This window comes from Bradyrhizobium iriomotense, from assembly GCF_018129405.1.
GTDB lineage: Bacteria > Pseudomonadota > Alphaproteobacteria > Rhizobiales > Xanthobacteraceae > Bradyrhizobium > Bradyrhizobium iriomotense_B.
The window spans coordinates 336,025-392,091 of the sequence record NZ_JAFCLP010000004.1; the positions used below are offsets into that span (position 1 = coordinate 336,025).

Sequence of the window (56,067 nt, forward strand, 5' to 3'; positions counted from 1 at the left end):
GTCCTGCCCATGACCATTGCCCGTTCCTCTCCCTTGATGCACGACCGGCTCGTGCGAGCGCATGATCCTACGCCCGTTGCGATCGCTCAAGTCCCGACAGGTACAATCAATCCAGGCAAGGCCCTTGACACCGGCGCCTTACGCCCCCTCCGCCCCCAGCAGAAAATCCACCATGATGCTCTGATGCTGCTGGTACATGTCCGTACCGGTCCCGGTCACGCAACCGATCCTGCGGGCGGCTGCAATGAACGGCGACACTTCAGGCTTGGTGATGACGCAGCCGCAATAGGTCGACAGTGCAAGCCGCGCGACGTCGACCGGTAGCGGGTCGCCATCCTTCATTCCGGCGGGCGTGGCATTGGCGACGAAGTCGAAGCCGGCCGGATCCCCGGAGCCGATCCGCACCGATGCCTTGCCAACTCTGTTGAGCTGGCCGACCAGTGCGTCGCGCCGCTCGGTGGTGCTGTCGTGGATCGCAAGCTCGCGGACGCCGGCCTCGACCAACTCAAGGGCGATCGCCGATCCGGCACCGCCCGCTCCGACAAGCAGCGCCCGCATTCCCGCAGGGTTGATCCCCCTCGCCCGCGCCGCGCCGACGAAGCCGAGGCCGTCCACCATGTCGCCATGCCATGCGCCGTCGGGACGCCGGCGCATGAGGTTGACGGTGCGCAGGAAATGCGCGCGCTCCGTCGCGCTCGCACAAGCCTGGTAGCAGGCGAATTTGTGCGGGATGGTCACGACGATGCCGTCGAGGTTCTTCAGCCGCGTCGCCACCGAGAGGAAATCGGCCAAATCCCCTGGCGCCACTTGAACAGGCACGAGAATGCCGTCGTGCCCGCGCGCGGCAAAGGCGGCGCTCACGCCGGCTGGCGAGCGCACCTGCGCGATGGGCTCGCCGACGATGACGTAGAGCCGCGTGGCGCCTGTCGGCGCCGGGATCATGTCGCTCAAGCCCGGGCCTCCGCGGCGGTCCCGTAAGTCAATTCCAATCCGTCCAAATTGCCCTCCTTGCGCCAGCTGTCGAGCATCCGCAGGAACGCCACCGGCCCGCGCCAGTACTGGCTGTTTCTGGCCGCAATGGGATCGAACACGCCTTCATTGTTGTAATAGCCGGGCGTGCATTCGGCGAGATAGGTCTGGCGCCCGATCGCGGCCTTGACCACCTCCTCGACCCAGGCGTTCTCGGCGGCGAGCGTCGGCTCCAGCGTCCTCGCGCCGCGCTTGCGCGCCTGATCGACGACATAGGCGATGTGCTGCGACTGCTCGTCGATGATGTGGGGGAAGTTCGCGCTCTGGCCCGCCTGCACCGTGACGATCAGGAAGCTGTTCGGAAAGCCGCGGCTGTAGAAGCCGTGCATCGTCTTGACGCCGTCGCGCCAACGCTCGGACAGGCTGATGCCGTCGCGCCCATAGACCTCAAAGCCCATGCGGCGGGCGTAATCGGTGCCGACCTCGAAACCGCTGGCGTAGATCAGGCAGTCGAGCTCGTAGGCCCTGCCGTCGACGACGACGGCGTTCTCCGTGATGCGCTCGACGCCCTGCCCTTTGGTGTCGACGAGATGCACGTTGGATTGATTAAAAGTGTCGAGATATTCGTCGTGGAAGCACGGGCGCTTGCAGAATGCCTTGTACCAGGGTTTTAGCGCCGCCGCGGCCGCCTCGTCCTTTACGACAGCGTCCACGCGGGCACGGATCTCCTCCATCTTGCGATAGTCGGCCTGCTCGATGACCTTCAGCGCCTCCTCCATCGAGGACACCGGCTGCGGTTGCCGGCGCGGCGCCAGCAGGATCTCGCCGAGCAGGCCAGTCCAGCCGTCTTGAACCAGGTCCCGCTCGAACGGCTCACCCGAGATCACGGCGGTGAAATTGTCCATGCGCTCGCGCTGCCAGCCGGGCTTGAGGCCCTGCACCCAGGCCTGATCCGTCGGCCGGTCGTCGCGCACGCCGATCGCCGATGGCGTGCGCTGGAAGACATAGAGCTCCTTCGCGGAGCGGCCGAGATGCGGCACGCATTGCACGGCGGTAGCGCCGGTGCCGATGATGCCGACGCGCTTGTCGGCAAGTCCGGTGAGGCCGCCCTCGGCCGTGCCGCCGGTGTAGGCATAGTCCCACCGGCTGGTGTGGAAGCTGTGGCCCTTAAAGCTCTCAATGCCGGGAATGCCCGGCAGCTTCGGGCGGCTCAGCGGACCGCCAGCCAAGATGACGAAGCGCGCGCGGATGCGGTCGCCGCGATCGGTCTCGACCAGCCAGCGCGCCTCCTGCTCCTGCCATTCCATGCGCGAGATGACGGTCTGAAACAGCGCGCGCTCATAGAGCGAGAAGTGACGGCCGATGCGGCGCGAGTGCTCGTAGATCTCCGGCGCCCGCGCATACTTTCGCACCGGCATGTAGCCGGTCTCTTCCAGCAGCGGCAGATAGATATAGCTCTCGGTATCGCAGGCAGCTCCAGGATAGCGATTCCAGTACCAGGTACCGCCGAAATCGGCGGCCTTTTCCACGATACGAAAATCCTCGATGCCCGCTTCGCGCAGGCGCGCACCACAGAGCAGGCCGCCAAAGCCGCCGCCCACGATCATCACCTCGGTCTGTTCGCTGACAGCCTGGCGCGCAAAGCCGGGATCGGCCCAGGGATCGTCGAGATAGCGGCCGAATTCGCCGGCGACCTCGACATACTGCGCCTTGCCCTCGGCGCGCAGACGGCGGTCGCGCTCGTCACGATAGCGCGCACGCAGGGCGGAAACATCGACCGTAGCTGCGCCGGCTGTGCCGGTCTTGTGTCTTTCCGCTGACATTCATTTCCTCCACGGCGGACGCTGCTTCGCCGGCGGCTCACCGCACGTTAGCCCCGAAAAAGTGACGCATGCAATCACGTCCGCTGTTTTTTGCGTGAACGCCGCGTGACGTTCCGCTACCCTCCGCGCAAATCACAAGCCTACGCCATGCAACGACGTGGCAATCCGGAGGAGACCATGCAGGGATTGATGATGGACATGCCGCTGCTGATCAGCGGCCTGATCCAGTATGCCGCCGACTATCACGGCGAAGCGGAAATCGTCGCGCGCGAGATCGAGGGCGACATCCATCGTTACACCTATGCGGATGCCCATCCGCGTATCAAGCGCATGGCGCTGGCCTTGAAGCGGCTCGGCATGAAGCAAGGCGACCGCGTCGGCACGCTGGCCTGGAATACGCACCGGCATTTCGAGATGTTCTATGCGGCGCCCGGCATGGGCTACGTGCTGCACACCGTCAATCCCAGGCTGTTTCCCGAGCAGCTCGTCTACATCATCAACCACGCCGAAGACCGCCTGCTGTTCGTCGACCGCGCCACGCTGCCGATCGTGGAAGCAATCGCGCCGCAGCTGAAGACGGTCGAAGCCTATGTCGTGATGTCATCGCGCGAGCGGATGCCGGAGACGATTCTTGCCAATGTGCATTGCTACGAGGAATTACTGGGACAGGAGAACGACGCCGGCTTTGCCTGGCCGGAGTTCGACGAAAAATCCGCCTCCACCATCTGCTACACCTCGGGCACGACGGGCAATCCCAAGGGCGTGATCTATTCGCACCGCGCCGCGATCCTGCAGACCATGACCTGCTGCAATTTCGACTTCCTGCCGGGCCATGTCGAAGGCGTGCGCGAGGTGATGATGCCGATGGCGCCGCTGTTCCACGGCAATGGCTGGAACATGCCGTTCACGGCGCCCTACACCGGCTCGAAGCTGGTGCTGCCCGGCCGCAACTACGAGCCCGACAAGCTGTACGAGTTGCTCGAAGGCGAGAAGGTGACGCTGTCGGCGGGCGTGCCGAGCTTCTGGCTGATCCTGCTCGACTGGCTCGGGCGGACCGGCAACAAGTTCTCCACGCTACGCGCGACCTTGTCGTCGGGCTCGGCCCCGCCGCGCGCCATGGTCGAAAAGCTCAAGCGCGAATACGATGTCGACTACATCCAGGCCTGGGGCATGACCGAAGCGCTGGGCTGCTCGATGCCGGGCCTGCGGCCGGGCTCGGAGCATCTCAGCGACAAGGAGAAGTTCGATCGGCGTCAGGTCTCCGGCCGCGCCTGTTTCGGCACGCATTTGCGCATTGTCGACGATGCCGGCGTTGAGCTGCCGCGCGACGGCAAGACCGTCGGCCATTTACGTGCGCGCGGGCCCTGGGTCGCCTCCGGCTACATGAAGTTGGAGGAAGGCCTCGACCGCGACGGCTGGCTGATCACCGGCGACATGGCCGTGATCGACCCACAGGGCCACGTCACCCTCACCGACCGCTCCAAGGACGTGATCAAGTCCGGCGGCGAATGGATCTCCTCGATCCAGCTCGAGGATATCGCCTTGTCGCATCCCGACGTGCTGCAAGCTGCCGTCGTCGCCATCGCGCATGAGAAATGGCAGGAGCGCCCCCTGCTCCTCGTCGTCCGCAAGAAGGGCGCGACCGTCGACGGCAAGACGCTGCTCGAGCACATGCGGCCCAAGATCGCGAGCTGGTGGCTGCCGGACGCCGTCGAATTCCTCGACGAATTCCCGATGACCGGCACCGGCAAGGTGCTCAAGTCGGCGCTGCGCGAGAAATTTAGGGAGTATCGCGTCGCGTGACGCCTCTCGACCGCGTGCGGACAAATTCCGTGCGCGGTCTTCATGTTTTGGTCAGTTCGGGAGCGATATATCGAGGCCTCGCTCACCTTGGATCGAGGACATCATGACGTTTTCCGGATTGGGCATGCATCTCGGCAATCTGTCGCGTCTGTCGAATGCGCTGACGCGCTCGATCAGCCCGGAGAACTTCACCGGCGAGAAGGGCAAGGGCGGCATGTCCATCGACGGCCCCGCGGCGCGTCAGGCCCGCGATCTCGGCCAGGGCTGGAAGGTCTCGCCTTACGTCGTGATCGAGCCCGGCGCGACCTTCACGCTCGCCGACATCGAGGGCCAGGGCGCGATCCAGCAGATCTGGATGACGCTGGCGCGCGGACGGCTGCGCCATTCGATCCTGCGCGTTTACTGGGACGACCAGACGCTGCCGAGCGTGGAATGCCCGGCCGGCGATTTCTTCGCCTGCGGCTGGGAGGAGTTCGCGCAGGTCTCCTCGCTTGCGGTCTGCGTCAATCCCGGCCGGGCCTTCAACTGCTACTGGGAAATGCCCTTCCGCAAGCGCGCGCACTTCACGCTGGAGAACCGCAGCGAGGAGCAGATCACGATCTACTACCAGATCAACTATACCCTGACCGAGGTGCCTGAGGACTGCGCCTATTTCCATGCGCAGTTCCGCCGCACCAACCCGCTGCCGTACAAGGAGGTCTACACCATCCTCGATGGCGTCGAGGGCGCGGGCCACTATGTCGGCACCTACATGGCCTGGGGCGTTCACAACAACGGCTGGTGGGGCGAAGGCGAGATCAAATTCTTCATCGACGGCGACGGCGCGTTCCCGACCATCTGCGGCACCGGCACCGAGGATTATTTCTGCGGCGCCTACAATTTCGATCCCCATGTCGCCCATGCCGGCCAGGCCCCCTTCCAGCAATCGCGCTACCAGGAATTCACCACGCCCTATGCCGGCCTGCCGCAAGTGATCCGCCCCGATGGCGTCTACCAATCCCAGCAACGCTTTGGCCTCTATCGCTGGCACATCCCCGATCCCGTGCGCTTCCGGAGCGATCTGCGCGTGACCATCCAAGCGCTGGGCTGGCTGCCCGGCGCCAAAGACGGAAAATATCTTCCATTGCAGGACGACATTGCCTCGGTTGCGTTCTGGTACCAGACGCTGCCGACGGCGCCCTTCCCGACACTGCCCGGGCCGGACTACCTCGAAATCGCCTAGGCGCGGCTGCTGATCGATCAAGGAGACCAGAGATGCTCTATCCGATGTCGCCCAAAGTCGTCGAGCTCAAGCGCAAGCTCGAAAGTTTCATGGACCGGCACATCTATCCGAACGAGGAACGCTTCTATCGCGAGGCGGAGGAGTTCGGACCGTGGAAGGTCTATCCCGTCGTCGAGGAGCTGAAGCCGCTGGCGCGCGCGGAAGGTCTCTGGAATCTGTTCCTGCCGGAATCCAGCCACGGCGCCGGGCTCACCAATCTCGAATATGCCCCGCTTTGCGAGGTGATGGGCCGCTCGCATCTTGCGCCCGAAGTCTTCAACTGCTCGGCGCCCGACACCGGCAATATGGAGGTGCTCGAGCGCTACGGTTCGGAGAAGGACAAGGAGCGCTGGCTCAAGCCGCTGCTCGCGGGCGAAATCCGCTCCTGTTTCGCCATGACCGAGCCTGCGGTCGCATCATCCGATGCGACCAATATCGAGAGCTCGATCGTGCGCGACGGCGATCATTACGTCATCAACGGCCGCAAATGGTACACGACCAATGCGACCGATCCGCGCTGCAAGATCTGCATCTTCATGGGCAAGACCGATCCCGACAATCCCGACCGCCACAAGCAGCAATCCATGATCCTGGTGCCAATGGACACGCCGGGCATCGAAGTGAAGCGACCACTGCCCGTGTTCGGCTTCTACGGCGTGCCTGATCGGGCCTCGGAAGTCGTCTTCACCAATGTGCGTGTGCCCAAGGAAAACGTGCTGCTCGGCGAAGGCCGCGGCTTCGAGATCGCGCAGGGGCGCCTCGGACCCGGCCGCATCCACCACTGCATGCGCCTGATCGGCCTTGCCGAACGCACGCTGGAAAAAATGTGCCGCCGCGTCCGCAGCCGCATCGCCTTCGGCAAGCCGGTCTCGGAGCAGACGGTGACGCAGGAGCGCATCGCGGAAGCCCGCATCATGATCGAGCAGGCCCGGCTGCTGACGCTCAACGCCGCCTATGCCATGGACACGGTCGGCAACAAGGTGGCGAAAGCCGAGATCGCGATGATCAAGGTCGCCGTCCCCAACATGGCCTGCCAGATCATCGACTGGGCGATCCAGGCGCACGGTGGCGGCGGCACGTCGAACGATTTCGGCTTGACGCAGGCTTATGCGACGGCGCGGCTGTTGCGCCTTGCGGATGGGCCGGATGAGGTGCACCGGAACCAGATCGCGCGGTTCGAGCTGAAGAAATATTCGAATGTCTAAGCCGACGCCGGCGCGTCAGTACTAGAGACTGCGCTGGGGGATCGGCGTCTAGTCGAAGCTTGGCGGCTCCTCGATGGGCGCAGATACATTCTGATTCGAAATCGCTTCGAGCATCGCTCCGAAAATGATGAACGGCAGATAGAACGCAAGCATGATCGTATTCCTCCTGATGTGACAACCTTGGCTCGCAGGGCCAGGTTCCTCAAATTGACGTTCGCCCGCCTCGGAACATTTTCGGCGCTTACCGAACTACCGACGAAACCGAGTCACAGGCCGTATCAAGAACGCATCGCGTCAACCGCATGGGCGATCAGAACGACTGCGCTTGCGGCAATGAGAAACACTAACAACCAGCTCACGTCCGCCTCCGATCCCGGAAGTGAACGCGTTCATCCATGCACAGTCAAAAACCATCGGTCCGGAACCGCTATTCCGCGGCTCGCTGATGCTTCGCGGCAACAATTGCATCTGCTATCGGCGCTATCGGCAGAACGCCAAAAGGAGCAACGCGCCGACGACGCATGCTGCCAGGACTAACAACCAAACGCCCATACAGTCCCCCGACTCAACACAGGCGAGTCAGGATTAGCCTTACGATTTGGCATTGAAACGTCTGTCGCCGGCTTTCCCCAGGCCAAGCGCAATCATCTGCTTGCTGCGTTAGTCCAATACCTCCACCGTCGCGGAGCGGCCGGCGACCAGCGGCACGTTACCCGGAACATTATCCAGCGCGATGCGCACCGGCACGCGTTGCGCGAGCCGCACCCAGCTGAAGGTCGGGTTGACGTTGGCGAGCATGCTGGCGCCTTCCGCGCGATCGCGATCCTCGATGCCGGCGGCGATGCTTTCGACATGACCCGTGAGCGTGGTCTTTTCGCCCATCAGGCGGACCTGCACCCTGTCGCCGATGCGGATACGCGCGAGCTTAGTCTCCTCGAAATAGCCTTCCACGTGCAGCGTGTCGGTGTCGACCAGCGCCATCACGCCCTTCCCGGCCGTGACATAGGCGCCGGGGCGCAGATCCATGTTGGTGATCACGCCGTTCACGGAGGCTCGGACCTCGCTGCGGTCGAGGTTGAGCTGGGCCACGGCGCGGTCGGCGACGGCCGCATCGAAGGCCGCCTTGGCCTGCAGCTGGGTGGCCAGCACCTGCTCCTGCTTCTGCTGCGACACCGCATCGGTCGTGAGCGTGCTGTAGCGCTTCAGATCGGCATTGGCCTGGTCGAGCGTCGCCTGATGACCGGCAACCGACGCATCGGCCTGACGCAGCGCCAGCGCGAAGCGCTCGCGGTCGATCCGGAACAGAACATCGCCGCGACGGACCTTCTGGTTGTCCCTAACCAGCACCTCCGTGACGAAGCCGGAGACATCGGGCGCGACCTGGACCACGTCGGCGCGCACGCGGCCGTCTCGGGTCCAGGGCGATTCCATGTAGTAGACCCAGAGCTCGCGGCCAACGACGAGCGCGGCGACGACGGCAAGGACGGTCAGCGCGATGCGGCCGAGCCAGGCAAGATTGCCCTTCATGTGAGGTACTCCGAGAGATAGACGACGCCGCCGAGAAGGCAGACGAAAATCGCGAAATCGAACAGCGCGCGGTGCCAGACCAGCCGGTAGAGGTCGAAGCGTTGCATCAGCCGGCGCAGCAGCGCGCTGAGGACGTAGGCGATGATGATCCACAGCAGCAGCGCCGGCACCAGCACGCCGTAGATGTCGATCACATATCTCATGCCGCAACGCTCTCTGTGCGCGGCCGATAGGCCGGCGCGTCCGGGAACAGGCCGCGGCGGATGCCGACGAGGCCGATCAGCGCGTCTTCGCGCGCACTGTCATTGGGATCCTTCACCGCCTGGGCCAGCGCCCGGTCGACGTTCGTCAGCAGCTCGCTCGGCATTCCATTCCCCGCATAGCTGCGGCAGGCCATCGCGAGCTGATCGAGCATGTCGTCGATGACGGCAATGGTGGATGCTGCAAGCCCGTAGCGGGCGCGGCGCAGGTCGATGATGTTGATGCCGATGCGGAGCTGGGCCAGACTGTCGGCGTCGCGGCGGTCGCTCTCCGAGAGAAACGCGATACGCTGCACCAGGAGCCCGAGCCGGTGGAGCATGAGGCCGGCGAACTCCGCGCGGTCGCGCTTGCCGCGGCGTTCGGCGGCGACCGCGAGCGCCTTCCAGTTCGACAGCACCAGGCGGTTGGCGATCCATTCGGCACCCACCCCGCGCGCGATCCGCGTCACCAGCTCGGCGATGACGACGCCGATGAAGAAGGCGACGGCGGAGTTGGCAAAGGCCGCAAAATCCGCGCTGTAGGTCGATTGCAGCGCCAGCAGCGTCGCGGTGTTCGCCGCGAGCGCCATGCCGGTGCCCGCCGTCGCCGGCCGGCTGATCAGGAAGCCATAGAGCAGGAAGGTCGGCGCCAGCGCGACGATCAGGACCTCGATATGGGAGATCGCGGGCACCAGCGCGAACAAATAGACAGCAACGACGACGATCGCGACCAGCGACCACAGGCCGAAGCTGCGGATGAAGCGCGCCGGCTCGTCCTGTGCGGCAAAGAATGAACACGCGACCGCGGCCATCATCGGCGCCGATGCACCGTCCGGCCAACCGGTGCCGATCCAGAACGCGCAGCTGATCAGGATGGCCGTGGCGGCGCCGGCCGCCGACCACAGCGCAAGGCCGCGATCCCTGTGGCGCGCAGGCGCGGCGCCGGCCTCGGAATGGAATGCAAGATCGAGAGCCGAGACGTTGCGGTTCTCGGCGATCGCCTCGGTCAGCTCACGGCAGTCGCGCGAGAGGTCGACGAGCTCGCGCAGCCGCGACAGCAGGCTGGTGATGATGATCCGCTCCCAGTCGGCTCTGTCGTCGAGCATCGCCTGCTGCGTCGCGATCGCGGCACGGATCCGGTTGGCCGGCTGCCGTGCGCTGACGTCGCTCACGATCCATTGCGCAAGATCATCGAGCAGCTGTCTCAGCTCGGGCTGCCGTCTCAAGGCTTCCTCGCCCAGTGCGGCCAGTCGATCCTCGATCGAAGCGATCACCGGCAGCAGCGTCAACATCCGAAGCCGGATTTCGCCAAGGCCCGTCACCGCGTTGCGGTCGGTCAGCCGGTCATAGGCAAGATGGGTGGAGAGCGTGTCGATCTCGACGATATCGGTCGCGAGCTTGAGGCGCTTGCCGCGGCGGGTCTCCTTGGTGCCCTCGCGCAGCAGCACGACCTGGCTGAGACGGCGCGCGTCCGATAGCCAGGTGTCGACGCGGTGGGCGACCGCAGGCGCGACGCTGCGAGGAAAGACGATCGTCGAGACCAGGCTGGCACAGATGATGCCGAGCGAGATCTCCTCGAGCCTCGCCACCGCGGTATCGAAGATGGCGCCGGGTTCGGAGACCGCCGGGAAACCGATCAGCGCCACCGTGTATCCGGCCAGCATGAACACATAGCTGCGCGGCGTGCCGTCGAGCAACGACAGATAGAGACAAAGCCCGACCCAGAGCGCAATGGCGAGGCAGAGCAGCTCCGGCGCGTCGATCAGGTTCGGCACCAGCGCCACCGTCATGACGGCACCGACCAGCGTGCCCATCACGCGGAAGAACGCTTTCGAGCTGGTTGCCCCCGCCAGCGGCTGCGAGGTGATATAGACGGTCGCCATCGCCCAATAGGGCCGCGGCAGGTCCATCGCGAGCGCGATGACGAGCGCCAGCATCGACGCGGCGAACGTCTTCAAAGCAAAGATGAGGTCCGCGTGGCGGACCAGGAACGGCTCATCTGCGCGCATGGCTATTTCGCCTCGAGACCAATCTTGGCGTCTTGCAGGCGACCGGCCCGCTGTTCGATGCGCTGAAGAGTGTCGAATGTTATCGCAAGTTCCTCGGGCCCGATATCCTTCAGCAGGCTGGCCCGCACCCGGCGCAGCACCCGGTTGGTCTCTTCGACCTTGGCCGCGCCTGCTCTCGTCAGATGTAACGTTCTGGCACGACGATCGGTGGGATCTTCCCGGCGTTCGACCAGACCCTCGGCCTGAAGCAGATCGATCAGGCGCACCAGCGACGGCCCCTCGATGCCGAGTTCATCCGCGAGCACGCCTTGCCGGACATTCTCGCCCTGGCGCGACAGCACCAGAAGCGGAATCGCGGTCGCATAGGACAGGCCGTGCTCGGACAGCGCAGAATCCGACTCGCGCCGCCACATCCGGCCCAGGCGCGCGATGAGCCGGCCGATTTCGGCGTGGATATGAGCCTGCGACGGAGCCATCCAAATTAGATAGGAGACTATCTAATAGTTCGCAATCATAAGCCGATCACGAAGTGGCGACCGGGTCTCGGCGGCTTCTGGTGGAGTTCCCGAACGCCGGCGTGCCGCCGGAGCGACACGCCGCGCGCGAGCGCCCTCGCCTCAGTTCACCACGTAGATATCAGGATCGGCGCTCGAGCTCGGCTTCTTGAAAGCGTTGCGCAAGGCAGGCGACATCGGGACGTTGTAGTTGAGACCGTTCGGCGGAGTCGGCGATTCCAGCCACTTCCGGTAGAGCACCTCGATCTCCGGACTCGCATAGAGCTCTGCGGTAGCGCGATCGGCGAGCGCCTTGAACGGCGCGTCCTCCCTCCGCAGCATGATGCCGTAGGGCTCGGGCTTGGAGAACGTCTCCTCGCTGATCATGAACGCTTGCGGCTCCTTCGAGCGCGCGATCGCGACGGCGAGCTGGACGTCGTCGAGCGCGTAGGCTTGGGCCCGGTCGGTCTCCAGCAACAGGAAGGCCTCGGCCTGGTCCTTGGCCGGCATGATGTTGATGCCGAGATTGCGCTCGGTGTTGACCTTGGCGAGCTGCGTCAGGTTGACCGAGCCGGCCACCGCCGTGACCGCCTTGCCCTTGAGATCGTCGATGGTTTTGATGTTCGCGGCCTTCCTGGCCGCGAACCGCGTCGCGCTGAGGAAATGCGTGTTGGTGAAGGCGACCTGCTTCTGGCGGTCGGCGTTGTTGGTGGTCGCCGAGCAATGCAGGTCGAGCGTGCCGTTCACCATCAGCGGGATGCGGTTCGACGACGTCACCGCGAGAGTCTCGACGGAAATGTCGGGCATGTTGAGCTGCCTCTTCACGGCATCGACGATCCTGAGGCAGATGTCCATGGCGAAGCCGACCGGCTTCTGGTTGCCGTCGAGATAGCTGAACGGGACCGAGGCTTCCTGATAGCCCAGCGTGATCTTCCTGGTCTCCTTCACCTTCTGAAGCGTGCCGGTGAGGTCTTCGGCTGAAGCTGCGCCGGCAAGACATGTCACGGCCAAAAGAATGGTGGGAAGACGCATCGGAGGGCTCCTCAAGGGGGTCATCGACTGGTGTCGAGACGCAATCGCGGAGCTGATAGCGCATAGATGCAACGGGCGCCAGACGAGGCAGGGTTTACCAGCTATCGCCTTTTTATATACATCCGGTCGAGGACCGGCGCCTCATTGACAGGTCAGCTGCTGCTCGAACCAGCCGCTTAGCCGATCCGACAGGGGCCGCCACATAAGCTGGAAGCTTTCGAGCTTGCCGACATTGGCGCGGTACATGTCCCGCAACTCCCGCTCGATGGCCGGCAGGTCGATGCCCACGCAGACCCCGTCCCGCGCGACCGTCTTGCCGGCGACGACGACCTCCTTCACCAGGGACGCGTTTCCGCGCGCAAACAGCAGCGCCATGGGATCGACCGGCATGATCTTGTCGCGGTCGAGTCGGTCGAGATCAATCACGACGTAGTCGGCCGGGTTGCCGGCAGCGAGCTCGCCGTTGCCGGGCGCGCCGGTGGCGCGGCGTCCGTTGCAGATGGCGAGCGAAAACATTTCGGCCGGCGTCCATGTCGCCTTGAAGCCGAGACCGCCATGGGCCAACTGCACCAGCCGCATCTCGCGCAAAATGTCGTCGTCCTCGTCAAGCGCCAGCCCGTCGACGCCGACGGCGATGGCGCAGCCGCATTTGTGCGCGGCGGCGATCGGCGCGAGCCCGGAGCGCAGATGCATGTTCGAGCTGAAATTGGTGACGATGCGCGCGCCGGAGGCCGCGATCATCTCGAGCTCGTCGGGACGGGCGTGGATGCAATGCGCCAGCGTCAGCCGTTCCGAGAGGAAGCCCACATCGCGCAGCCAGCGCACCATGTCCGGAAAATTCTGATCGGCCCAGGCGCGCTGGTACACGGTTTCCAGGAGATGCATGTGGATGCGGCGGCCGGTCCGCGCGGAGTTCTCCGCCACGGCCTCGAGCAGCGGCTTCGAGCACCATTGCACGCCGGCAGGCCCGAGCTGCACGTCGACCATCGGTCCGGCGATGGCCGCGGCAATGGCATCGGTCAGCTCGATATACGCTTTGGGCGGCATCGGCGCGCGGACGAAGAGATCTTCGATGGTCTTGCGGTCGTCGCCCGATAGTCCCGAGAGCACCGGCTCGGCATCGCCGTAGACGACCGGATTCTGGTCGCGCACCGCAAGCGCAAAGGCAATCCGGATACCGACGTCGGACGCAGCCTTCGCGATGGCGTTGGCCTCGTCGACCAGCGGCATCGTCCCGCTCGGGCGCGTGTAGTGCACCATCATGGCCGCGCAGCCGGCCCTGGCCGAACGGGCCAAGGCAGAGGCCGCAGCGAGGTAGGGATCGACGGGCGTGCCGAGCGCGGTGCGCAGGATCCAGCTTTCCAGGGGCATGCCGACCGCACCGAAGGACGAGGCTGTGGCGCGGGCGTGGTCGTGGGCGTTGACGAACGCCGGAATGACGAAAGAGCGAGGCCCCGGCCCCGCTCCTTCCGAGATATCGGTGATGACGCCGCCATCGTGCCGCAGCACGACATTGTCGCTGACGGCGCGGTCGGGGCCACGGAACAGGCTGGTTGCCGAAATCTCCGTGGCCATGACCGTTTCTCCAAATTTAGTTGGCAGTATACACCAGCTCCCGCTCCGCGCGCGGCGGCAAGAATTCGCGCGAGAACACCTCTGCCGGCGTCGGGGCGCGGGCAAGCTGATAGCCCTCGACCACGATGCCGATGGCGCGGGTCATGCGCTCGTCCTTGATGTCACCGATGCCGATCTCCTTCATCTCCGGCGAGACGATCAGCTTCTCGAAGGAATATTGCAGCCGACGCTTCTCGACATCGGCATTGATCAGGTTGTCGTAGTTCAGCGCCGCCTTCATGCCGGCATTCTGGTCCTTGGCGACCGCGATTGCGCCCTTGTTGATGGCACGCACCAGGCCCGCGACGGCCTTCGGGTTTGACGCCATAAGCTTGCGGGAGACCATCACGCCGTTGGAATAGAGATCGAGGCCGTACTCACCGAACGAGAACCATTTGAAATCCTTGTCCGGGTCCTGGCGGTTCAGCACCAGGTTGAAATAGCTGGTGATGTTGAAGACGAGGGCTGCATCGATGTCGCCCTTGATCAGCATCGGCTCCTGGAGGTTCGGCGCCATGTTGGAGATCTTGATCTTCTCGCCGTCGAGCCCGTTCTTGCGTGTGAATACCGGCAGAAGGCGCGTCGTCGGCGTACCCTGCGCACCGCCAAGGGTATGACCTTCGAAATCCTTGATGGTGTTGATGCCGCTGGTCTTCTTGGCGACGATCGCGAACGGCGGCTGGTTCCACATCATGTAGACCATGACGGGCGCCTCCTGCGGCTTGGTGGAAGCGTTCTGGATGATGGCGTTGACGTCGCCGAAACCGGCATCATAGGCGCCGGACATGACACGCGTGACGGTGGCGCCGGAGCCCTCGCCCTGGTCGATGACGACGTTGAGGCCTTCTTCTTTGAAAAACCCGTTGTCCTTGGCGTAGAAGAACGCGGCGTCGCTGCCTTGAGTCTTCCAGCCCAGCGTGAACTTGATCGTGGTTTCCTCGGCGATGGCGGCGCCCGCGGACAGCGCCAATCCCAGCAGCGCGGCAGTTACTTTTCTCAACATCGAGACCTCCTCAGCTTCGTTGCGTGACGGTTTGGAAAATCAGGTGGCGATCACGTCGTTCTTGCGCGTGGCCCAGCCGGTGACCTGCCCTTCGATCAGCGAGAACACGACGTAGAGCGCGACGCCGAGCCCGGCGAGCACGAACAGGCCGGCGAACACCAGCGGCACGTTGAAATTGGAGGATGCGGTCATCATGACGTTGCCGATGCCGCGGTTGGAGGCGACGGTCTCCGACAGCACCGCGCCGACGAAGGCGTAGGAGATCGCGACCTTCAGCGACGCGAAGAAGAACGGCATGGTCCTGGGCAGGCCGACATTCCAGAGGATGTCGAGCTTGCTGGCGCCGAGCGCCTTCAAGACGTCCTCGAGCTCGGGCTCGGTGGTAGCTAAGCCCGTCGCGATGTTGACGACGATCGGGAAGAAGCAGATCGACAGCGCGGTCAGCACCGCCGGCACGGTGCCGGAGCCGAACCACAGCACGAAGATCGGCACCACCGCGACCTTGGGGATCGAGGAGAAGCCGATCAGCAGCGGATAGCAGGTGTCATAAGCCGTCTTCGAGACACCGATGATCGCGCCGAGGGCGACGCCGAGCGCAACGCCGAGTACGAAGCCGAACATGGTGGTGGCGAGCGTCTGCACGATATGCGGCCACAGCACCGGGAAGCGCTGAAACAAGGTCACAAAAACCTGCGAGGGCCGCGGCAGCACCAGGTCGGACATGCCCGTCATCAGACAGAACAATTCCCAGGCGACGAAGAACAGCACGATCAGCCCCGCCGACCACGCCTTCTGCCTGATATCGATCCCGAACATCAGCCTGCCCCCTGCTCAGCCGCGCTGCGCGCATCCTCGATGAAAGCGCGCAGCTTCTGGTTCAGCGCGACGAAATCCGGCTCGAAGGTCATCGCAACCGTGCGCGGCCGTGCGAACTCGACGCGGCTGTCGTCGAGGATGCGGCCGGGACGCGCGCTCATCACGCAGATGCGGCTGGCAAGGAAGCCGGCCTCGCGCAGATCGTGGGTGACCAGCAGCACGGTCGGCTTGTGCGTCATCCAGAGGTTCTGGAGGATCGCCCACAGTTCCTCGCGGGTGAACTGGTCGAGCGCGCCGAAGGGCTCGTCCAGCAGCAGCATGCGCGGCTCGTGGATCAGCGCGCGGCAGAGATTGGCGCGCTGAAGCATGCCGCCGGAGAGCTGCCAGGGATAACGGCTGCCAAATCCCTTGAGGCCGACCTGCTCCAGCAGCGCGTTGGCCTTGTCGCGGAATTCGGTCTTGCGCAGCCTGCGGAAGTTCGAGCGGAACGGCTCGACGATCTTCAGCGGCAGCATGATGTTCCGCTCGATCGTCATCCACGGCAGCATGGTCGGGTTCTGGAACGCCATGCCGACCCGCATCGCCCGCGCCGCGACCTCGCGGCCGCCGACGATGACGACGCCGCTGGTCGGCTGCACCAGGCCGCTGACGAGACGCAGAATGGTCGATTTGCCGCATCCGGACGGGCCGACCAGTGCGACAAACTCGCCGTCGGCGATCCTCAAGCTGGTCTTCGACAGTGCGGGCACGGCGCGGTCGTCGCGTCCGAAGGTCACGGAGGCCTCGGACAGCTCGATGGCGGTCGCGGCAGCGCCTTCCGGAACGGGCTGGCCGTCAAACTGGGCGTTGGGTTGCATGCGCATCACAGCAAAAGTGCATGCAAGCTGGATGCCAGCCCTCACCGCCCGTAAAATCAACGGCCTGGCGAAATCCCGCGCCCAATGGCCGGATTCGATTTAGGCAGTCCGGACCCCAAACTGCATGCAATTGGAGCGCGGAATTGGCGCGAGCCTGTGCTAAGGAGTGGTGTCACCTCCTATGGGATTCGCCGATGGCGGCGCGCGCGAGCAGCAAGACTTCTGAATCGTCGGACAAGGTCAGCGTGATCTGCCGCGCGCTCCGGCGTGCCATCATCGAGCAGGCGCTCGAGCCCGGCGCCAAGCTGCCGGAGGATGCGCTCGGCGAACGCTTCGGCGTCAGCCGCACCATTGCCCGCCACGCGCTGGGGCAGCTCGCCGCGGAGGGCCTCGTCGAGCTCCGCCGCAACCGGATCGCGGTGGTGGCAACGCCGAGCTGGCAGGAGGCGCGCGATGCCTTTGACATCCGCATCGAACTCGAACGCCTCGTCGTGCGCCAGCTCGCGGGCAAGCTGACCAAGGCGCAGATCGCCGAGCTGAATGCCCATGTCGACGCCGAGGATCGCGCCCGCGGCGGCACGGATGCGGTCTCGATCCGGCTAGCGACCGAATTCCACATCCTGCTCGCGCACATGACGAACAGCCCGATCCTGGTGCGCTATGTCAGCGAGGTGGCCTATCGCTGCTGCCTGACGCTGTCGCTCTACAGCCGGCCGCATTCCACCGAATGCGCCATCAACGAGCACCGCGCCATCATTTCAGCGCTCGCCAAGGGCGACGAGGCCAAGGTGATGGACTTGATGCATCATCACCTGGATTCCGTGGCCAATCGCGCGCTGGTGGCCCCCACACCGCAGCGCGGCCGCGATCTCCTCGATATCCTCGCGCCCTATGCCGACGAGGTGACGAGCAATCGCGTGGTCAAGCTGCCGAAGGTCGCGAGGCGCGGTTAAGCTACAATTCCGCGCTGAACGAGGATGCGCTCGGCGCTGTCGTTCCAGACGTCCATCTTCACGATCTGCCCGCCCTTGACGACGAAGCGATCGACGTAACGATTGCCCTCGAACGGCGTGCCGTCCATCCATTCGCCATAGAGCGTGCCGACGCTGTAGACGACGGTCTCGTCCGCGCCCGGACAGACGTCGAACCGGTCCATCTTCTTCTTGACCCAGCGATAGCGCCTGGCGTTGAAGCCGGTCGGGCCGCGCGGATGATCGAACTCGCGCCCGCCGGTGAACGTGATCACCGTGCCTGGCTTCATGTAGGCCGCCGCGGCGTCGGGATCGGGTATCATCGAGGCCGTCAGGTAAGCCTCCACAATCTCGGCGTCGGTCATCGGGTGTTCGGCTTTGGCGGGAGCGGACATCGCGGGGTTCTCCGGAGTGCGGGCATTCTACAATTCAGGCCTCAAAGTGCATGCACATTTTTTGAACAATCCAGTGACTCGATTGCACACAATCTGGAGCTGCCCGCTCCCTCGGCTTCCGCTAGGCTGCCACACCTGAATCCGACGCCATGACCACCCAAGCCGCCTTCGACCTGATCTTCCGCAACGTGCTGTTGCGCTCATCCGCCGCAGCCGTCGATATCGGCGTGAAGGGCGGCCGCATCGCCGTGATCGCGCCAAAGCTCGCCTGCGAGGCCGCCGAGGTCGATGTCGGTGGCCACCTCGCCCTGCCCGGCTTCGTCGACACCCACATCCATCTCGACAAGGCCTGCCTGCTCGGCCGCTGCGGGCACGATCACGGCAGCGTCTCGGAGGCCATCCGTGCCGTTGCCGGGATGAAGAAGGATTTCACGGTCGAGGACGTCTACGCACGCGGCGCAAAGGTGCTCGAACGCGCCATCGTGCACGGCACGACGCGGATGCGCACGCATGTCGAGATCGATCCGCGCATCGGCTTGCGCGGCTTCGAAGCGGTCAAGTCGCTGAAGCGCGACCATGCGTGGGCGATCGATCTGGAACTCTGCGTCTTCCCGCAGGAAGGCCTGACCAATGATCCCGGAGCCGAAGAACTGCTGATCCAGGCGCTGCGCGACGGCGGCGAGGTCATCGGCGGCTGTCCCTACATGGACACCGACCCGAACGCCCATCTGGCCCGCATCTTCGACCTTGCTGAGGAATTCGACGTCGACGTCGACCTCCATCTCGATTTCGATCTCGATCCCTCCTGGTGGCATCTCGACGAGGTCTGCCGCCAGACCGAGCGGCGCAATTACGGGGGACGCGTGGCGATCGGCCATGCCACCAAGCTCTCGGCATTGCCACCGGACCGGATGAAAGCCGCCACCGCGCAACTGGCAAAGGCCGGCGTTGCCGTCACCGTTCTGCCCGCGACCGATCTCTACCTGATGGGGCGCGAGGCCACCCACAATGCGCCGCGCGGGTTGACGCTCGCCCACAAGCTTGCGGCCGACGGCGTGCTGTGCTCGGTCGCGACCAACAACGTGCTCAATCCCTTCACGCCGTTCGGCGATGCCTCGCTGCTGCGGATGGCCAACTTCTACGCCAATGTCGCGCACGCCTCGGTCAGCGACTTCGACACCTGCCTCGATCTCGTGACCGAACTGCCGGCGCGGCTGATGAACCTCGGTGACTACGGCATCAAAATCGGCAATCCCGCCGATCTCATCGTGCTCGATACCAGGGACAGCCGATTCGCCATCGCCGAGCTGCCTGACGTGATGATGGGCTTTAAAGGTGGCCGCCAAACCTTTGCGCGGCAGCGGGCCACGCTGTTCCGCCCCGGTCCGTGAACGGCCGCCAACGCATATCTGCATTGCAGCGCGCCGGATTACCGTCCGATGTTACCGCTCACGGTTCCAAAATTCCGAATCCGGTACTCTCCCGGATAGTAGATTCGCTCCGATTCCCCGATAGGTGCGCGCATTGCAAGTCCCGCGGTGCCGGTCATGGCAAGACCGCACTGATTCTGTATTCAACGGGGAAGCATGGACGTGTTCAGCGCATTCAGCAGCATCGACTCTCATTCCATTCGGGCCGGGACGCCCGCCGAGACCGCCATCAAGCGGCTGAACGGCATCGGCGAAGTCCTGTCGGGCCTCGACATCTCGGCGATCCGCACCGAGGACGAGATGGCCCGCATGCTGTGGACGCTAGAGACCGCCGACAAGTGCATGCGCATGATCCTCGCCGAGTTCCGGACCGAGCGCGGCAAGGACCAGGTCGTCCGCGAAACCAGGAGCCTGATCGATCTGATCGAGCGCGTCCGCGACGAGCTCACGGGCTGTTGCGCAGCGAAATCCTGAACCGGCGCCGCCCTATTTCGCGCGGTTGATCTTCGCCAGGATCCGGTCCGCTTCGGTGCGCCAGTCCGCGCTGCGGGCAAACTCCTTGGTCCCCTTCGGTCCGAACAGCCCCTCATCGGCGAGATCAGCGACCCAGGCCTGCCGTTCCGCCGTGCCTTGCGCCGACCACGGCGTCAGTCCCGCCTCGCGCACGGTCTCGGCGACCTCGCGTACCTCTTCGGCACGGCGGCGTCCGTGCTCGATCACGCGCTGGAAGAAATAGGCGCCCTGCTTTTCCCAGTCGATGGCGGGGAATGTCTCGGTGAGTGACGCCAGCACCGCATCTTCGACGCCATAGGCGCGCGCGGTCGTAAAACTCTCGATGACCATGGCCTCGAGTCCCTTGATCATGATGCTGCGGCACATCTTCACCGCGGAGGAGACACCGAGCTTGTCGCTGGCAACCTTCGCCGCAAAGCCGATCGCGTTCAGCAGCGGCTCAAGCTCCCTCGCGCCGGGCCCGCCGAGCAGCAGCGGCACCTTGATGCGATACGGCGGCACCGATGTCATCACCGCGCCCTCGACATAGCGGCCATCAGCGCCCTCGATCAGTGCCGCGGCGCGCTGCTTGGCGCCGGGCGAGGCCGAGTTGAAATCGAGGAACCAGGTGCCCTGGTTGATCGCGGCCGCGCAGGCCTTTGCGACCGGCACGGCCTGGCTCGCCGTGACGGCAGAAATGATGAAATCGGATTTCGCGGTCAGCTCGGCATGAGAGGCAGCGAGCGTCACGCCGAACTTCGCCGCGTGCTCGTGCAGCGGTGCGCCCTGCTCGCCGCCGAGCTTGATGTCATAGGCTGAGACCTTGATGTCCTGCTGACGCAAATCCTCGGCCAGGATACGGCCGACCTCACCATAACCGACCAGCCCGACCTGCCAGCGCCTGGGATCACCCGCCATCAGTTCAATCCTCGCGTCGTCGCGTCGAACAATTCTTCGACCGCATAGCGGCGCGGGATCAGCGCCTGCTGGAATGCGTAGTCGATGATCAGCTCCAACGGCTTCCTGTTGGCCTCGATCCCGAACGGAACGAGGTCGGGCGACGCCGCAGGCCCCGCCTGCGCCTTGTTCCGCTTGAGCAGATCATAGACGCCCGTGACTACGTCGGGGCGCGATTTCGCGAGTTGCTCGGTCACGACCACGAGATGGTTGACCGGCACGACACCGCGCCGCGCGTACCACTTCGCCGCCTCCGCGGCCGGATCGGGGAACAGCGGTTTCAGTTTCGGATCGTCCGAGGTCTCGCCAAGGACGGCATCGAGTTCGCCGTCGAGCAGCATCTGGAGAATCTTCTTGTCCTTCGGCGCGCGCTCGGTGGTGTCGACATATTCGGCGACGTGCGGATCCTCGAACGTGACCCAGCGGATCTTGTCGAGATTGACGCCGTAGTCGTTGGCGAGGATGCCCCTGATCCAGGCGCCCGTCGTGGTCGTGAAGGAGCGGATGCCGACGCGCTTGCCTTGGAGATCGGACGGGCCGAGCGCACCCTGGGCGGGATTGTACAGCGCATAGGCATGCTGGAAGCGGCCCATCATGGTCGCCGGCAGCAGCACCAACGGCTTGCCGTGCGCCTTCGCCATCAGGTAGGTGACGATCGCCATCTCGCAGACGTCGAACGCCTGCTCGCGCACCATCGGCTTGAACGCGGTGTTGGTCGGCGTGTACTCGATGAAGTCGAGGTCGAAAAGGTCAGAGCGGAGCGCGCCGCTCTTCACCGCCTGGACGTGAGGGTGGCTGCCGAGCACGGCCTTCAGCTTGAGACGATCCATCCGCCCGCTCCGCTTGTGTTCGCTTCAGACGTCCTCGGGATTGTCGACATAGACGAGGCCGGCCTTCGCCAAGGCCTCGCGCATGCTATACATGTCGAGGCCGAGCTCGCCCGAGGCCAACCGCTTGCGCTTGCCGCCTTCATCCGCGTTGCGCTTCTTCGCCTTCTCGGCGACCTCGGCCGCATAGCGTTTCGGCACCACGACGACGCCATCGTCATCGGCGACGACGATGTCGCCGGGATCGACATTCACGCCGGCGCAGACCACGGGAACGTTGACCGAGCCGAGCGTAGCCTTGACCGTGCCCTTGGCCGAGACCGCGCGGGACCACACCGGAAAGTTCATCTCGTGCAGCGCTTTGACGTCGCGGCAGCCGGCATCGATGATCAGCCCCTGCACGCCGCGCGCCTGGAGCGAGGTGGCGAGCAGCTCGCCGAACATGCCGTCTGTATTGTCCGTGGTGCAACCGACGACGAGGATGTCGCCCTTCCTGCATTGCTCGACGGCGACATGGATCATCCAGTTGTCGCCGGGCTGCGCCAGCACGGTGACGGCGGGGCCGGCAATCGACGCGCCCGCCCAGACCGGACGCAGATAAGGCTTCATCAGGCCGATGCGGCCATAAGCCTCGTGCACCGTGGAGACGCCGTACTCCGCCATGCCGGCGGGATCGGCGCGCTTGATGTTGCGAACGACGACGGGCTTCATGCCAGTTCCTCCGCAACCGTCGGGAACAGGCGCTGATAGGCCTCGCCATAGGTCATGGGCACGCCGGTGTTGCGGCTGCCCTGGATGCCGCGGTTGAGCGCGACGCGCTCGTAATAACCCCAGAGGTGCTTCTGTGCGGCAAGGATCTGGAACGCCTCGTACTTCTCCTTCCAGACCTCGTCGATCTTGAGGATCGTGTCCGGCTTGTAATTGCACTGCTCGGGCTGGTGCGGCTCGAACAGGAACACCGGCGGGGCCGAATATTTGTACTGCGCGCCGGGCTTGTGGCCCATGGCCTGCGCGACCACGCGGGTTTCCTGCGCGAAATGCGCGGCGTTCGGATGGTCGAAATTATAGGGGTCTTCCAGCGCATGCGTCAGCACGAAGCTCGGATTGAGCTCGCGGTAGATGTCGACCATGCGGTCGAAATGCGCTTCTGTCAGCTTCAGCGGATAGTCGCCGCAATCGAAGAACTCGATCTCGGCACCGAGCAGCTTGGCCGCCCGCTCCGCCTCGTCCTTGCGGCCGGCCTTGACCGATTCCAGCGTCGCGCCCTTCTCCTTCCATGCGAACTGGCTCTCGCCGCGCTCGCCGAAGGACATGCACACGATCTTCATGCGATAGCCCTTCTTCGCATGCAGCGCGATGGCGCCGCCGGCGCGCCAGACGAAATCGCCCGGATGGGCGGTAACTACGAGACCTGTTTTCATGGGAAATGCTCCCCTCTCTAAACATCATAGGCCGCCCGCGTCATGCCGGCAGCAGGTTCATTTCAGGCGGCAGCGACCGCGGGTTCCTCGCCGTCGAGCACGCGGCGCAAGCGCTCGCCGTCCAGCGCGCCTTCCCATTTGGCAACCGCGATCGTCGCGACCGCGTTCCCGATCAGGTTGGTCGGCGTCAGTCCCTGCGACATCAGGCGGTGGATGCCGAGCACCAGCGCCACGCTCGTCACCGGAATGGTGCCGGTCGCCGACAGCGTCGCCGCCAGCACGACGAAGGCGGCGCCCGCGATTCCCGCCGCGCCCTTGGAGGTCACGAGCAGGATCAAGAGCAGCTCGATCTGCTCGGCGAGCCCGAACGGCGTATTGGTCGCCTGCGCCAGGAACACCGAGGCGGCAGCGAGATAGAGGCAGGTGCCGTCGAGATTGAACGAATAGCCGGTCGGGATCACCAGCCCGACCACGCTCTTCTCGCAGCCGGCCTTTTCCAGCTTGGTCAGCATCCGTGGCAGCACCGTCTCCGACGAGGTCGTTGCGATGCAGATCAGCAGCTCTTCCCAGATGTAACGGATCAGCTTGAGCAGAGAGAAGCCGCAGAGTCGCGCGACCGGCCCGAGCGCTACGACGATGAAGACCAGGCAGGTCAGATAGAAGCCGCCGAGCAGCTTGCCGAGCGAAGCCAGCGAGCCGACGCCGAACTTGCCCACCGTGAACGCAATCGCACCGAACGCGCCGATCGGCGCCGCCCACATCACGAAGCCGACCACCGCAAACACCATCTTGGCGGCGATGTCGATCAGATGGACCAGCGGCGCGGCCCTCTCGCCGAGTTGCACCAGCGCGAAGCCGCACAGCACGGAGATGAACAGGACCTGGAGGATGTTTCCTTCCGCAAAGGCGCCGACGAAGGTAGCAGGCACGATGTTCATCAGGAACGGCACGAAGCCGATCGCCCCGGTCTGCTTGACGTAAGGTTCGATCGCACTGGCATTGATACTGGCGGGATCGATGTTCATGCCGACGCCGGGCCTCATCAGGTTCACGGCGATGAGCCCGATGATCAGCGCAATCGTGGTCATGATCTCGAAATAGACGATCGCCTTCACCGCGACGCGCCCCACCCGCGCCATGTCGGCCATGTGCGCGATGCCGTGCACGACGGTGCAGAAGATGATCGGCGCGATCAGCATCCGGATCGCCTTGATGAAGGCATCGCCAAGCGGTTGCATCTTGGCGCCCGCCTCGGGGCTTACGATCCCAAGCGCGATGCCGGCCGCCATGGCGATGAGCACCTGGATCCAGAGCTCCTTCCACCAGGCGCGGCCGCGCGGCTTGTCGATCGCCATCGTCGTCATCGGTCGAACTCGAACAAGCGCGCGGGATTGTCGACCAGGATCTTTTGCTGGAACTCCGGCTCCGGCGCAAACAGCGGGATCAGATCGACGAGGTCGCCGTCATTCGGCATCACCTTGACGTTGGGATGCGGCCAGTCGGTGCCCCAGATGACGCGATCGGGCGCGGTCTCGACGATCTTTCGCGCGAACGGCACCGCATCCGTGAATGGCGGACCGGCCGAGGACACCCGTTCCGAGCCGCAGATCTTCACCCAGCACTTCTCGTCGCGCTGCATCAGCTCGATCAGGATCTTGAACGGAAGCTGATCGAGCCCCTCGGAGGCTTTCACCCGGCCCATATGGTCGATGGTGTAGCTCAGCGGCAGCCTGGTCAGCATGTCGGCATATTCCGGCAGGTCGATCGCATCGAAATGCAGATCGATGTGCCAGCCGAGCGGCGTGACCATCGCGACGATGCGATCGAACACGCGCTTGTCGGGCACGCCGCCGAGATGGCGGACGAAGTTGAAGCGGCAGCCGCGGAAGCCGCCCTCGTGCAGCACACGGAGCTCACGCTCGGTGATGGTGTCGTCGATATTGGCGACCGCACGATAGGCGCCATTGCTCTCAGCGATGGCATCGAGCGCGACCGTGTTGTCGGTGCCGTGCACGCTGGCATTGACGATGACCGCGCGCTCCACACCGAGCTTGGCATGCAGCGCGCGAAAGTGCTCCAGCGGCGCGTCAGGCGGCGTGTAGGACCGATCGGGCGCGTAAGGATATTTCGAGCCGGGCCCAAAGATGTGGCAATGCGCGTCGCAGGACAGTCTTGGCAGCCTGAACTTCGGCGTGCGCGTGTTCGGATCGGGCGGCGGAATGGTTGGCGTGTACATCATTGTCATCAGGAGAACTTGAAGAGGCGTGCCGGATTGTCGACCAGCAGCTTGTGCTGGACCTTGGCATCGGGCGCGAAGAGCGGGATCAGGTCGACGATCTCGCCGTCATTGGGCATGACCTTGACATTGGGATGCGGCCAGTCGGTGCCCCAGAGCACACGATCGGGCGCATTGTCGATCAGCGCCTTCGCGAACGGCACCGCGTCATGGAACGGCTTGCCGGTGCTGGAAGCGCGCTCAAGGCCCGTGATCTTGACCCAGCACTTCTCGTCCTTTTTCTGGAGATCGAGCAGCGCGGTGAAGCCGGGATCACCCAGCCCCTTCCCGGCCTGCGCCGTCCCCATGTGATCGATCACATAGGGCGTCGGCAGCGCAGTCAGGATGGGTGCGAATTCGGCGATCGTGCCGGGCTCGAAATAGACGTCGATGTGCCAGCCGAGCTCGGCGACGCGATGCACGATGCGCTGGAACTTGTTCATGTCGCCGACGCCGCCGAGACGCTTGAGGAAGGCGAAGCGACAGCCGCAGATGCCGCCCTTGTCGAGCGCCGACAGCTCCTTCTCCGTCATCTCGTCGCTGACGTTGGCAATGCCCTTGTAGGCGCCCTCGCTCTGGGCGATGGCATCGGTGACGACCCGGTTGTCCGTGCCGTGCACCGTGGCGTTGACGATCACGCAGCGCTCGACACCAATCTTCTCGTGGACGCTGCGGAACGTCTCCAGCGGCGCATCGGCGGTGTTGTAGGGACGCTTCTCGGCGAAGGGATAACGGGCCGCAGGCCCGAAGATATGCGTATGGGTATCGCAGGATTTCGCCGGCAGCTTGAAGGACGGTGTCTTGGGATTGGGATCCGGCGGCGTGATCGTCGGGATCGTCTGGGATTCGGCTCCTTGCGCGCGCGCTTCGCTCGCAAGTGCGGCACCGGCCAATCCGGTCAAGAGATGCAAGCACTCCCGCCTGTTCATTTCCCAAAACACCCTGTCACATGGCCCGCTTGCGAGCGGAAGCGCCGTTACGCGCCTCCCCTCAGGCGGTTTCTTTCAAGTCTTGCTGCTGACGACCGGCCGCCGCCGTGTCGGTGCGGCCTGATCAAGCGCCGGTGCCTGGAACGCGGCGACGGTGGCCTGCACCAGCTGTTCGATGGCGCCCGCGGCATCGCTGCCGTCGGCCTCGCCGCGCGACAGGCGCGAGACGCGATCCGGCGTCACCAGCGAGTAATAGAGCGCGCCGAGCAGGAAATGGCTGCGCCAGACGATGTCGGTGCGCGGAATGTGGGGCAGGCTCTCGTGGATCGCGTCGATGAAGGCGTGGCTGGTGTCATCGAAGGTCTGCGCGATGATCTTTCGCGCGACCTCGTTGCCTTCCGCCGACATCACCGCACGCAGCCGCGTGAAGCGCGCCCCGCCGCCCGCGAGATCGCTGCCCGAGGTGAAGGCCGGCACGACATAGGCGCGCACGATCGCCTCCAGCCGGTCCTGGAGATCGCGCACGCGCTTTGCGGCGGCGAGCAACTCGGAGCGGCGCAAATTCATCGGCCCGCAATGGCGCCGGTAGATCTCCAGCAGCAGGCCGTCCTTGGTCTTGAAATGATAGGTGACGCTGCCGGGATTGGCCCCGGCGGCCTGCGCGATGTCGCGCACCGAGACGGCATTGAAGCCGTTGGTGGCGAACAGCTCCTCGGCCGCGGCGAGGATCGCCTCGCGCATGTTCGGCTTGCGGGCCGATTCCTTGCTGGTGGGCTTGCGTACCATGTGATTTGTACTATCGTACAAAAGATCAGGTCTCGTCAACAAGAACCATGGGCATCGTCCGGAACGGCAGAGACCGCCGTCGGGGACGGAATGCCCGCAAGGAGTGCTGGGAATGCTGGGTTTGAACACAATGATCGGCCGGCTTGCGGTCGGCGCAGGCATGCTGCTGGCAGCGAGCGCCGCGCAGGCCGACAATTATCCGAGCAAGCCGGTCCACATCCTGGTGCCCTATGCGGCCGGCGGCGCGGTCGACGTGCTCGCGCGGACGCTCGGCCAGGCACTGGCCAAAACCTGGGGCCAGCAGCCGGTGATCGACAACCGTCCCGGCGCCGGCGGCATTGTCGCCTCGCAGACGCTGGCGCAGGCCGCGCCTGACGGCTACACGCTGATCCTGGTCGCCAGCGGCCACCCGCTCAACCAGTTCATCTATCCGAGCGTGCCTTACGACACGTTTAGGGATTTCACCGCGATCACCGAGGTCGCCTCCTCGCCGCTCGCGATCGTGGTGGCGAAGGACAGCCCCTACAAGACGCTCGGCGATCTCCTCGCCGCCGCGAAGAAAGAGCCGGACAAGCTCTCCTACGGCATGTCCGGCAACGGCACATCGGCGCATCTTGCCGGCGAATTGCTCAAATACATGTCCGGCACCAAGATCGTCGCGATCCCCTACAAGGGCGGCGCACCGGCGCTGACCGCCGTGATCGCCGGCGAGATTCCGCTCAGCATCAATCCGCTCGCAGAAGCGATCGGCCAGCTCGAGGGCGGCCCGGTCCGCGCGCTCGCGGTGACCTCAGCCGAGCGCTCCAAGGCGCTGCCGGATGTTCCGACCATCGCTGAGGCCGGCGTGCCCGGCTACGACGTCTCGGTCTGGTGGGGGGTGCTTGGTCCGGCAAAGATGCCGCCGGAGATCGTCGCGAAGCTCGAGACCGACCTCAAGGCCGCGCTGCAGGACCCAAGCGTGCTGTCGACGCTCGGCAAGATCGGCGCAGCCCCCGTCGGCTCCTCCGCCAAGGACTTTGACGCCTACATGCATGCCGAGGCGACCAAGTGGGAGCCGGTGCTGAAGGCCGCCAACATCCGCGCGCAGTAAGGCTCTTCCGATGAGGACCTCTGGGTACCTTGCGCGCACCGCCCTGCTCGCGGTCGCGATCATCAGTCTCGTCAGTGCGCCGGTGCGCGCCGATGGCGAAGCAAAGCTGCTCGCGCCGAGCGGCACCTTGCGCGTCGGCATCTATCCGGGCAGCCCGACCTCGATGGTGTCAGATGCGGCCGGCAAGCCGCACGGCCTCGCCTACGATCTCGGCGGCGAGCTGGCCAAACGGCTTGGCGTCGCCGTGGACTATGTCAAATTCCAGCGCGTCGCCGACATCGTCACCGCGATCCACGACGGCCAGGTCGATTTCACCGTGACCAATGCCACGCCGGCGCGCGCCAGCGAGGTCAGCTTCAGCCAACCGGTGCTCTCGATCGAGCTCGGCTTTCTCGTTCCCGCGAATTCGCCGATCGCTGAGGTCGAGGATATCGACAGGCCCGGCGTGAAGATCGGCGTCACCAAGGGCTCGACGTCCGAGCGCACCCTGCCGGCGAAATTCAAGACGGCGACCATCGTTCCCGCCGAAAGCGTCAAGGTCGCCATCGCCATGTTCGGGAGCGGAGAGATCGACCTCTACGCAACCAACAAGCCGACGCTGTTCGAGATGTCGGACCAGATGCCGGGCGCGCGCATCCTCGACGGCAATTGGGGGCTGGAGCACATGGCGATCGCGATTCCCCGGGGGCGCGAGGACGCGCTTCCCCTGCTCAACCGCTTCGTGACGGAAGAGCAGTCCTCCGGCGCGCTGGATACGATCCAGCAGCAAGCGGGCCTGCGCGGCGCGACCAAGACCAAGCGCGAGTAGATCTCAAGTCGTCGCCAGCACCGCTGGATTGCCAGACGATTTCCGCCAAGGTGCAAACGATTGGCATTCGCCAACGTCGTCAACTCCGTTTGCTGCAAATCAACGCGGCAACATGGACAAAGCGTCATTTGTCTTCCGTGCCGCGCTGGGCAACCAAAGCGGCGGATCGTCGGAGACCAAGTATGAGCAAGCCCCTGCTGTTGACACTGCATCGCTGGATCACGCTGGTCTTTGCCCTGCCCTTGCTCGCGATCATCGTCACCGGACTGATCCTGTCTTTCGAGCCGCTGGTGCAAGTCAGTAGCATCAGCGGTCCTGCTATCGACGCAGGGCGCGTCGTCGAGCTGGCGAAACGATACGATCCGGAAGGCAAGGCGCGCGGCGTTTCGTTCACTGCCGCGAGCCAGCGCATGACGCTGCAAGGCGCCGGAACCCCGGCGATCGATCTCGCAACAGGCGCGCCCGCTGCGGCAGGCTCCAGCCTCTCCGATCTCCTGCTGTGGGCCCGCATGACCCATGAACGGTTGCTCGGCCAGGCGTGGCTGGTGACGAGTTCGACCATCGCCATGGTCACGCTGATGGTGCTCGGCGCGTTCATGGGACTGCCGCGGCTGCGCAACACGCTGTCCGGATGGCACAAGGGCACCGCGTGGTTCACGCTGCCGCTGATCCTGCTCAGCCCGCTGACCGGCCTGTGCATGGCGTTCGGCCTGACGTTTCAGAACGCAGCCGCGCCAGCCGGCGGTGGACGTCCAATTGCCCTGCTGGAAGCCGTTCGCATGGTCGCAGACCAGCACGACCTCACCCACGTGATCTCGATCGGCACGCGCGGCGGCCGCGTGATGGCGCGAATCTATGAGGGCGGCGAACTGCGCGCCTACACCGTCAATTCAAGCGGTGTCACCCCGCTGCCGCGCAACTGGCCGCGCCTGATCCACGAGGGAAACTGGTCGGCCCTGATCGCTTCGCCGCTCAATATCATCACCTCGGTTGCGCTTCTGACGCTGCTCTCGACCGGGTTGCTGATCTGGGCCCGGCGCAAGCTGCGCAAGCGGCACCCCCGATCGAACGTGCAAGGCGACCCCGCCGTTGTCGGGGCCGCTTAGCAGCATTGCCTGATGCAACCGCCGTCGAACCGCGCTAGTCTTGCACGCGCATGACCAGACGAACCGGCAGCGCCGATCTTCCTCTCCACACCGGACGGGTTCCGCCGTGGCTCGCGAGCCGCATGGCAACGCTCGGCGCGATCGTCACGCAGGCGGTCGTTCATCATTATGGACGCGAGGCATTCCTGCAGCGTCTGTCGCATCCATTCTGGTTCCAGTCGTTCGGCGCCGTGATGGGGATGGATTGGCATTCCTCAGGGATAACCACGTCTGTGATCGGCGCGCTGAAGCGCGGGCTCGGCCCGCTCCAGGACGAGCTCGGCATCTATGTCTGCGGCGGCCGCGGCCAGCATTCGCGCAAGACGCCGGACGAGCTGTTGCAGCTCGGCGATCGCGTCGGCTTCGATGGCGTAAAGCTCACGCGCGCCAGCCGCCTGGTGGCCAAGGTCGACAGCGCCGCGGTGCAGGACGGTTTCGATCTCTATCTTCACGGCTTCTTCGTCACCGCCGACGGCAAGTGGACGGTGGTGCAGCAGGGCATGAACGGCGACAAGCGCCAGGCCCGCCGCTATCACTGGCATTCCGAGGCGCTGAAGAGCTTTGTCGACGCGCCGCACAGCGCGATCGACGGCCCGCAGCAGGGTGAGATCGTCAATCTCACCGATCACCGCGCCGACGTCTCGCGCACCACGCAGCTCGAGCTGCTCTCCGATCTCGGCCCTGATCGCATCGTCTCCGAATTCGAGCGGCTCACCGCGACGGCACCCGAACCTGCGCAAGCCATGCTGCCACATCTGATCATGCCTGATCATCACGATGTCAGGCCCAAGGACGTGTTTGCACGCCGCCTGCACGGCACGCTGGCTGCGGCGGCCGAGCGCGGCCCGGTCGACTTCCCGGAGCTGCTGCTGACGCCCGGCGTCGGCGCGCGCACGGTGCGTTCGCTGGCGATGGTCGCCGAAGTCGTGCACGGCGCACCCTATCGCTTCACGGACCCCGCTCGTTTCTCGCTCGCCCATGGCGGCAAGGACCGGCATCCCTATCCCGTCCCGATCAAGGTCTATGACGAGACCATCCGGGTGCTGAAGGGTGCGATCCAGAACGCAAAGCTCGGGCGTGAAGAAGAGATGCAGGCGATCAAGCGCCTCGACGACCAGGCGCGGCGGCTGGAGCGGACCGCGCGTGGACCGTCGGTGGAGTCGTTCATCGCGGGTGAACGTGCCGCCTCGCCCGATCTCGACGGTCGCTCCGTATTCGGCTGGGAGCGCGAGCTTGCGCCGACAAAAAAGCGGACCGGCTGAACACCGGTCCGCGAGTTGGTCGGGAGGACCCTTCTCAGGTCTCGTCGGTCCCCGGCTCCTCGTCGAGCCGGTTGGCCGCATGATCCTGATATTGTTCGGTCTGGATGGACTTGCCGTCCATGCCGCGAATGTCGGAATGCTGCGTCTTGTCGCGGTTGGACAGCACCATGTTGTCGCCGATCTTGTCCTTGGGCACCTCCGTCATGGCGCCGGTGCCGTCGCCCTTGCCATGCATGCCGGACCTGAAATGCGTCTTGCTGCCATGCCCACTTGGCATCGCTCTCTCCTTTTGCAGTGATCTTGCGAAGGCTCAGTGCTTCTGTTGCGCCGGCATCGGCTTCGGCCGCTTGTGACCGCTCTGGCCGGGATTGTTGTGCTTGTTGTGGTCGCTCTCCTGATTAGGACCACCCCGGCTCACCGGAAATTCGCTCTGTCGTGCCTCCGCCCGCGCGTGGTGAGCGGCCGCATCCTTAGGGTTGCCTGCCAGGGCCTGATCCAGTTCCCGTGCGTCGGGGAAATCAGGCTTGCGCTCGAGAATGCGTACCTGCTGCTCATGGGTCTTTTTGCCTTGCATGCTGGGTCTCCCGTCTTCACCTGCCTCCGCCCTTGCCGGCCGTGTCGTCAGCGGAAAGGAACTCATCGCCGCTCCCGAGGTCTTTGCTGACAACAGGAAGAACGGCAGACCGTTCCTGGCTGATCGCAACCAGCGACGATTTTCCGAAGAAGCGCAGACGTCAGCCCGCCGCAGCGAGGGAACGATCGGATCGTCCGGCAGCTGACGCGATCCCCTGCGTTCCACCATCTTCCGCGATGACGGGAAGCTTCGCGATCGCGCGCAGGCCCGGGCGCCTGCGCCAGCGAACCTGCGCGGGATCGATGGCCAGACCAAGTTTCGGCCATCGTTCCAAGAGCGCCTCCAGCGCACACGCCGCCTCGATCCGCGCGAGCTGATGGCCGAGGCAGAAATGAATTCCCGTCCCGAACGAGATGTGACGGTTCGGCTTGCGCGCGAGGTCGAGCCGCTCCGGCTGATCGTGCACCGCCGGATCCATGTTGGCCGCGGCAAGCATGACCATGACACGATCGCCCTTCTTCAGCCGCACGCCCTCGAGCACGGTGTCCCGTCGCACATAGCGCGGCTTGGAGAATTGCACCGGCGAAACGAAACGCAGGAACTCCTCGACGGCGAGAGCGATGCGGCTGCGGTCTTGCTCCAGCCAGTCGCGCAAGGCGGGATTCCTGAGAAGTTCATAGACCGAACCGCTGATGAGATGCGTCGTGGTCTCCGAACCCGCAGCCAGCAGCAGGAACACCATCGACACCATTTCGTCCGGCGTGATCTGCCCGCCCTCGCGCTCGACCTGGACCAGCTCGGCGATCAGGCCTTCGCCGCCCTGCACGCGCGCAATCTGCAACTGCTCTTCGAGATAGCCTCGCATCTTGCGGAACGCGAACAGCAACCGAAAGAAACTGAGGACATTCGTCAGAGACGACATTGAATTCGCCCAGGCGATGAACCTCGGACGATCGGCGCTCGGCAGGCCCAGCAATTCGCAGATGACCGACAGCGGCAGCAGGCGGGCATAACGCTGGACAAGATCGGCGGGGCTGCCGCCGGCAAACAGCTCGCCGGCGAGCCCGTCGGCAATGGCGCGAATGCGCGGCTCCATCGCGACGATCGCACGGCGGCGAAACGCTTCATCGACGATGCTGCGCAGGCGCGTGTGGTCCGGCTCGTCCATCGTCAGCATGTTGTTGGCGATGGTCTTGACATATCTCGGCATCCACCAGCGCAGACCCGCGACGTCGCCATCTTCCTTGCGCAGCGTGAAAGTCGCGCCGTCCTTCAGGACCTCTGCCGTGGCGTCATGCGTGGTCGTGATCCAGACCTCGCCGACCAGGGGAAAGCGCGTCGCGACCACCGGGCCGGATGCGCGCAATGCCGCGATCGCCTTGGGCGGATCGCGGAAGAAGGCCTCGCTGGTGAAATCGAGGCGCGGCGTCATGGGATCACCGGTATGGTTGGTGGCGCATCAACCAGATGGTGTGCGTGCGGCGGCGCGCAAGGGCCTGAACCGCCCGGAAGAAACGATCCCTATCCGCGCCCTGGCGAATGCTGGCCGGTCTTGCGCTGCTGCTGGTTGGTATAGGAGTCCCAATGGCTCCAGCTGCCATTGCTGAGGCTTTGCAGGTCGGTGCCAAGCGGACGGCGCGTGCGCTTGTCGTGGTCGGCGATGGCGCGCTCGGACTGCGCGATCTTGCGCTTGAGTTCCGCAATCGTCTTCTGCGTCTGGCCGTTCCGCTTGGACGAGGCGATCTCGCCCATCGTGAAGCGCGCGGTCTCGAGCGCCTTCAACTCGGCGCGATTCTTCTTCAACTGCACCCGGTGCCAGGCGATGTTGCTGTCGCTGTCCGCAACCATGTGGGAACTCCGCTGATTCGGTCCCACATAGTATCGTGCGCCGAATCGGCGCCGCAACGCCCCGGCGGTGGCGAAAATACGATCTTCTCGCGCAGAAATTTAGCGCTCGGCAAAGGCCTTTTCGACTACGAACTGGGCCGGCTCGCCGTGATTGCCCTCGACGAAGCCGCGCTCGCCGAGGAGCACGCGGGTGTCGGCAACCAGTGCCGGGCTGCCGCAGATCATGACGCGGTCGTGGGCGGCTTCCAGCACCGGCAGGCCGATATCGGTGAACAGTTTTCCTGACGTGATGAGGTCGGTGATGCGGCCGCGGTTGCGGAAGGGATCGCGGGTCACGGTCGGGTAGTAGATCAGCTGGTTCTGAATGTACTCGCCGAGCAGTTCGTCCTTCGGCAGGTGCTCGGTGATCATCTCGCCATAGGCCAGCTCCTTCACGTGGCGGCAGCCGTGCAGCAGCACGACCTTCTCGAACCGCTCGTACGTCTCGGGGTCCTTGATCACGCTCAGGAATGGCGCAAGGCCGGTGCCGGTGCCGATGAGGTAGAGGTTGCGCCCCTCCTCCAGGTTGTCGATGACGAGCGTGCCGGTGGCCTTGCGGCTGACGATGATCTCGTCGCCTTCCTTCAAATGCTGGAGACGCGAGGTCAGCGGGCCGTCCGGCACCTTGATCGAGAAGAACTCCAGCGTGTCCTCGTAGTTGGCGCTGGCGACGCTGTAGGCCCGCAGCAGCGGCTTCTCGCCGACCTTGAGCCCGATCATGGTGAACTCGCCGTTGCGGAAGCGGAAGGTCGGGCTGCGGGTGGTCTTGAAGGAGAACAGCGTGTCGGTCCAGTGGTGGACGCTCAAAACGCTTTCCTGATTGAAATTGCTCATCTCACCCTTCCGTTTCGCATCTGTGCGGTTCCGAGGCGGTCAGCTATGCGTCGTTTGTACACGATCATTCGTATACTAATGAATAATCCGACTTGATCCGGCGGTCAAGGCTGCCCAAGATCGGAAGCGTTGCAGTTACGAATAAGGAGCCCCTTCCATGGCGCATGACGCACCCCAGGCCACCGGACCCTCGAAGCTGGTGATCCGCAACATCGGCCTGATCCTGTCCGGCGCCCTGGAAAAGCCGATCCTGGACGGCGACACCATCGTCGCCGAGAACGGCAAGATCACCGCGATCGGCCGCTTCAAGGACGTCAACGTCGAAGGCGCCACCACCATCGTCGACGCCAACGGCACCACGGTGGCGCCGGGCCTGATCGACAGCCACGTCCACCCTGTGGCGGGCGACTGGACGCCGCGCCAGAACCAGATCAACTGGATCGACAGCTATCTCCATGGCGGCGTCACCACCATGATCTCCGCCGGCGAAGTCCACATGCCCGGCCGCCCCCGCGACGTCGTCGGTCTCAAGGCCATGGCCGTGTTCGCCCAGCGCGCGTTCTGGACCTTGCGTCCCGGCGGGGTGAAGGTTCACGCCGGCGCGCCGGTGATCGAATGCGAGATGGTGGAAGAAGACTTCAAGGAGATGGCCGCCAACGGCGTCAAGCTGCTCGGCGAAGTCGGCCTTGGCGGCGTCAAGGACGGCCCCACCGCTCGAAAGATGGTCGGCTGGGCACGCAAATACGGCATCCAGAGCACCATCCACACCGGCGGCCCCTCCATCCCCGGCTCCGGCCTGATCGACAAGGACGTGGTGCTGGAAGCCGACACCGACGTCGTCGGCCACATCAATGGCGGCCACACCGCCCTGCCCGACGACCAGATCCGCTGCATCTGCGAGGGCTGCAAGCGCGGCCTCGAACTCGTGCACAACGGCAATGAGCGCTCCGCTTTGTTCACACTGCGCACCGCGCGCGAGATGGGCGACCTGCACCGCGTCATCCTCGGCACTGATGCGCCCGCCGGCTCCGGCGTGCAGCCGCTCGGCATTCTGCGCATGGTCTCGATGCTGTCCTCGCTCGGCGAATTGCCGGCCGAGATCGCGTTCTGCCTTGCCACCGGCAACACCGCGCGGATGCGCCAGCTCGATTGCGGCCTCATCGAAGTCGGCCGTTCCGCCGATCTCGTCATCATGGACAAGGCCCAGCACTCGCCCGGCAAGAACATCCTGGAGAGCGTCCAGCTCGGCGACCTCCCCGGCATCGGCATGACCATCATCGACGGCATCGTGCGGACGCAACGCAGCCGCAATACGCCGCCGGCGGGGAAAGTGCCGGAGGTGGTGGCGAAGTGACGGCTCTTGCCGTCATTCCGGGGCGCGCGTGAGCGCGAACCCGGAATCTCGCGCAACAATCTCCGGATTCCGGGTTCACGCGCGATGCGCGTGCCCCGGAACGACAGGGCAGATCACCTCAGCTTATTGAGAAGCACCATCAGCGTCTCGCGCTCCTTGGCGTCGAGCGGGGCCAGCGTCTCGCGGGTGATCGCCAGCGCATTCGGCGCGAGCTTCTCCGCAAGCTGCTGTCCGGCGCGGGTCAGGCTGACCAGCAGGCGGCGGCCGTCCTCGGGATCCTGGCTGGTCTCGGTGAGGCCGCGCGCGGTCAGGCGGTCGATCACGCCCTTGATGGTCGCGACGTCCATCGCCGTCAACCGACCGAGCTGGTTCTGCGAGCACGGCCCTGTCTCAGCGAGCTTCGACAGCGCCGCCCATTGCGTCGGTGTCAAATTGGTGCCGATGTCGCGGGAGAAGATCGAGCTGTGACGCTGCCAGACTTGGCGCAGGATGAAGCCGACCTGCTCGTCGAGCACGTAAGGCGGTTTTGCCGGCTTGACGCTCTTCTTCGCCGCGACGCTTCTTGCCATCCGTCCGCTGCCCTTCCCTTTGCCTTCACAACGACAGATGCGCGTCGCGGATGTCCGGACGCGAATCGAGCTCGGCCATGGTGCCGCCGAAGCAGATCCGGCCGCGCTCGATGATGTAGGCGCGGTCGGAGATCAACCGCGCGAAATGCAGATTCTGCTCGGAGACGACGATGCTGACGCCCTCCTTCTTCATGGTCAGGATGGCATCGACCATCTGCTCCACGATCTTCGGCGAGAGGCCTTCCGACGGCTCGTCCAGCAGCACTAGCGACGGATTGCCCATCAGCGTGCGCGCGATGGTCAGCATCTGCTGCTCGCCGCCGCTCATGCGGCCGCCGGGGCGGTTCTTCATCTCGCCGAGGTTTGGGAACAGCGCGAACAGTTTTTCACGCGTCCAATGCGGCGCATTCGGACGTTTGGGCTGCCGGCCGACTTCGAGGTTTTCCTCGACCGTCAGATCCGTGAAGATGCGCCGCTCCTCCGGCACGTAGCCGAGGCCCTCGCGCACGATCTCGTGGGTCGGCTTCGCCGAGACGTCCTTGCCCTCGAACATGATGCGGCCGGAGCGCTGCGCGACGAGGCCGACGATCGAGCGGAACGTCGTCGACTTGCCGGCGCCGTTGCGCCCCAGCAGCGCCACCACCTCGCCCTCACCGACCTCGAAGCCGATGTCGAACAGGATATGCGCCGGGCCATAATGGCTGTTGAGGTCCTGCACCGTGAGCTTCATGCCGAGGTCCCCTCGCGATGGCGGGCATCATAGACGAGGCCCTCGCCGAGATAGACCGCCTGCACCTGCGGATTGCCGCGCACCTCGGCGGGCGAGCCCTCCGCGATCAACGTACCGCGGTTCAGCACGATGATACGATCGGCATGCTCGAACACCACATCCATGTCGTGCTCGGTGAAGAGGACGCCGATCGACTTTTCGCGCGCGATCTGGGCCGTCAGCCGCATCAGATCGACGCGCTCGCGCGGCGCCATGCCGGCGGTCGGCTCATCCATAAGCAGCAGCTTTGGCTCATTGGCGAGCGCGACCGCGAGCTCGAGCCGCTTGAGATCGCCATAGGCGAGCTCGCCGCAGGGACGATCGGCATAGCCGCCCATGCCGACCAGCTCGAGCAGCCGCCCCGCCTCGTTGCGATCGAAGTTCGGCGCCGAGCCGAAGAGATTATAGAGCTGCTTCCCGTGCGAGATCAGCGCAACCTGAACGTTCTCCCGCACGGTCATGGTGGCGAAGGTCGCGGTGATCTGGAAGGTGCGCCCGACGCCCATCCGCCAGATCTCGCGCGGCTTCTTGCCGGTGGTCTCCTCGCCGAGCAGGCGGACGTGTCCGCTATCAGGCTTATTCTGGCCGTTGAGCATGTCGAAGCAGGTGCTCTTGCCGGCGCCGTTGGGCCCGATCAGTGCCAAAATTTCGCCGGCGCGCAGAGAGAACGAGACGCCGCGCACGGCATGGATGCCGCCATAGGATTTGGTCAGGCCTTCGACCGCGAGAAGTGGGGGTGCGACGCTCATTCGGCGGACTCGATCGGCTTGGCAAGCAAGGGGGATCCCGGCGGCGATGACTTCCTGCGCCGCTGCGCCAGCATCTCCAGCATGCCGACGATGCCCTTGGGGAAGACGACGACGATCAGCACGATGAAGCCGCCGAGCACGAGCTTCGATAGATCGGTCTGGCTGACCAGCCAGATGTTGAGGGCTTTGTAGACGATGGCGCCGATCACCGCGCCCGATACCGTCTCGACGCCGCCGAGCAACACCATGACCAGCGCATCGACGGAGAGCGAGATGCCGAGATTATCAGGGAAGACGCTGCCCTTCAGGTATGCGAACAGCGCGCCGCCGATGCCGGCGGTCGTGCCTGCGATCACGAAGGCCGTCCACTGGATGCGCTTGGCGTCGATGCCGATCGCCTCGCTGCGCAGCACCGAGTCGCGCGTGGCGCGGAGCGCATAGCCGAACGGCGAGAACACAGCGATCCGCAAGGCGATGGTCACGAGCGCGGCGACGCCAAGTGCCAGCCAATAGAAATGCGACGGGCTCGCCGCCCACTTCTCGGGCCACACACCCAGGATGCCGTTGTCTCCGCCCGTGACGCTGACCCACTGGAACGCGATCGACCAGACGATCTGCGCGAAGGCGAGTGTCAGCATCGCGAAATAGACGCCGGAAAGCTGCACGGCGAAGAAGCCGAATACGGCCGCGCCCATGCAGCCGAGCAGCGGACCGAGCAAGAGACAGACAATCATCGGCAGCCCCGCCATCTTGGCGAGGAAGGCGATGCCGTAGGCGCCGAGGCCGAAATAGGCGGCGTGGCCGAAGGACGCGAGCCCGCCGACCGACATCAGGAAATGCAGGGAGACGGCGAAGATCACGAAGATCGCGATCTCCGAGCCGACGGTCAGCGCGTAGTTGCCCGCGAACAGCGGCAGCGTCGCCGCGATGACGAGCGCCGCCAGCGAGGCCAGCCGCTCGTTCGACGTCAGCGGCCGCCAGGGATTGACGGTGAGACCCGGCGTCTTGCGCGCCGCGGCCTCGGGCTTGCCGAACAGTCCCCACGGGCGAACGATCAGCACCACCGCCATCACCAGGAAGACCAGGATGATGGAGATCTTTGGGAAGATCAGGATGCCGAAGGCATTCAATTCCGACACCAGCACCGCCGCAACGAAGGCGCCGACGATACTGCCGAGGCCGCCGATCACGACGACGACGAAGACCTCGACAATGATGCGCAGGTCCATCGCATGATGCACGGCATCGCGCGGGATCTGGAGCGCGCCGCCGAGGGCGGCGAGGAAGACGCCGACAGCGAACACTGATGTGAACAGCCATTTCTGATTGACGCCGAGCGCGGCGACCATGTCGCGATCCTGCGTCGCCGCGCGCACCAGCACGCCCCAGCGCGTGCGCTGGAACAGCAGCCAGAGAATGCCGAGCACGACAGGGCCCAGCACGATCAGGAACAGATCGTAGCTCGGGATGTTCTGGCTGAAGAAATCGATCGCGCCCTTGAAGCCCGGCGCGCGGCGGCCGACGAGATCGTCGGGCCCCCAGATCAGCACGACGAGATCCTCGACCATCAAGGTCAGGCCGAAGGTCGCGAGCAACTGGAACAGTTCGGGCGCATGATAGATGCGGCGGAGCAGCACCATCTCGACCAGCACGCCGATCAGCGCCACCGCGAGCGCGGCCAGCACGATGCTGCCCCAGAAGCCGAACGCGCCGGAGAGGCGCTCCGTCAGCGTGAAGGCGATATAGGCGCCGATCATGTAGAAGGCGCCGTGAGCGAAATTCACGATCCGCGTCACGCCGAAGATGATCGACAGGCCCGACGCCACCAGGAACAGCGACGCTGCGCTGGCGAGACCGGTCAGAAACTGTACGACGTAAAAGGCCATCGGCGGTCCGGGTTAGTTAAGTCTGAGAAATCGTAGGGTGGGTTAGCGAAGCGTAACCCACCAGCTTTTCTCGTGTGGCGCCGAAAGTGGTGGGTTACGCCCCGCAGATGCGCTTTGCGCATCCGCAGGGCTAACCCACCCTACGGCAGCGGAGTTCAATCCTTCGGCCGCAGCTTCTCGACTTCGGCGTCGCTCGGCAGATAGTCCGCGCCCTTCTTGTAGGACGAGTCCACCATCACGCCCTTGCCGTCCTTCAGCGCGGTCTTGCCGACGTAAGCGCCGAGCGTCGACTGATGGTCGATCTTGCGGAAGGTGATCTCGCCGAACGGCGACGGCATCGACAGACCTTCAGCCGCGGCGATCAGCTTCTCCGGATCGGTCGAGCCGGCCTTCGCGAGAATGGCGGCCGCCGACTTGATGGTCTGGTAGCCGACGATCGAGCCGAGACGCGGATAGTCGTTGTACTTGGCCTGATAGGCCTTCAGGAACGCATCATGCTCGGGCGTCTTGATCGAGTACCAGGGATAGCCGGTGACGATCCAGCCCTCCGGCGTCTCGTCCTTGAGCGGATCGAGATATTCGGGCTCGCCGGTCAGGAACGACACCACCTCGCGGCCCTTGAACAGCCCGCGGGTGTTTCCTTCGCGCACGAGCTTGACGAGATCGGCGCCGAAGGTGACGTTGAGGATCGCCTCGGGATTGGCGGCGGCAACCGCCTGCACCACCGGGCCCGCATCGATCTTGCCCTGCGGCGGCCACTGCTCGTCGACCCACTGGATGTCGGGGCGCTTCTCCGACATCAGCTTCTTGAACACCGCGACTGCCGACTGGCCGTACTCGTAGTTCGGCGCGATCGTCGCCCAGCGTTTTGCGGGCAGCTTGCTGGCGGCTTCCACCAGCATCGCGGCCTGCATGTAGTTGGAGGGGCGCAGGCGGAAGGTGTACTTGTTGCCCTTGGACCAGGTCACCGCATCCGTCAGCGGCTCGGCCGCGAGGAAGAACACCTTCTTCTGGTTGGCGAAGTCAGAGACGGCAAGGCCGATGTTCGACAGGAAGGTGCCCGCGAGCATCGCGACACCCTCGCTCGAGACCAGCTCGTTGGCGGCGGTCTGCGCGTCGGCAGGCTTGCCGCCGTCATCCTTGGAGACGACGACCAGCTTCTTGCCGTTGATGCCGCCGGCCGCGTTGATCTCCTCGACCGCGAGCTGCCAGCCCTTGCGATAGGGCTCGGTGAATGCCGGCAGCAGCGAATAGCTGTTGATCTCACCGATCTTGATGTCCTGCGCCACGGCCGAATGGGCCATACCGCCGGCCAGAAGCGCCAAGGCCGCGCCTACAAAATAGTTTCTCGCTCGCATCCCAACCTCCAGTTTTGAACTCTCTACGTCTTCAGCGTGATCTTGTCGGAGAAGCTGTGCCCGCCTCCCCGGTTCAAACCCTATCTCAGACCGTCTTCGCCCTTGACTTCCGCAACCGTCAGCCCGCCGACGCGCGGCAGCGGACGGCCGCTGTCAGTGACGGCGACCGCGACCATGATCTCGTTGGCGCGCGGCGCGTCGTTGATCTGCACCTCCATGCCGTCGAAATGACTGCGCACGAAGGCGGCGTCCTTGTGCCCCAGCGGAATATCGAGCGTCGTGCCCGGCCCGCTGCGCTTCTTCGACGACGGGATCAGCGCCGCGCCCTTGCCCAGAACCTTGCGCACCGGCGCACCCATCTTGGGGTGAAGGATCGCGGCCGCATGCTCCAGCTCGCCGTTCTCGCCGACGGCCGCGGCCTTGCCGTAGCTCTGTGCCTTGGCGCCTTCGATGCCGAGCGCCGCCACAGCGCGCTTCGACAAGAGCTCGCCGAGCTCCTCGCCGATCGCGATCAGCGGCGAGAGATCCTCGACATATTTTCCCGCAAAGGGATTCTCGATGACGGCGATCGCGGCGGCGCGCCGGGTCGGCGGCGAGACCTGGCGTCCCATCTCCATCTGCGTCTCTTCGACGACGGTGACGATCTTGCGGATGACCGCGCTCATGATTGTTTCCTCAAGTCGCTTCCCTGTTCAGGCACAGACCGCGTTCTCCAGCACAAGCGGGCGCGATCGTTGCTCTTCTATATCCTTTGTTCCGATGACAAGCATATCACCACAAAGCCGCAGCACGGCGCCCTCGATCAGTCCGCGATCGAACAATTGCCGTGCACATTCCGCGCCAGATTCCAGCGCGACCGCGATCTCATTGTGAGACAATTCGCCGACATCACGGGTCACGAGGCGCGCGCCGAGATCGCTGTCGGGCTGAAGCTCGTTCGCGGGCATTCGGATGATGGCGGGATGTCCGGGCAGATCGACAGCATTGGCGATGATCGTGGCCGCCGCATCGGCCTGCGAGGCGGTCGCCGCCAGCACCGTGACGGCGTCCGCGATCCCGAGCGAAAAGCTGCGGCCGTGGCGTCCGCTGGTCGCAATCCCGCGCACGGGATCGTTCGCATCGACCCTCATGGTCCGCATCACGCCGTCGCGATCCGGCCGGTCCATCAGGCCGACAGCGAAATGCTCGCCCCTACCGATATGCAGCGCGATATCACCGCCATTATTGACGTAGGCCCGGTCGAGTGCCGCGGCGCCCAGCATTGCACCCAAAATCTCCTCCGCCACGCTGCCGGCCACCGCGGCCATCGGCGTGATGAAGCAATCGGCGGCATAAGGCGCGACAGCAGCGTGCATGCGGCGCGCGACGACGCCCTTCAGCAAGGTTTTCTCCTCGGCCGCCGCGCGCAGGCCCGGCAGTTCCGCACAGAGCTCGTCGAGCAGCCCGGTGAAACGCCGCGCTGCGGCGTCATAAGCCGCACGCACAGCGTCCGCACGCCCCCTCGTCTCCACGATCAGATCAATCGGTCCATCCTGCAAATGCAGCCGCCGGCCATCAGACAGCAATGCGATTTGCGGGAGCCGCGTCATGCCCGAGGTCCCGGGATCGGGTTCTGCCAGGGCAACTGGCGGACATCGTCGCCGTTCTGCACCTCGGAGAGCGGCTTCACGTAGTCCATGTGCCCGCCGAGCGCGGCGTAGTCCGTCAGCTTCATCGTGAATTCGATCGGCGCGACCAGCGCCGGTGTCGGCACGTAGCCGAAGGCGCCCGCCGGCATCTGCGTGACGTCGACCATGTAGGTGATGCCGCCGCCCGGCCAGACATAGACCGGCGCACCGCCGCTGGTGACGCGCGTCAGCGCGTCCTTCACCGAGCGCGTCAGCCGCACCGGATTGTCGGTGACACCGGCGCGCAGCGAACCGCCCGCGCCTGCCATGAACAGCACCGTGCACAGCGCCGGCTCGCAATTTTCCTGGATGCGCTCGACCGAGAACTTCAGGTCGGCCGGCATCTCGGTCTCGACCGGATTCAAGGCCTCGTCGAGCACGTAATAGGACGAATGCTCACCGGTCGTGGACACCATCAGCATGGTCAACCCGGCCTTCGCCTCCTTCTTGTCGAAGGGCCCGAGGATCGATAGCGGATCGGAGATGTTGGTGCCGCCCCATCCCGTGCCGGGATCGGCGACCTGGAAATAGCGGCCGGGCGTCGAGCGGCGGCCCTTCATCTTGATGCCGGTGTCGGCAATGTCGAGCAGCTTGCCGGCCTGATGCTCGCTCAGCACGCCGGTGATGTGGTCGTCGACCACGACGACCTCATCGACCTTGCCGTGCCATTGCTTGGCGAACATGCCGATCGTCGCCGAGCCGCAGCCGACGCGCATGCGCTCTTCCTTCACGCCGTTGACGATCGGCGGCTGACCGGCCTGCACCACCACGGTCGCGCCGCCGTCGATGGTCAGCTCCACCGCCTTGCAATTGGCGAGGTCCATCAGCGTGTCGCAGGTGACGCGACCCTCCTTCTTGGAGCCGCCGGTGAGATGATGCACGCCGCCGAGCGACAGCATCTGCGAGCCGTATTCGCTGGTCGTGACATGGCCGACCGCCTCGCCCTGCGCGCGCACGGTCGCGGTTTCCGGGCCGAGATAGCGGTCGGTGTCGATCTTCACCTTGATGCCGCAATAGGAGAAGATGCCCTCGGTGACCACGGTCACCATGTCGACGCCGTCGACCTCTGCGGAGACGATGAACGGCGCGGGCTTGTAGTCGGGATAGGTGGTGCCCGCGCCGATCGCGGTGACGAAGGTCGAGGGTTCGTGGACGATCTTGCCGTCCCAGTCTTCCGTGCGGCTGAACGGAACGAGCTTGCCGCCATGCGAGACGGTGCGCTCCAGGATCACGTGCGGATCGACGCGGACGAGCTTGCCGTCGTGGTTGGCATAGCGGTCGCAGGCGCCCGCCGCGCCCGGCTTGATGTAGCACATCACCGGACAGGCATCGCAGCGGATCTTGTCGGTGGCGGTGCTCGTTGTTTCCATCACCATGTCGAAAGCCAGCGGAGACGTCGTTATCATTCGTATACGAACGATGTTGCGCGCGGTCCCCTGCGGCTGTCAAGCGGCGGTGCAGCGCAAAAGATGCGGCTGCCGCATAAAACCTCATTTGCCTATCGGCTCTGTCCACAAAGAAGGCAATCGCGCTGCAGTGCGACATGCACGGCTTGCACGTTTGTGTACAAACGGTATCGTCGCGACGTAGAATTTTTGCGAATGCATGGTCTTGGGCTTGGGAACAGGGATGACGCAGACACCGATCCGCCTCACCGTGAACGGCAGGATCCACGAGATCACCGCGGCGCGCGACACGCCGCTGCTCTATGTGCTGCGCAACGATCTCGCGCTCAACGGCCCGAAATATGGTTGCGGTCTCGGCGAATGCGGCACCTGTACTGTCCTGATCGACGGCGCCGCGGCGCGCTCCTGCGTGATTCCCATCGGAGGCTGCGCCGGGCGCGACATCGTGACGCTCGAAGGCCTCGGCACGCGCGACAAGCCTGATGTGGTGCAGCAAGCCTTCATCGACGAGCAGGCCGCACAATGCGGCTACTGCCTCAACGGCATGATCATGACCACCAAGGCGCTGCTGGCGATCAACCCTCAGCCGACCGAGCAAGAGGCCCTGGCGGCGCTGCGCTACAATCTCTGCCGCTGCGGCACGCATGTCGAAATCCTGCGCGCGGTGATGCGCGCATCGGGCCAGCTTGCCGAGGCCATAGATTGATGGCCTCCCCTGTTTCGAACGGAGCTGAGCGGCCGTCCGGCTCGCTCGTCGTCGTCCGCAGCGTGGACGAGATCACATCCGAGACCTTCGTCCGCATTACCGCGGACGGCTCGGTCACCGCCTATAACGGCCATGTCGATCTCGGCACCGGCATACGCACCGCACTCGGCCAGATCGTCGCCGAAGAACTCGACGTCTCCTTTGCGCGCGTCGTGGTCGTGCTCGGCGACACGGCATTGGTGCCGAACCAGGGCGCGACGATCGCCAGCGAGACCATCCAGATCACCGCCGTCCCCTTGCGCAAGGCCGCAGCGCAGGCGCGGCACTTCTTGATCGCACGCGCGGCCGAACGGTTGGAGCTGCCGGCCGCCGATCTCAAGATCGAAGACGGCCTCGTGCGCGGGCACGACAACCGCAGCGTCAGCTATGGCGAGCTGATCGGCGGCGAAGAGATCCGGCTCGAGCTCGAAGACGACGTCACCGTGAAGCCGGTGGGCGACTATGCCATCGTCGGCCACTCCGTCCCGCGCGTCGACGTGCCGGCCAAGGCCACGGGCGAAGTGACCTTCGTCCACGACATTCGCCTGCCAGGCATGCTGCACGGCCGCGTGGTGCGCCCGCCCTATGCCGGCGTCGATGCCGGCCCGTTCGTCGGCACCAGCCTGCTCGCGGTCGATGAATCCTCAGTGCGCGACATTCCCGGAATCATCGCCGTCGTGCGCATCGGCGATTTCGTCGGCATCGTTGCCGAACGCGAGGAGAACGCGATTCGTGCCGCCGAACAGCTCAAGCTGAGCTGGAAGCCGACGCCCAAGCTTACCGACCTCGCCGATGTCGAGACCGCACTGCGCGCCAATCCATCGACGCCGCGCACGCTGATCGACAAGGGCGAGGTCGACAAGGCGATAGCAGGCGCGGCCAAGCCGATGCAGCGCACTTACGTCTGGCCGTATCAGATGCACGCCTCGATCGGCCCCTCATGCGCGGTCGCCGATTTTCAGGAAGGCAATATCCGTGTCTGGTCCGGCACGCAGAACCCGCACGTGCTGCGCAGCGATCTGGCGCTGCTGATCGGGCGTCCCGAGAGCGAGATCGAGGTCGTCAGGCTAGAGGCCGCCGGCTGCTACGGCCGCAACTGCGCCGATGACGTCACGGCGGACGCCCTGCTGCTCTCTCGCGCCGTCGGCCGGCCCGTGCGCGTGCAATTGACGCGCGAGCAGGAGCATGCCTGGGAGCCCAAGGGCACCGCGCAGCTCATCGACGTCAATGGCGGGCTCGATGCCGACGGCGGTATCGCCGCCTACGATCTCGCCACGCGCTATCCCTCGAACGCCGCCCCGACGCTCGCGCTCTTGCTCACCGGTCGCATCGCGCCTGATCCCGCGGTGCTTCAGATGGGCGACCGCACCGCGATCCCGCCTTACGATTACGACCACATGCGCGTCGTCGCCCACGACATGGCGCCGATCGTGCGCGCCTCCTGGTTTCGCGGCGTCTCGGCGCTGCCGAACACCTTTGCCCATGAATCCTATATCGACGAGGCAGCGACCGAGGCCGGCGTCGATCCGATCGCATATCGCCTGCGCTACCTGAAAGACCCGCGCGCGATCGATCTCGTCAATGCGGTCGCCGAACGCGCGGGCTGGACGCCGCGCCCGGTCCGCGAGGAGAAGGATGGCGAGGTCGTGCACGGGCGCGGCTTTGCCTATGCGCTCTACGTCCACAGCAAGTTTCCCGGCTATGGCGCGGCGTGGTCGGCCTGGATCGCAGACGTCGCCGTGAACAAGACCACCGGCGACGTCAGCGTCACGCGCGTCGTCGCCGGCCAGGACTCCGGCCTGATGATCAATCCGGACGGCGTCCGCCACCAGATCCACGGCAATGTCATCCAGTCCACCAGCCGCGCGCTGATGGAGGAGGTCTCGTTCGAGCGCGGCGCGGTGGCGGCGCGTGAATGGGGCGCCTATCCGATCATCCCCTTTCCCGACGTGCCCAAGATCGACGTTTTGATGCTGCCGCGGCAAGACCAGCCGCCGCTCGGCGTCGGCGAGTCCGCGTCCGTGCCGAGCGCGGCGGCGATTGCCAATGCGATCTTCGATGCCACCGGCGTCCGCTTCCGCGAGCCGCCGTTTACGCCCGATCGCATCCTTAGGGGATTGCACGGTGAAACATCGCCCGTGCCGCAAGTTCTGCCCCCGCCCATTGCGCCGCCTCCATCTCGCATCTGGGAAAATCCATTCGCCAAGCGCGCCGGCATCCTTGCAACGATCGCCGCCGTCTGTACCGCCGCGATCGGCATCGGCGCCGCGCTTCTGCCCGGGCGCGCGATTGCGCCGATCGCGCGCCCGGATGCATCGGTCTATTCCGCGGCGACGATCGCACGCGGAGAGCTGCTTGCCGCACTCGGCAATTGCGCGGAGTGCCACACCAGCCTCAGCGGCGTGCTCAACGCCGGCGGCCGCGCGCTTCAGACGCCGTTCGGCACGATCTATTCAACCAACATCACGCCCGATGTCGAGACCGGCATCGGCGCCTGGTCCTATCCCGCCTTCGAGCGCGCGATGCGCGATGGCTTGCACCGCGACGGGCGCCAGCTCTATCCCGCCTTCCCCTACGCGCATTTTGCGAGGACTGGCGATGCCGACATGCAGGCGCTCTACGCCTACCTGATGGCGCAGCCTTCGGTGCACGCCACGGCGCCCGCGAACACGCTCGCCTTCCCGTTCAATCTCCGCCCGCTGCTCGCGGGCTGGAATGCGCTGTTCCATCAAGCGCACGAGTTCAAGCCCGATCCCGCCCAATCCGAGGCCTGGAATCGCGGCGCCTATCTCGTCGAGAGCCTCGGCCATTGCAGCGCCTGCCATTCGCCGCGCAACGCGCTCGGCGCCGAGCAGCGCAATGCCTATCTCGCCGGCGGTTTTGCCGAGGGCTGGGAAGCGCCGCCACTGAGCTCACTCTCGCACGCGCCGATCCCCTGGAACGAGGACGAGCTCTACGCCTATTTGCGCACCGGTCATTCGCGCTATCACGGCGTCGCCGCCGGCCCGATGGCCCCGATCGTCAGGGATCTCAAGGCCCTGCCCGACCAGGACATCCGTGCGATGGCGGTCTATCTCAATTCATTCAGCGACAGCGCAGCCGAGACGCCGGACGCGCTTGCGGCGCGGCTGGAAAGCGCAACGCAGGTCACCGTCGCCTCCTCCACCGGCGCGCGCCTCTATCAAGGCGCCTGCGCGGTCTGCCACGAGGTTGGCGGCCTGCCGCTGTTCGGCAGCCGTCCCTCGCTCGCACTCAACAGCAATCTGCACAGCGCGACATCGGACAATCTCGTCCAGGTGATCCTGCACGGCATCACCGAGCCGGTCTCGAGCGATCTCGGCTACATGCCGGCGTTCAGGAACAGCATGAGCGACGCACAGGTCGAGGAGCTCGTCACCTTCCTGCGCCGGCAGTTCGCACCGGACAAGCCGGCATGGACTGGCGTGCGCGAGACAATCGCGAAGGTGCGCGCGTCAGTGCACTAGTGTCATTCCGGGGCCCGAGCGCAGCGAGGGAGCCCGGAATCCATAACCACCAGCCGGGGTTATGGATTCTCGGATGCGCAATTGCGCATCATACCTCGCCGCTTCGCGTCGCCCCGGAATGACGCTGAATGAAATATCAGAGGCACAACATTAGCCGTGCTTCTTCACCTCCACCGGAGGCGTGCCGTGGGTGTGGAAGGATTCAATCGTCTTCAATCCCCAGGCCTGGCCCTTCTTGCGCTCCTCCTCGGTCCACACGATCGGCTTCCAGTCCGGCGCGAGGATGAGGCGTGCGCCGGCATTGGCGACCTCGACGCGGTTGCCGCCGGGCTCGTAGACGTAGAGGAAGAAGGTCTGCTGGATCGCGTGCTTGTGCGGGCCGGTCTCGATATGCACGCCGTTCTCCAGGAAGATGTCGGCGGCACGCAGGATCTCCTCGCGGCTGTCGAGCGCGTAGGTGACGTGGTGGAAGCGGCCCGGCACGCCGGAATGGTCGAGCGAATAGGCGAAGTCGTAGCTCTTGTTCGACATCGTCAGCCACATCGCCGCCTCGCGGCCGTCATTAAGCACGATCTGCTCGGTGAGCCGGCAGCCGAGATAGTTTTCGAAGAACTCGCGGTTGGCCTTGATGTCGACGGCAAGGCAGTTGAGGTGGTCGAGCCGGCGGACATTGACGCCGCGGGCGGGAAAGCGCTGCGCCTGGTTCTTCAGCGCGGGCTTGAGCTCCGGCGGCGCCTGATACCATTCGGTCTCGTAATAGAGCTCGACGATGTGACCATCAGGGTCGCGGCAGCGGAACGTCGGCCCCTGCCCCATGTCGCCGTCGATCCAGCCGATGTCGAAGCCCGAGCCCTTGAGCGCCGCAACACGCCGCTCCAGCGCCTGCTGGCTGCGCGCGCGCAGCGCCATGTGCTCCATGCCCGATGTCTTTGACGCCGTGAGCTTGAGCGAATAGCGCTCGTAATCATCCCAGCCGCGCAGATAGACCGACTCGCCCTTCTGCCCGCTGACGGTCATCCCCATCACGTCGACGAAGAATTTCAGACTCTCGTCGGGCTTCGGCGTCAGCAATTCCATGTGGCCGAGATGGGCGAGATCGAGGATCGGTTCGGGCTGCATGATTTCCTCCAGGGCTTGTCCAGTAAGGCGTGGCTGCGTTCCGCCTGACCGACGGCGCGATTAAGACGCGGGTACACAACGACGCGTGCCTCAGCGCGGCAGCGATGGTTACGATTTCATTTGTACTAATGTACAAATGATTAGGTCCCGTCAACAAATCAACCACCACACCGGTTGCCAATGGACCCCGGGCCGCTCGCGCGGGTTCGCTGGACGAACGGCAGCCTGCCGGGATGGTAAAATCTTCCTTAAGGCCGCCACGCCCCCACCCGGCCTCGAAATGCAGCATTTTCCCCGCGTTTCCATCCCCAAATTTGCATTTGCGACGAAACTTCCGACCGAATTACCGCGGATTTAACGGAGCGGGTGCGCCCGGCGTTTAACCGTTTGTCCAGCGACGGCCACGCATAGTCGGGAACAAATTCCTCGCTCTTGCCAGGTTGATTCATCGTGACATCCTTTGGACGCGTGATTTCGGTTCGCGGATCGCTCGCCCGGGTCGGGCTCTTGGCGACCAGCCAGATGCCGATCTCGGAGGTTCGGGCCACCGTCGGCCGCTTCGTCAGCATTCGCTGCGCCAGCTCGGTCATCGTCGCGATGATCACCGAGGTCTCCTGCGAGAATTTGTCGAGCACGGACAATTACATCGCGATCGCCTCGGTTGACCTGCTCGGCGAAATCCTCAACGCCGCCGACAAGGCCAAATTCCAGCGCGGCGTCACCAACTATCCGACCATCGGCGATGCGGTCGAGCTGATCACGAGCCAGGAGCTGCGCACGATCTACGCGCCGACCGGATCGGACCAGATCAATGTCGGCTTCCTCCAGCAGGACCGCTCCGTCATCGCCTATGTCGACGTCGAGGAAATGCTGTCCAAGCATTTTGCCGTGCTGGGCTCGACCGGCGTCGGCAAATCGACCGGCGTCTCGCTGCTGCTCAACGAGATCCTGAAGGCGCGGCCGAACCTGCGCATCTTCCTGCTCGACGTCCACAACGAATATGGCCGCTGCTTCGGCGACCGCGCGCTGGTGCTGAACCCGCGGAACCTGAAGCTGCCGTTCTGGCTGTTCAACTTCGAGGAAATCGTCGACGTGCTGTTCGCGGGCCGCCCCGGCGTGCCCGAGGAGCTCGACATCCTCGCCGAGGTGATCCCGATCGCCAAGGGCGTCTACACCCAGTACCAGAACGCCGACCGCATCGGCCTGAAGCGCATCGATCCCAAGCAGGTCGGCTACACCGTCGACACGCCGGTGCCGTACCGCCTGGTCGACCTGATCTCGCTGATCGACGAGCGCATGGGCAAGCTGGAGAACCGCTCCTCGCGCATCATCTATCACAAGCTGATCTCGCGCATCGATGCCGTGCGCAACGACCCGCGCTACGCCTTCATGTTCGACAACGCCAATGTCGGCGGCGATACCATGGCCGAGGTCATCAGCCATCTGTTCCGCCTGCCCGCCAACGGCAAGCCGATGACGGTGATGCAGCTCGCCGGCTTCCCGGCCGAGGTCATCGATTCCGTCGTCTCGGTGCTCTGCCGCATGGCCTTCGATTTCGGCCTCTGGAGCGACGGCGTCTCGCCGCTGCTGTTCGTCTGCGAGGAAGCGCACCGCTACGCCTCCGCCGACCGCAATGTCGGCTTCGGCCCGACCCGCAAGGCGGTGTCGCGCATCGCCAAGGAAGGCCGCAAATACGGCGTCTATCTCGGCCTGATCACGCAGCGCCCGGCAGAGCTCGACGCCACCATCATCTCCCAGTGCAACACGCTGTTCACGATGCGTCTTGCCAACGACCGCGACCAGGCGCTGCTGCGCGCTGCGGTGTCGGACGCAGCCGCGAACCTCTTGTCCTTCGTGCCCTCGCTCGGCACCCGCGAGGTGCTGGCGTTCGGCGAAGGCGTCGCGCTGCCGACCCGTCTCCGCTTCAAGGAGGTGCCGCCGCACCAATTGCCGCGCGGCGAAGCCACCATCAGCAGCGTTCCCTCGCTCACATCCGGCCACGACATGCATTTCGTCGGCGCCGTGCTGGAGCGCTGGCGCGGCGCCACCTCGCAGCGTGACGTGCCGAACGATCCGGTGTTCTCGGCCCCGCCCACGAAGACGATGTCCAGCCTCGAAGCCCCGATGCTGCAGCCTTCGATGGGGCTCGACCCGGACCGCTTCTCGCTGCTGAAGAAGCCGCTGCGGTAAGGCCACGCTCGCACCTCGAGCACACTGTCATGCCCCGCGAAGGCGGGGCATCCAGTACGCCGCGGCGTCTCCGTATCCCATCGCCGCTTCTGGAATACTGGATCGCCCGATTAAATCGGGCGATGACAGCGAGTGTGTGGCACGCGCCCCCACATACCTGCACATTGAGGCCGCCACCCGCATCGACTATGGTTGCCGGCCCCAAGCCGGAACCATGCACATGACAAAAACCGCCGCGCAACGCTTCCCCGCTCCCGCTCTCGACACGCTTCCCGAGGACATCCGCACCCGCCTTCTCGCCGTGCAGGAAAAGAGCGGCTTCGTGCCGAACGTGTTTCTCACCCTGGCCTACCGCCCCGACGAGTTCCGCGCCTTCTTCGCCTATCACGACGCGCTGATGGAGAAGGACGGCGGCCTGACGAAAGCCGAACGCGAGATGATCGTGGTGGCGACGTCGGCCGCCAACCAGTGCCAGTATTGCGTGATCGCCCATGGCGCGATCCTGCGCATCCGCGCCAAGAATCCGCTGATCGCCGACCAGGTCGCGGTGAACTACCGCAAGGCCGACATCACGCCGCGCCAGAAGGCGATGCTCGATTTCGCGATGAAGGTCTCCGCCGATGCGCAGCGCGTCTCGGAAGAGGATTTCGCCGCGCTTCAGCCGCACGGCTTCAGCGACGACGACATCTGGGACATCGCCGCCATCTCCGCCTTCTTCGCGCTGTCGAACCGATTGGCGAATTTCACGGGCATGCGGCCGAACGAGGAGTTCTATCTGATGGGGCGCCTGCCGAAGAAATGAATGACGCGGTGACTGACGGGGGATGACCGTGCTGGACTGGCCCGAGATCCTTCTGCGCCTTGGCGTCGCCACGCTCGCGGGCTGCGCCATCGGCCTCAATCGTGACCTGCACGGCAAGCCGATCGGGCTGAAGACGCTCGGCATCGTCGGGCTCTCGACCGCGACCGTCGTGTTGCTGGCCGTGCAGTTCGCCGAGGCCGGCAAGATCACCGATGCGGCGAGCCGCGTCATCCAGGGCATCCTCACCGGCATCGGCTTCCTCGGTGCCGGCGTCATCGTCCATGAAAGCGAGAGATTTCGCGTCCGCGGCCTGACCAGTGCCGCCTGCACCTTCCTCGCCGCCTGCCTCGGCATCGCCTGCGGCGTCGGCGAGTGGCCGATCGTCGGCACGGCGCTGACACTGGCCTTCCTGATCCTCACCGTCGGCAACCGCACCGAGCACTGGCTGCACCGGATGCTCGGCGGCAGGCACGAGCCGCACGAAACCGATGTGCCGCCGAGGCCGGGCCCTCCGGGGGCGATCTAGAATCGAAGCCGCCGCGCCCATAACGGCTTCAGCAGTTCGAGCACCGTCAGCACCAAGAGTCCCGCGCCGAGCGTGATCAAGAGATCATCGGCATGCAGCGGACCGAAGCGGAACAGGCTGGAGGCCGGCGGCCACAGCAGCGCGGTGGCGAGAACGGCGGCGACCGCCGCGAAGATCCAGACCAGTGCCGGGTTCGGCCGGAAGAAAGCCGACACGAACGAGGCGCTGAAGGACCGGTTGACGAGGACCAGCGCGACGAAGCAGACCACGAGCGTCACGAAGGCGAGCGCCCTCGCCTCGTCGGCGGCAAGGCCGGAGCGAAGCGCGCCGACGAATATGGTGGCGGTCAGGGCGAAGGCGAGCGCGCCCTGAAGAACGCTCCAGCCGACCAGTGCCCACGAGAACAGCTCGGCATCGGCCCGTCTCGGCGGGCGCGTCATCGCATCCCGCTCCTCGCGCTCCGCCTCGAACACCAGCGAGCACACGGGGTCGATGATCAGCTCCAGAAACGCGATGTGCACCGGACTGAAGATCAGCGGCAGCCCGAACACCAGCGGTAACAGCGCAAGTCCGGCGATCGGGACATGGACGGCGAAGATGAAGGCCATCGCCTTGCGAAGATTGTCATAGATGCGGCGGCCCAGGCGAATGGCCGACACGATCGAGCCGAAATCGTCGTCGAGCAGCACGATCGACGACGCCTCGCGCGCGACGTCGGTCCCGCGCCCGCCCATCGCGATGCCGATGTGGGCGGCCTTGAGCGATGGCGCGTCGTTGACGCCGTCGCCGGTCATCGCCACGATCTCGCCGTTGGCCTTCATCGCCTGGACGATGCGCAGCTTCTGTTCCGGCAGGACCCGCGCGAACACGCTGACATGCCCGACGCGCCGGGCAAGCTCCGGATCATCCGCCAGCCTGACCTGATCGCCGGTCATGACGTCCTGGACGTCGAGGCCGGCCTGGTTCGCAATGGCAACGGCCGTTGCCGGATAATCGCCCGTGATCATGACGACGCGAATCCCGGCCGCACGGCATTCGCGAACCGCCTCCGGGACGTGGGGCCGCAGCGGGTCGGCAAGCCCGACCAGGCCGACAAATCGAAATGCGAACCCCTGCTGTGACTGCGGCAGTGAAGCGTCATCGCAGACCGCAACGGCCACGCCCAACACCCGAAGCCCGTCCTTCGCCATCGCACTGGCGGCATCCCGCACCAACTCCTGCTCGGCATCGTTCAGCCTGCACAGGCGCGCAACCGCCTCGGGCGCACCCTTGGCGCATGCGAGGAGGTCCGCCCGGCCGGCTGTCCGCCAGACCTGGGTCATGGCCAGCAGCTCGGGGCGCAGGCCGTAGGTGCGCAGCAGCGTCCGCTCGCCATCCATGGCATCGCCGTCCGGCAAGACGTCATGCGCGAACAGGTGCAGCGCCTTCTCCATCGGATCGAACGGTTCCGGAGAGCTCGCCAGGACGCCGCAGCGCGCCAGCTCGACAAATTCCGGCCTGGCGCGATCCTCTCCGCCCGCGGGGCGCATCCGCGCCCCATCGGGCAGCCGCAGCTCCGCAACCGACATGCGGTTCTGCGTCAGTGTTCCGGTCTTGTCGGTGCACAGGACGGTCGCAGATCCCAAAACCTCGATGGCGGCGGCGCGCCGCGTTAGCACGCGGGCTTGCGAGATCCGCCACGCTCCCATCGCCATGAAGACGGTGAGCACGACGCCGAATTCCTCCGGAAGCATCGACATGCCGATGGCGACGCCTGCGAGCAGCGCCTGCAGCCAGTCCCCGCGCAGGACGCCATAGAGCGCGACGGCAGCGAGGCTGACCATTGCGCCGCCGAGGAAGCAGAGCCGCACCAGCCTTGCGGTCTGTTGCTGCAGCCGCGGCGGCTCGGCCTGCAAGCCGCGCAGCGACAATCCGATCTTCCCGATCTCGCTGCGCGGGCCGGTCGCCTCGACCAGCGCCAGCCCCTCGCCGCGCACGACGAGCGAGCCGGAATACACGAAGGGCTGATCCTCGCCGCCGGGCCGGTGATCGACTGCCGCGATCCTGTCCGCGGCCTGCTTGCGGACGGGCACGGATTCCCCGGTGAGCAGGGACTCGTCGATCTGCAGATCGCGCGCCTCCACGAGCGCGGCATCGGCGGGAACCCGATCGCCTTCGCCAAGGACGAGGAGATCGCCGCGCACGACCTCCCGGCCCGGAATTCGCCGGCGCATACCGTCCCGCAGCACGAGCGCACGCGGGCTGGTCAGGTCGCGCAGGGCGTCCAGCACGCGCTCGGTCCGGGTCTCCTGCACCACCGTGATCACGATGGACATCGCACCGAAGGCCAGGAGGATCAGTGCTTCCTTGAGATCGCCGAGCACGAGGTAGATCAGCCCACCGCAAAGCAGCAGCAGAAGCATCGGCTCGCGCAGCACCTCCACGACGATGCGCAAGGGGCTGCGCCGCTCGGGCCGCGGCAATTCGTTGGCGCCGTCCTTTTCCAGCCGCGCCTTCGCCTCGGCCTCGCTCAGTCCGGCCGGTCGCGCGCCTGCCTTGCCGCTCACGTCTTCCGCCGCAGGCTCCAGAGGCTCCCGGCGAGCAGGACGGCGGTCACGAGCAGGATGGCGACGAAGGTCTGGATGATGGTGAAGTTGAGCGCATCCCGCGCGACGAACAGCGCGGTGATGGCTCCGGCGAGGACGAACAGAATGCGAAGGATCAGGCT

General features: G+C 65.1%; 53 protein-coding genes (2 of these 53 cut by a window edge). 16 read left to right on the forward strand and 37 right to left on the reverse strand.

The genetic code is table 11. From position 1 onward, the window contains the following. From JQ592_RS13035 to JQ592_RS13045, 3 genes are all read right to left on the reverse strand, one after another. Nucleotides 1-17, reverse strand: the beginning of a protein-coding gene (locus JQ592_RS13035) for a lytic murein transglycosylase (protein WP_211403249.1). It extends 799 nt beyond the left edge of the window; only the first 17 of its 816 coding nucleotides appear in the window; its start codon is at nucleotides 15-17; its stop codon lies beyond the left edge, outside the window. A 121-nt stretch (nucleotides 18-138) separates the two neighbouring features. Next, a complete protein-coding gene (locus tag JQ592_RS13040) occupies nucleotides 139-942 on the reverse strand; it encodes a shikimate dehydrogenase family protein (RefSeq protein ID WP_211403350.1) in 804 nt (267 codons plus the stop codon). A gap of 5 nt (nucleotides 943-947) precedes the next feature. Further along, complete coding sequence (locus JQ592_RS13045; RefSeq protein WP_211403250.1) at nucleotides 948-2,792, reverse strand: flavin-containing monooxygenase; 1,845 nt, start codon at nucleotides 2,790-2,792, stop codon at nucleotides 948-950. Between the two features lie 177 nt (nucleotides 2,793-2,969). Here JQ592_RS13045 and JQ592_RS13050 point away from each other — a divergent pair, with 177 nt between their 5' ends. The 3 genes from JQ592_RS13050 to JQ592_RS13060 all read left to right on the forward strand — a co-directional run bounded on the left by JQ592_RS13050 (nucleotide 2,970) and on the right by JQ592_RS13060 (nucleotide 7,061). Continuing rightward, nucleotides 2,970-4,595 carry a long-chain fatty acid--CoA ligase gene (locus JQ592_RS13050; RefSeq protein WP_211403351.1) on the forward strand — a complete coding sequence of 542 codons (1,626 nt, stop codon included), beginning with the start codon at nucleotides 2,970-2,972 and terminating at the stop codon, nucleotides 4,593-4,595. Nucleotides 4,596-4,698: 103 nt separating this feature from the next. Further along, nucleotides 4,699-5,817 (forward strand): glycoside hydrolase family 172 protein, encoded by a 1,119-nt coding sequence (locus tag JQ592_RS13055; RefSeq protein ID WP_211403251.1) that lies wholly within the window; start codon nucleotides 4,699-4,701, stop codon nucleotides 5,815-5,817. 32 nt (nucleotides 5,818-5,849) lie between these two features. Further along, entirely contained in the window at nucleotides 5,850-7,061 is a 1,212-nt protein-coding gene (locus JQ592_RS13060) for an acyl-CoA dehydrogenase family protein (RefSeq protein ID WP_211403252.1), read from the forward strand. Between the two features lie 660 nt (nucleotides 7,062-7,721). Here the strand turns inward: JQ592_RS13060 and JQ592_RS13065 are convergent. From JQ592_RS13065 to JQ592_RS13105, 9 genes are all read right to left on the reverse strand, one after another. Next, nucleotides 7,722-8,588 (reverse strand): efflux RND transporter periplasmic adaptor subunit, encoded by an 867-nt coding sequence (locus JQ592_RS13065; RefSeq protein WP_211403253.1) that lies wholly within the window; start codon nucleotides 8,586-8,588, stop codon nucleotides 7,722-7,724. Continuing rightward, a complete protein-coding gene (locus JQ592_RS13070) occupies nucleotides 8,585-8,791 on the reverse strand; it encodes a DUF1656 domain-containing protein (protein ID WP_211403254.1) in 207 nt (68 codons plus the stop codon). Before JQ592_RS13070 ends, JQ592_RS13065 begins: the two co-directional genes overlap by 4 nt. Beyond that, complete coding sequence (locus tag JQ592_RS13075; protein WP_211403255.1) at nucleotides 8,788-10,836, reverse strand: FUSC family protein; 2,049 nt, start codon at nucleotides 10,834-10,836, stop codon at nucleotides 8,788-8,790. The genes JQ592_RS13070 and JQ592_RS13075 overlap by 4 nt, the downstream gene beginning before the upstream one ends. Before the next feature lie 2 nt (nucleotides 10,837-10,838). Further along, entirely contained in the window at nucleotides 10,839-11,312 is a 474-nt protein-coding gene (locus tag JQ592_RS13080) for a MarR family winged helix-turn-helix transcriptional regulator (RefSeq protein ID WP_211403256.1), read from the reverse strand. Nucleotides 11,313-11,453: 141 nt separating this feature from the next. Next, complete coding sequence (locus JQ592_RS13085) at nucleotides 11,454-12,362, reverse strand: amino acid ABC transporter substrate-binding protein (protein ID WP_211403257.1); 909 nt, start codon at nucleotides 12,360-12,362, stop codon at nucleotides 11,454-11,456. A 141-nt stretch (nucleotides 12,363-12,503) separates the two neighbouring features. Further along, nucleotides 12,504-13,937 carry an amidohydrolase family protein gene (locus JQ592_RS13090; RefSeq protein ID WP_211403258.1) on the reverse strand — a complete coding sequence of 478 codons (1,434 nt, stop codon included), beginning with the start codon at nucleotides 13,935-13,937 and terminating at the stop codon, nucleotides 12,504-12,506. A 16-nt stretch (nucleotides 13,938-13,953) separates the two neighbouring features. Continuing rightward, entirely contained in the window at nucleotides 13,954-14,979 is a 1,026-nt protein-coding gene (locus tag JQ592_RS13095) for an ABC transporter substrate-binding protein (RefSeq protein ID WP_211403259.1), read from the reverse strand. Between the two features lie 39 nt (nucleotides 14,980-15,018). Further along, a complete protein-coding gene (locus JQ592_RS13100) occupies nucleotides 15,019-15,795 on the reverse strand; it encodes an ABC transporter permease (protein WP_183247207.1) in 777 nt (258 codons plus the stop codon). Continuing rightward, nucleotides 15,795-16,652: an ABC transporter ATP-binding protein gene (locus tag JQ592_RS13105; protein WP_246820382.1), complete on the reverse strand. Its 858-nt coding sequence runs from the start codon at nucleotides 16,650-16,652 to the stop codon at nucleotides 15,795-15,797. The genes JQ592_RS13100 and JQ592_RS13105 overlap by 1 nt, the downstream gene beginning before the upstream one ends. Before the next feature lie 194 nt (nucleotides 16,653-16,846). On the opposite strand from JQ592_RS13105, the gene JQ592_RS13110 reads away from it, so the two are divergent. Further along, nucleotides 16,847-17,605 carry a GntR family transcriptional regulator gene (locus JQ592_RS13110; RefSeq protein ID WP_211403261.1) on the forward strand — a complete coding sequence of 253 codons (759 nt, stop codon included), beginning with the start codon at nucleotides 16,847-16,849 and terminating at the stop codon, nucleotides 17,603-17,605. Here the strand turns inward: JQ592_RS13110 and JQ592_RS13115 are convergent. Further along, nucleotides 17,602-18,018 (reverse strand): nuclear transport factor 2 family protein, encoded by a 417-nt coding sequence (locus JQ592_RS13115; RefSeq protein ID WP_211403262.1) that lies wholly within the window; start codon nucleotides 18,016-18,018, stop codon nucleotides 17,602-17,604. The genes JQ592_RS13110 and JQ592_RS13115 overlap by 4 nt on opposite strands. Before the next feature lie 149 nt (nucleotides 18,019-18,167). On the opposite strand from JQ592_RS13115, the gene JQ592_RS13120 reads away from it, so the two are divergent. Continuing rightward, a complete protein-coding gene (locus JQ592_RS13120) occupies nucleotides 18,168-19,409 on the forward strand; it encodes an amidohydrolase family protein (RefSeq protein ID WP_211403263.1) in 1,242 nt (413 codons plus the stop codon). 201 nt (nucleotides 19,410-19,610) lie between these two features. Continuing rightward, the gene (locus tag JQ592_RS13125; protein ID WP_349630460.1) at nucleotides 19,611-19,922 is read left to right on the forward strand and encodes a hypothetical protein; all 312 of its coding nucleotides are present in this window, start codon (nucleotides 19,611-19,613) and stop codon (nucleotides 19,920-19,922) included. Nucleotides 19,923-19,934: 12 nt separating this feature from the next. Here JQ592_RS13125 and JQ592_RS13130 read toward each other — a convergent pair whose 3' ends face one another. The 8 genes from JQ592_RS13130 to JQ592_RS13165 all read right to left on the reverse strand — a co-directional run bounded on the left by JQ592_RS13130 (nucleotide 19,935) and on the right by JQ592_RS13165 (nucleotide 27,135). After that, complete coding sequence (locus tag JQ592_RS13130; RefSeq protein WP_211403265.1) at nucleotides 19,935-20,858, reverse strand: DUF1932 domain-containing protein; 924 nt, start codon at nucleotides 20,856-20,858, stop codon at nucleotides 19,935-19,937. Beyond that, on the reverse strand, nucleotides 20,858-21,727 hold the full coding sequence (locus JQ592_RS13135; protein WP_211403266.1) for a hypothetical protein: 870 nt from the start codon (nucleotides 21,725-21,727) through the stop codon (nucleotides 20,858-20,860). The genes JQ592_RS13130 and JQ592_RS13135 overlap by 1 nt, the downstream gene beginning before the upstream one ends. A 24-nt stretch (nucleotides 21,728-21,751) precedes the next feature. Next, nucleotides 21,752-22,435, reverse strand: coding sequence for a 4-carboxy-4-hydroxy-2-oxoadipate aldolase/oxaloacetate decarboxylase (locus tag JQ592_RS13140; protein WP_211403267.1), 684 nt, complete (start codon nucleotides 22,433-22,435; stop codon nucleotides 21,752-21,754). Then, entirely contained in the window at nucleotides 22,432-23,145 is a 714-nt protein-coding gene (locus tag JQ592_RS13145; protein WP_211403268.1) for a PIG-L deacetylase family protein, read from the reverse strand. Before JQ592_RS13145 ends, JQ592_RS13140 begins: the two co-directional genes overlap by 4 nt. A gap of 62 nt (nucleotides 23,146-23,207) precedes the next feature. Further along, nucleotides 23,208-24,509 carry a C4-dicarboxylate transporter DctA gene (gene dctA / locus JQ592_RS13150; RefSeq protein ID WP_211403269.1) on the reverse strand — a complete coding sequence of 434 codons (1,302 nt, stop codon included), beginning with the start codon at nucleotides 24,507-24,509 and terminating at the stop codon, nucleotides 23,208-23,210. Beyond that, entirely contained in the window at nucleotides 24,506-25,390 is an 885-nt protein-coding gene (locus JQ592_RS13155; RefSeq protein WP_211403270.1) for an amidohydrolase family protein, read from the reverse strand. Before JQ592_RS13155 ends, dctA begins: the two co-directional genes overlap by 4 nt. Then, nucleotides 25,390-26,349: an amidohydrolase family protein gene (locus JQ592_RS13160; protein ID WP_211403271.1), complete on the reverse strand. Its 960-nt coding sequence runs from the start codon at nucleotides 26,347-26,349 to the stop codon at nucleotides 25,390-25,392. The genes JQ592_RS13155 and JQ592_RS13160 overlap by 1 nt, the downstream gene beginning before the upstream one ends. Before the next feature lie 75 nt (nucleotides 26,350-26,424). Further along, the gene (locus JQ592_RS13165) at nucleotides 26,425-27,135 is read right to left on the reverse strand and encodes a TetR/AcrR family transcriptional regulator (RefSeq protein ID WP_211403272.1); all 711 of its coding nucleotides are present in this window, start codon (nucleotides 27,133-27,135) and stop codon (nucleotides 26,425-26,427) included. A 112-nt stretch (nucleotides 27,136-27,247) separates the two neighbouring features. On the opposite strand from JQ592_RS13165, the gene JQ592_RS13170 reads away from it, so the two are divergent. The 4 genes from JQ592_RS13170 (at nucleotide 27,248) to JQ592_RS13185 (ending at nucleotide 31,440) form a co-directional block, all read left to right on the forward strand. Further along, nucleotides 27,248-28,225, forward strand: coding sequence for a tripartite tricarboxylate transporter substrate binding protein (locus tag JQ592_RS13170; protein ID WP_211403273.1), 978 nt, complete (start codon nucleotides 27,248-27,250; stop codon nucleotides 28,223-28,225). A 10-nt stretch (nucleotides 28,226-28,235) separates the two neighbouring features. Next, nucleotides 28,236-29,033, forward strand: coding sequence for an ABC transporter substrate-binding protein (locus tag JQ592_RS13175; RefSeq protein WP_211403274.1), 798 nt, complete (start codon nucleotides 28,236-28,238; stop codon nucleotides 29,031-29,033). Nucleotides 29,034-29,215: 182 nt separating this feature from the next. Continuing rightward, nucleotides 29,216-30,139: a PepSY-associated TM helix domain-containing protein gene (locus tag JQ592_RS13180; protein WP_211403275.1), complete on the forward strand. Its 924-nt coding sequence runs from the start codon at nucleotides 29,216-29,218 to the stop codon at nucleotides 30,137-30,139. A 50-nt stretch (nucleotides 30,140-30,189) separates the two neighbouring features. Further along, nucleotides 30,190-31,440 (forward strand): DUF763 domain-containing protein, encoded by a 1,251-nt coding sequence (locus tag JQ592_RS13185; protein WP_211403276.1) that lies wholly within the window; start codon nucleotides 30,190-30,192, stop codon nucleotides 31,438-31,440. A 34-nt stretch (nucleotides 31,441-31,474) separates the two neighbouring features. On the opposite strand, the gene JQ592_RS13190 is transcribed toward JQ592_RS13185, so the two are convergent. The 5 genes from JQ592_RS13190 to JQ592_RS13210 form a co-directional block, all read right to left on the reverse strand. Then, nucleotides 31,475-31,717 carry a hypothetical protein gene (locus JQ592_RS13190; RefSeq protein WP_211403277.1) on the reverse strand — a complete coding sequence of 81 codons (243 nt, stop codon included), beginning with the start codon at nucleotides 31,715-31,717 and terminating at the stop codon, nucleotides 31,475-31,477. Between the two features lie 33 nt (nucleotides 31,718-31,750). Continuing rightward, on the reverse strand, nucleotides 31,751-32,014 hold the full coding sequence (locus JQ592_RS13195) for a hypothetical protein (RefSeq protein WP_211403278.1): 264 nt from the start codon (nucleotides 32,012-32,014) through the stop codon (nucleotides 31,751-31,753). A 160-nt stretch (nucleotides 32,015-32,174) separates the two neighbouring features. Then, nucleotides 32,175-33,446 (reverse strand): cytochrome P450, encoded by a 1,272-nt coding sequence (locus tag JQ592_RS13200; RefSeq protein WP_211403279.1) that lies wholly within the window; start codon nucleotides 33,444-33,446, stop codon nucleotides 32,175-32,177. An 89-nt stretch (nucleotides 33,447-33,535) separates the two neighbouring features. Then, a complete protein-coding gene (locus JQ592_RS13205) occupies nucleotides 33,536-33,862 on the reverse strand; it encodes a hypothetical protein (protein ID WP_211403280.1) in 327 nt (108 codons plus the stop codon). A 99-nt stretch (nucleotides 33,863-33,961) separates the two neighbouring features. After that, on the reverse strand, nucleotides 33,962-34,735 hold the full coding sequence (locus JQ592_RS13210; RefSeq protein ID WP_211403281.1) for a ferredoxin--NADP reductase: 774 nt from the start codon (nucleotides 34,733-34,735) through the stop codon (nucleotides 33,962-33,964). 157 nt (nucleotides 34,736-34,892) lie between these two features. Between JQ592_RS13210 and JQ592_RS13215 the strand changes: the two genes are divergently transcribed. Then, nucleotides 34,893-36,089: an amidohydrolase family protein gene (locus JQ592_RS13215; protein WP_211403282.1), complete on the forward strand. Its 1,197-nt coding sequence runs from the start codon at nucleotides 34,893-34,895 to the stop codon at nucleotides 36,087-36,089. A gap of 113 nt (nucleotides 36,090-36,202) precedes the next feature. Here the strand turns inward: JQ592_RS13215 and JQ592_RS13220 are convergent, their stop codons facing one another. The 8 genes from JQ592_RS13220 to JQ592_RS13255 all read right to left on the reverse strand — a co-directional run bounded on the left by JQ592_RS13220 (nucleotide 36,203) and on the right by JQ592_RS13255 (nucleotide 44,463). Further along, a complete protein-coding gene (locus tag JQ592_RS13220; RefSeq protein WP_211403283.1) occupies nucleotides 36,203-36,658 on the reverse strand; it encodes a MarR family winged helix-turn-helix transcriptional regulator in 456 nt (151 codons plus the stop codon). 25 nt (nucleotides 36,659-36,683) lie between these two features. Further along, the gene (locus JQ592_RS13225) at nucleotides 36,684-37,388 is read right to left on the reverse strand and encodes an ABC transporter ATP-binding protein (RefSeq protein WP_211403284.1); all 705 of its coding nucleotides are present in this window, start codon (nucleotides 37,386-37,388) and stop codon (nucleotides 36,684-36,686) included. Further along, nucleotides 37,385-38,176, reverse strand: a complete 792-nt coding sequence (locus tag JQ592_RS13230) for an ABC transporter ATP-binding protein (RefSeq protein ID WP_211403285.1) — start codon at nucleotides 38,174-38,176, stop codon at nucleotides 37,385-37,387. Before JQ592_RS13230 ends, JQ592_RS13225 begins: the two co-directional genes overlap by 4 nt. Next, complete coding sequence (locus JQ592_RS13235) at nucleotides 38,173-40,062, reverse strand: ABC transporter permease (protein WP_211403286.1); 1,890 nt, start codon at nucleotides 40,060-40,062, stop codon at nucleotides 38,173-38,175. The genes JQ592_RS13230 and JQ592_RS13235 overlap by 4 nt, the downstream gene beginning before the upstream one ends. Before the next feature lie 155 nt (nucleotides 40,063-40,217). Beyond that, nucleotides 40,218-41,420, reverse strand: coding sequence for an ABC transporter substrate-binding protein (locus JQ592_RS13240; RefSeq protein ID WP_211403287.1), 1,203 nt, complete (start codon nucleotides 41,418-41,420; stop codon nucleotides 40,218-40,220). Nucleotides 41,421-41,500: 80 nt separating this feature from the next. Further along, entirely contained in the window at nucleotides 41,501-42,085 is a 585-nt protein-coding gene (locus JQ592_RS13245; RefSeq protein ID WP_211403288.1) for an amino acid synthesis family protein, read from the reverse strand. A gap of 27 nt (nucleotides 42,086-42,112) precedes the next feature. Then, a complete protein-coding gene (locus tag JQ592_RS13250) occupies nucleotides 42,113-43,009 on the reverse strand; it encodes a UPF0280 family protein (protein WP_211403289.1) in 897 nt (298 codons plus the stop codon). Then, complete coding sequence (locus tag JQ592_RS13255) at nucleotides 43,006-44,463, reverse strand: 6-hydroxynicotinate reductase (protein ID WP_211403290.1); 1,458 nt, start codon at nucleotides 44,461-44,463, stop codon at nucleotides 43,006-43,008. The genes JQ592_RS13250 and JQ592_RS13255 overlap by 4 nt, the downstream gene beginning before the upstream one ends. Nucleotides 44,464-44,716: 253 nt before the next feature. Between JQ592_RS13255 and JQ592_RS13260 the strand changes: the two genes are divergently transcribed. Then, on the forward strand, nucleotides 44,717-45,199 hold the full coding sequence (locus tag JQ592_RS13260; protein ID WP_211403291.1) for a (2Fe-2S)-binding protein: 483 nt from the start codon (nucleotides 44,717-44,719) through the stop codon (nucleotides 45,197-45,199). Further along, complete coding sequence (locus JQ592_RS13265; protein WP_211403292.1) at nucleotides 45,199-48,723, forward strand: molybdopterin cofactor-binding domain-containing protein; 3,525 nt, start codon at nucleotides 45,199-45,201, stop codon at nucleotides 48,721-48,723. Before JQ592_RS13260 ends, JQ592_RS13265 begins: the two co-directional genes overlap by 1 nt. Nucleotides 48,724-48,873: 150 nt before the next feature. Here JQ592_RS13265 and JQ592_RS13270 read toward each other — a convergent pair whose 3' ends face one another. Then, on the reverse strand, nucleotides 48,874-49,842 hold the full coding sequence (locus JQ592_RS13270) for a catechol 2,3-dioxygenase (RefSeq protein WP_211403293.1): 969 nt from the start codon (nucleotides 49,840-49,842) through the stop codon (nucleotides 48,874-48,876). Nucleotides 49,843-50,292: 450 nt separating this feature from the next. Here JQ592_RS13270 and JQ592_RS13275 point away from each other — a divergent pair, with 450 nt between their 5' ends. The 3 genes from JQ592_RS13275 to JQ592_RS13285 all read left to right on the forward strand — a co-directional run bounded on the left by JQ592_RS13275 (nucleotide 50,293) and on the right by JQ592_RS13285 (nucleotide 53,360). Continuing rightward, nucleotides 50,293-52,032: an ATP-binding protein gene (locus JQ592_RS13275; protein WP_211403294.1), complete on the forward strand. Its 1,740-nt coding sequence runs from the start codon at nucleotides 50,293-50,295 to the stop codon at nucleotides 52,030-52,032. Nucleotides 52,033-52,252: 220 nt separating this feature from the next. After that, nucleotides 52,253-52,834 carry a peroxidase-related enzyme gene (locus JQ592_RS13280; protein WP_211403295.1) on the forward strand — a complete coding sequence of 194 codons (582 nt, stop codon included), beginning with the start codon at nucleotides 52,253-52,255 and terminating at the stop codon, nucleotides 52,832-52,834. A gap of 22 nt (nucleotides 52,835-52,856) precedes the next feature. Continuing rightward, entirely contained in the window at nucleotides 52,857-53,360 is a 504-nt protein-coding gene (locus JQ592_RS13285; RefSeq protein ID WP_211403296.1) for an MgtC/SapB family protein, read from the forward strand. On the opposite strand, the gene JQ592_RS13290 is transcribed toward JQ592_RS13285, so the two are convergent. Together JQ592_RS13290 and JQ592_RS13295 are read right to left on the reverse strand one after the other, a co-directional pair. Then, entirely contained in the window at nucleotides 53,357-55,906 is a 2,550-nt protein-coding gene (locus JQ592_RS13290; protein WP_211403297.1) for an HAD-IC family P-type ATPase, read from the reverse strand. The two genes, JQ592_RS13285 and JQ592_RS13290, sit on opposite strands and share 4 nt — an antisense overlap. Next, nucleotides 55,903-56,067: the 3' portion of a hypothetical protein gene (locus JQ592_RS13295; RefSeq protein ID WP_165405372.1), read on the reverse strand. 3 nt of this gene lie beyond the right edge of the window; the window shows 165 of its 168 coding nt (coding positions 4-168); the start codon falls outside the window, past its right edge — the gene reads right to left on this strand; the stop codon is at nucleotides 55,903-55,905. Before JQ592_RS13295 ends, JQ592_RS13290 begins: the two co-directional genes overlap by 4 nt.

Bases quoted from the DNA above. Each gene is read 5' to 3' on its own strand.
- JQ592_RS13245 (WP_211403288.1), bottom strand. From the start codon at position 42,085: ATGAGCGCGGTCATCCGCAAGATCGTCACCGTCGTCGAAGAGACGCAG.
- JQ592_RS13265 (WP_211403292.1), top strand. From the start codon at position 45,199: ATGGCCTCCCCTGTTTCGAACGGAGCTGAGCGGCCGTCCGGCTCGCTC.
- JQ592_RS13285 (WP_211403296.1), top strand. From the start codon at position 52,857: ATGACCGTGCTGGACTGGCCCGAGATCCTTCTGCGCCTTGGCGTCGCC.
- JQ592_RS13055 (WP_211403251.1), top strand. From the start codon at position 4,699: ATGACGTTTTCCGGATTGGGCATGCATCTCGGCAATCTGTCGCGTCTG.
- JQ592_RS13280 (WP_211403295.1), top strand. From the start codon at position 52,253: ATGACAAAAACCGCCGCGCAACGCTTCCCCGCTCCCGCTCTCGACACG.
- JQ592_RS13240 (WP_211403287.1), bottom strand. From the start codon at position 41,420: ATGCGAGCGAGAAACTATTTTGTAGGCGCGGCCTTGGCGCTTCTGGCC.
- JQ592_RS13075 (WP_211403255.1), bottom strand. From the start codon at position 10,836: ATGCGCGCAGATGAGCCGTTCCTGGTCCGCCACGCGGACCTCATCTTT.
- JQ592_RS13235 (WP_211403286.1), bottom strand. From the start codon at position 40,062: ATGGCCTTTTACGTCGTACAGTTTCTGACCGGTCTCGCCAGCGCAGCG.
- JQ592_RS13110 (WP_211403261.1), top strand. From the start codon at position 16,847: ATGGCGGCGCGCGCGAGCAGCAAGACTTCTGAATCGTCGGACAAGGTC.
- JQ592_RS13270 (WP_211403293.1), bottom strand. From the start codon at position 49,842: ATGCAGCCCGAACCGATCCTCGATCTCGCCCATCTCGGCCACATGGAA.
- JQ592_RS13220 (WP_211403283.1), bottom strand. From the start codon at position 36,658: ATGGCAAGAAGCGTCGCGGCGAAGAAGAGCGTCAAGCCGGCAAAACCG.
- JQ592_RS13045 (WP_211403250.1), bottom strand. From the start codon at position 2,792: ATGTCAGCGGAAAGACACAAGACCGGCACAGCCGGCGCAGCTACGGTC.
- JQ592_RS13195 (WP_211403278.1), bottom strand. From the start codon at position 32,014: ATGCAAGGCAAAAAGACCCATGAGCAGCAGGTACGCATTCTCGAGCGC.
- JQ592_RS13080 (WP_211403256.1), bottom strand. From the start codon at position 11,312: ATGGCTCCGTCGCAGGCTCATATCCACGCCGAAATCGGCCGGCTCATC.
- JQ592_RS13215 (WP_211403282.1), top strand. From the start codon at position 34,893: ATGGCGCATGACGCACCCCAGGCCACCGGACCCTCGAAGCTGGTGATC.
- JQ592_RS13060 (WP_211403252.1), top strand. From the start codon at position 5,850: ATGCTCTATCCGATGTCGCCCAAAGTCGTCGAGCTCAAGCGCAAGCTC.
- JQ592_RS13120 (WP_211403263.1), top strand. From the start codon at position 18,168: ATGACCACCCAAGCCGCCTTCGACCTGATCTTCCGCAACGTGCTGTTG.
- JQ592_RS13255 (WP_211403290.1), bottom strand. From the start codon at position 44,463: ATGGTGATGGAAACAACGAGCACCGCCACCGACAAGATCCGCTGCGAT.
- JQ592_RS13190 (WP_211403277.1), bottom strand. From the start codon at position 31,717: ATGCCAAGTGGGCATGGCAGCAAGACGCATTTCAGGTCCGGCATGCAT.
- JQ592_RS13100 (WP_183247207.1), bottom strand. From the start codon at position 15,795: ATGTTCGGGATCGATATCAGGCAGAAGGCGTGGTCGGCGGGGCTGATC.
- JQ592_RS13130 (WP_211403265.1), bottom strand. From the start codon at position 20,858: ATGGCGGGTGATCCCAGGCGCTGGCAGGTCGGGCTGGTCGGTTATGGT.
- JQ592_RS13145 (WP_211403268.1), bottom strand. From the start codon at position 23,145: ATGAAAACAGGTCTCGTAGTTACCGCCCATCCGGGCGATTTCGTCTGG.
- JQ592_RS13160 (WP_211403271.1), bottom strand. From the start codon at position 26,349: ATGAACAGGCGGGAGTGCTTGCATCTCTTGACCGGATTGGCCGGTGCC.
- JQ592_RS13250 (WP_211403289.1), bottom strand. From the start codon at position 43,009: ATGACGCGGCTCCCGCAAATCGCATTGCTGTCTGATGGCCGGCGGCTG.
- dctA (WP_211403269.1), bottom strand. From the start codon at position 24,509: ATGACGACGATGGCGATCGACAAGCCGCGCGGCCGCGCCTGGTGGAAG.
- JQ592_RS13185 (WP_211403276.1), top strand. From the start codon at position 30,190: ATGACCAGACGAACCGGCAGCGCCGATCTTCCTCTCCACACCGGACGG.
- JQ592_RS13205 (WP_211403280.1), bottom strand. From the start codon at position 33,862: ATGGTTGCGGACAGCGACAGCAACATCGCCTGGCACCGGGTGCAGTTG.
- JQ592_RS13085 (WP_211403257.1), bottom strand. From the start codon at position 12,362: ATGCGTCTTCCCACCATTCTTTTGGCCGTGACATGTCTTGCCGGCGCA.
- JQ592_RS13105 (WP_246820382.1), bottom strand. From the start codon at position 16,652: ATGCAACCCAACGCCCAGTTTGACGGCCAGCCCGTTCCGGAAGGCGCT.
- JQ592_RS13175 (WP_211403274.1), top strand. From the start codon at position 28,236: ATGAGGACCTCTGGGTACCTTGCGCGCACCGCCCTGCTCGCGGTCGCG.
- JQ592_RS13090 (WP_211403258.1), bottom strand. From the start codon at position 13,937: ATGGCCACGGAGATTTCGGCAACCAGCCTGTTCCGTGGCCCCGACCGC.
- JQ592_RS13095 (WP_211403259.1), bottom strand. From the start codon at position 14,979: ATGTTGAGAAAAGTAACTGCCGCGCTGCTGGGATTGGCGCTGTCCGCG.
- JQ592_RS13140 (WP_211403267.1), bottom strand. From the start codon at position 22,435: ATGAAGCCCGTCGTCGTTCGCAACATCAAGCGCGCCGATCCCGCCGGC.
- JQ592_RS13040 (WP_211403350.1), bottom strand. From the start codon at position 942: ATGATCCCGGCGCCGACAGGCGCCACGCGGCTCTACGTCATCGTCGGC.
- JQ592_RS13225 (WP_211403284.1), bottom strand. From the start codon at position 37,388: ATGAAGCTCACGGTGCAGGACCTCAACAGCCATTATGGCCCGGCGCAT.
- JQ592_RS13065 (WP_211403253.1), bottom strand. From the start codon at position 8,588: ATGAAGGGCAATCTTGCCTGGCTCGGCCGCATCGCGCTGACCGTCCTT.
- JQ592_RS13200 (WP_211403279.1), bottom strand. From the start codon at position 33,446: ATGACGCCGCGCCTCGATTTCACCAGCGAGGCCTTCTTCCGCGATCCG.
- JQ592_RS13170 (WP_211403273.1), top strand. From the start codon at position 27,248: ATGCTGGGTTTGAACACAATGATCGGCCGGCTTGCGGTCGGCGCAGGC.
- JQ592_RS13180 (WP_211403275.1), top strand. From the start codon at position 29,216: ATGAGCAAGCCCCTGCTGTTGACACTGCATCGCTGGATCACGCTGGTC.
- JQ592_RS13260 (WP_211403291.1), top strand. From the start codon at position 44,717: ATGACGCAGACACCGATCCGCCTCACCGTGAACGGCAGGATCCACGAG.
- JQ592_RS13165 (WP_211403272.1), bottom strand. From the start codon at position 27,135: ATGGTACGCAAGCCCACCAGCAAGGAATCGGCCCGCAAGCCGAACATG.
- JQ592_RS13050 (WP_211403351.1), top strand. From the start codon at position 2,970: ATGCAGGGATTGATGATGGACATGCCGCTGCTGATCAGCGGCCTGATC.
- JQ592_RS13210 (WP_211403281.1), bottom strand. From the start codon at position 34,735: ATGAGCAATTTCAATCAGGAAAGCGTTTTGAGCGTCCACCACTGGACC.
- JQ592_RS13155 (WP_211403270.1), bottom strand. From the start codon at position 25,390: ATGACAATGATGTACACGCCAACCATTCCGCCGCCCGATCCGAACACG.
- JQ592_RS13135 (WP_211403266.1), bottom strand. From the start codon at position 21,727: ATGGATCGTCTCAAGCTGAAGGCCGTGCTCGGCAGCCACCCTCACGTC.
- JQ592_RS13115 (WP_211403262.1), bottom strand. From the start codon at position 18,018: ATGTCCGCTCCCGCCAAAGCCGAACACCCGATGACCGACGCCGAGATT.
- JQ592_RS13070 (WP_211403254.1), bottom strand. From the start codon at position 8,791: ATGAGATATGTGATCGACATCTACGGCGTGCTGGTGCCGGCGCTGCTG.
- JQ592_RS13230 (WP_211403285.1), bottom strand. From the start codon at position 38,176: ATGAGCGTCGCACCCCCACTTCTCGCGGTCGAAGGCCTGACCAAATCC.